This window comes from Streptomyces sp. NPDC031554 (assembly GCF_055580685.1).
In genome coordinates, this window is the sequence record NZ_JBVIKX010000016.1 from 1 (window position 1) to 55,921 (window position 55,921).

Annotated in this window: 48 protein-coding genes and 6 pseudogenes (1 of these 54 cut by a window edge); 25 read left to right on the plus strand and 29 right to left on the minus strand. The window is 73.7% G+C overall.

Annotated features, from left to right (window positions below; genetic code table 11):
• Window positions 1–263 precede the first annotated feature (263 nt).
• The 3 genes from ACZ5FU_RS30910 (at window position 264) to ACZ5FU_RS30920 (ending at window position 2,133) form a co-directional block, all read left to right on the plus strand.
• Window positions 264–560, plus strand: a complete 297-nt coding sequence (locus ACZ5FU_RS30910; RefSeq protein WP_469047512.1) for a hypothetical protein — start codon at window positions 264–266, stop codon at window positions 558–560.
• Between the two features lie 175 nt (window positions 561–735).
• The gene (locus tag ACZ5FU_RS30915) at window positions 736–1,029 is read left to right on the plus strand and encodes a hypothetical protein (RefSeq protein WP_469047514.1); all 294 of its coding nucleotides are present in this window, start codon (window positions 736–738) and stop codon (window positions 1,027–1,029) included.
• 24 nt (window positions 1,030–1,053) lie between these two features.
• The gene (locus tag ACZ5FU_RS30920) at window positions 1,054–2,133 is read left to right on the plus strand and encodes a hypothetical protein (protein ID WP_469047515.1); all 1,080 of its coding nucleotides are present in this window, start codon (window positions 1,054–1,056) and stop codon (window positions 2,131–2,133) included.
• Window positions 2,134–2,294: 161 nt separating this feature from the next.
• Here ACZ5FU_RS30920 and ACZ5FU_RS30925 read toward each other — a convergent pair whose 3' ends face one another.
• Window positions 2,295–2,915 carry an AraC family transcriptional regulator gene (locus tag ACZ5FU_RS30925; RefSeq protein WP_451530176.1) on the minus strand — a complete coding sequence of 207 codons (621 nt, stop codon included), beginning with the start codon at window positions 2,913–2,915 and terminating at the stop codon, window positions 2,295–2,297.
• 494 nt (window positions 2,916–3,409) lie between these two features.
• Here ACZ5FU_RS30925 and ACZ5FU_RS30930 point away from each other — a divergent pair, with 494 nt between their 5' ends.
• Entirely contained in the window at window positions 3,410–4,384 is a 975-nt protein-coding gene (locus ACZ5FU_RS30930; RefSeq protein WP_451530177.1) for an alpha/beta hydrolase family protein, read from the plus strand.
• 134 nt (window positions 4,385–4,518) lie between these two features.
• On the opposite strand, the pseudogene ACZ5FU_RS30935 reads toward ACZ5FU_RS30930, so the two are convergent.
• The 3 pseudogenes from ACZ5FU_RS30935 to ACZ5FU_RS30945 all read right to left on the minus strand — a co-directional run.
• Window positions 4,519–4,665, minus strand: a pseudogene (locus tag ACZ5FU_RS30935) (IS256 family transposase); the annotation flags it as partial.
• A 135-nt stretch (window positions 4,666–4,800) separates the two neighbouring features.
• Window positions 4,801–5,011, minus strand: a pseudogene (locus ACZ5FU_RS30940) (ISAzo13 family transposase); the annotation flags it as partial.
• 6 nt (window positions 5,012–5,017) lie between these two features.
• Window positions 5,018–5,713 (minus strand): annotated as a pseudogene (locus ACZ5FU_RS30945) (IS4 family transposase); the annotation flags it as partial.
• 310 nt (window positions 5,714–6,023) lie between these two features.
• Between ACZ5FU_RS30945 and ACZ5FU_RS30950 the strand changes: the two are divergent.
• Entirely contained in the window at window positions 6,024–7,409 is a 1,386-nt protein-coding gene (locus ACZ5FU_RS30950; protein ID WP_451527492.1) for an MFS transporter, read from the plus strand.
• Between the two features lie 59 nt (window positions 7,410–7,468).
• Here the strand turns inward: ACZ5FU_RS30950 and ACZ5FU_RS30955 are convergent, their stop codons facing one another.
• From ACZ5FU_RS30955 to ACZ5FU_RS30980, 6 genes are all read right to left on the minus strand, one after another.
• On the minus strand, window positions 7,469–9,472 hold the full coding sequence (locus tag ACZ5FU_RS30955; protein ID WP_451527493.1) for a helix-turn-helix domain-containing protein: 2,004 nt from the start codon (window positions 9,470–9,472) through the stop codon (window positions 7,469–7,471).
• A gap of 76 nt (window positions 9,473–9,548) precedes the next feature.
• Window positions 9,549–10,349, minus strand: a complete 801-nt coding sequence (locus ACZ5FU_RS30960; protein ID WP_451527494.1) for a 3-hydroxybutyrate dehydrogenase — start codon at window positions 10,347–10,349, stop codon at window positions 9,549–9,551.
• A 55-nt stretch (window positions 10,350–10,404) separates the two neighbouring features.
• Window positions 10,405–10,884 (minus strand): NUDIX hydrolase, encoded by a 480-nt coding sequence (locus ACZ5FU_RS30965; protein WP_451527495.1) that lies wholly within the window; start codon window positions 10,882–10,884, stop codon window positions 10,405–10,407.
• 67 nt (window positions 10,885–10,951) lie between these two features.
• A complete protein-coding gene (gene lnt, locus ACZ5FU_RS30970; RefSeq protein ID WP_468646980.1) occupies window positions 10,952–12,559 on the minus strand; it encodes an apolipoprotein N-acyltransferase in 1,608 nt (535 codons plus the stop codon).
• Window positions 12,560–12,845: 286 nt separating this feature from the next.
• The gene (locus tag ACZ5FU_RS30975) at window positions 12,846–13,394 is read right to left on the minus strand and encodes a hypothetical protein (RefSeq protein WP_451527497.1); all 549 of its coding nucleotides are present in this window, start codon (window positions 13,392–13,394) and stop codon (window positions 12,846–12,848) included.
• Window positions 13,395–13,498: 104 nt separating this feature from the next.
• Entirely contained in the window at window positions 13,499–14,284 is a 786-nt protein-coding gene (locus ACZ5FU_RS30980) for a glutamate racemase (RefSeq protein WP_451527498.1), read from the minus strand.
• Between the two features lie 39 nt (window positions 14,285–14,323).
• Here ACZ5FU_RS30980 and ACZ5FU_RS30985 point away from each other — a divergent pair, with 39 nt between their 5' ends.
• Window positions 14,324–15,526, plus strand: coding sequence for a glycosyltransferase (locus ACZ5FU_RS30985; protein WP_451779964.1), 1,203 nt, complete (start codon window positions 14,324–14,326; stop codon window positions 15,524–15,526).
• Window positions 15,527–15,541: 15 nt separating this feature from the next.
• On the opposite strand, the gene ACZ5FU_RS30990 is transcribed toward ACZ5FU_RS30985, so the two are convergent.
• Window positions 15,542–16,855 carry a TerD family protein gene (locus ACZ5FU_RS30990; RefSeq protein ID WP_451527614.1) on the minus strand — a complete coding sequence of 438 codons (1,314 nt, stop codon included), beginning with the start codon at window positions 16,853–16,855 and terminating at the stop codon, window positions 15,542–15,544.
• Window positions 16,856–17,151: 296 nt separating this feature from the next.
• Between ACZ5FU_RS30990 and ACZ5FU_RS30995 the strand changes: the two genes are divergently transcribed.
• The 4 genes from ACZ5FU_RS30995 to ACZ5FU_RS31010 all read left to right on the plus strand — a co-directional run bounded on the left by ACZ5FU_RS30995 (window position 17,152) and on the right by ACZ5FU_RS31010 (window position 21,865).
• Window positions 17,152–17,583, plus strand: a complete 432-nt coding sequence (locus ACZ5FU_RS30995; RefSeq protein ID WP_451527500.1) for a DUF6643 family protein — start codon at window positions 17,152–17,154, stop codon at window positions 17,581–17,583.
• Window positions 17,584–17,625: 42 nt separating this feature from the next.
• On the plus strand, window positions 17,626–18,450 hold the full coding sequence (locus tag ACZ5FU_RS31000) for an MOSC domain-containing protein (protein WP_451527501.1): 825 nt from the start codon (window positions 17,626–17,628) through the stop codon (window positions 18,448–18,450).
• A gap of 201 nt (window positions 18,451–18,651) precedes the next feature.
• A complete protein-coding gene (locus ACZ5FU_RS31005; protein WP_468645183.1) occupies window positions 18,652–19,257 on the plus strand; it encodes an Rv1733c family protein in 606 nt (201 codons plus the stop codon).
• 169 nt (window positions 19,258–19,426) lie between these two features.
• The gene (locus ACZ5FU_RS31010) at window positions 19,427–21,865 is read left to right on the plus strand and encodes a right-handed parallel beta-helix repeat-containing protein (RefSeq protein WP_468645185.1); all 2,439 of its coding nucleotides are present in this window, start codon (window positions 19,427–19,429) and stop codon (window positions 21,863–21,865) included.
• Between the two features lie 32 nt (window positions 21,866–21,897).
• Here the strand turns inward: ACZ5FU_RS31010 and ACZ5FU_RS31015 are convergent, their stop codons facing one another.
• The gene (locus ACZ5FU_RS31015; RefSeq protein ID WP_469047518.1) at window positions 21,898–24,225 is read right to left on the minus strand and encodes a hypothetical protein; all 2,328 of its coding nucleotides are present in this window, start codon (window positions 24,223–24,225) and stop codon (window positions 21,898–21,900) included.
• Between the two features lie 302 nt (window positions 24,226–24,527).
• On the opposite strand from ACZ5FU_RS31015, the gene ACZ5FU_RS31020 reads away from it, so the two are divergent.
• The gene (locus tag ACZ5FU_RS31020) at window positions 24,528–25,358 is read left to right on the plus strand and encodes a DeoR/GlpR family DNA-binding transcription regulator (RefSeq protein WP_451779958.1); all 831 of its coding nucleotides are present in this window, start codon (window positions 24,528–24,530) and stop codon (window positions 25,356–25,358) included.
• Between the two features lie 25 nt (window positions 25,359–25,383).
• On the opposite strand, the gene cds1 is transcribed toward ACZ5FU_RS31020, so the two are convergent.
• Complete coding sequence (cds1, locus tag ACZ5FU_RS31025; RefSeq protein ID WP_451527506.1) at window positions 25,384–26,508, minus strand: L-cysteine desulfhydrase Cds1; 1,125 nt, start codon at window positions 26,506–26,508, stop codon at window positions 25,384–25,386.
• A 340-nt stretch (window positions 26,509–26,848) separates the two neighbouring features.
• On the opposite strand from cds1, the gene ACZ5FU_RS31030 reads away from it, so the two are divergent.
• Together ACZ5FU_RS31030 and ACZ5FU_RS31035 are read left to right on the plus strand one after the other, a co-directional pair.
• Complete coding sequence (locus ACZ5FU_RS31030) at window positions 26,849–27,172, plus strand: hypothetical protein (RefSeq protein WP_451527507.1); 324 nt, start codon at window positions 26,849–26,851, stop codon at window positions 27,170–27,172.
• A gap of 233 nt (window positions 27,173–27,405) precedes the next feature.
• Entirely contained in the window at window positions 27,406–27,936 is a 531-nt protein-coding gene (locus ACZ5FU_RS31035; RefSeq protein ID WP_468645190.1) for an ATP-binding protein, read from the plus strand.
• A 532-nt stretch (window positions 27,937–28,468) separates the two neighbouring features.
• On the opposite strand, the gene ACZ5FU_RS31040 is transcribed toward ACZ5FU_RS31035, so the two are convergent.
• The 5 genes from ACZ5FU_RS31040 to ACZ5FU_RS31060 all read right to left on the minus strand — a co-directional run bounded on the left by ACZ5FU_RS31040 (window position 28,469) and on the right by ACZ5FU_RS31060 (window position 32,523).
• Window positions 28,469–28,891: a PPOX class F420-dependent oxidoreductase gene (locus tag ACZ5FU_RS31040; RefSeq protein ID WP_451779955.1), complete on the minus strand. Its 423-nt coding sequence runs from the start codon at window positions 28,889–28,891 to the stop codon at window positions 28,469–28,471.
• Window positions 28,892–29,202: 311 nt separating this feature from the next.
• Window positions 29,203–30,093 carry an NAD(P)-dependent oxidoreductase gene (locus ACZ5FU_RS31045; protein WP_468837428.1) on the minus strand — a complete coding sequence of 297 codons (891 nt, stop codon included), beginning with the start codon at window positions 30,091–30,093 and terminating at the stop codon, window positions 29,203–29,205.
• A 59-nt stretch (window positions 30,094–30,152) separates the two neighbouring features.
• Window positions 30,153–30,509 carry an SRPBCC family protein gene (locus ACZ5FU_RS31050; protein ID WP_468837425.1) on the minus strand — a complete coding sequence of 119 codons (357 nt, stop codon included), beginning with the start codon at window positions 30,507–30,509 and terminating at the stop codon, window positions 30,153–30,155.
• A 39-nt stretch (window positions 30,510–30,548) separates the two neighbouring features.
• Window positions 30,549–31,793, minus strand: coding sequence for an ROK family protein (locus ACZ5FU_RS31055; RefSeq protein WP_451527512.1), 1,245 nt, complete (start codon window positions 31,791–31,793; stop codon window positions 30,549–30,551).
• Between the two features lie 67 nt (window positions 31,794–31,860).
• Window positions 31,861–32,523, minus strand: coding sequence for an alpha-ketoglutarate-dependent dioxygenase AlkB family protein (locus ACZ5FU_RS31060; protein WP_451527513.1), 663 nt, complete (start codon window positions 32,521–32,523; stop codon window positions 31,861–31,863).
• A gap of 77 nt (window positions 32,524–32,600) precedes the next feature.
• Here ACZ5FU_RS31060 and ACZ5FU_RS31065 point away from each other — a divergent pair, with 77 nt between their 5' ends.
• From ACZ5FU_RS31065 to ACZ5FU_RS31080, 4 genes and pseudogenes are all read left to right on the plus strand, one after another.
• Window positions 32,601–33,737, plus strand: coding sequence for a methyltransferase (locus ACZ5FU_RS31065; RefSeq protein WP_469047573.1), 1,137 nt, complete (start codon window positions 32,601–32,603; stop codon window positions 33,735–33,737).
• Between the two features lie 25 nt (window positions 33,738–33,762).
• Window positions 33,763–34,456, plus strand: a pseudogene (locus tag ACZ5FU_RS31070) (DeoR/GlpR family DNA-binding transcription regulator); the annotation flags it as partial.
• 148 nt (window positions 34,457–34,604) lie between these two features.
• Window positions 34,605–36,077 (plus strand): FAD-binding protein, encoded by a 1,473-nt coding sequence (locus ACZ5FU_RS31075; protein WP_469047520.1) that lies wholly within the window; start codon window positions 34,605–34,607, stop codon window positions 36,075–36,077.
• Window positions 36,078–36,544: 467 nt separating this feature from the next.
• Window positions 36,545–37,738, plus strand: coding sequence for an MFS transporter (locus tag ACZ5FU_RS31080; RefSeq protein ID WP_469047522.1), 1,194 nt, complete (start codon window positions 36,545–36,547; stop codon window positions 37,736–37,738).
• 96 nt (window positions 37,739–37,834) lie between these two features.
• Here the strand turns inward: ACZ5FU_RS31080 and ACZ5FU_RS31085 are convergent, their stop codons facing one another.
• Window positions 37,835–38,278: a MarR family winged helix-turn-helix transcriptional regulator gene (locus ACZ5FU_RS31085; protein WP_469047524.1), complete on the minus strand. Its 444-nt coding sequence runs from the start codon at window positions 38,276–38,278 to the stop codon at window positions 37,835–37,837.
• An 87-nt stretch (window positions 38,279–38,365) separates the two neighbouring features.
• Here ACZ5FU_RS31085 and ACZ5FU_RS31090 point away from each other — a divergent pair, with 87 nt between their 5' ends.
• Window positions 38,366–39,847 carry an MFS transporter gene (locus ACZ5FU_RS31090; RefSeq protein ID WP_469047525.1) on the plus strand — a complete coding sequence of 494 codons (1,482 nt, stop codon included), beginning with the start codon at window positions 38,366–38,368 and terminating at the stop codon, window positions 39,845–39,847.
• A 107-nt stretch (window positions 39,848–39,954) separates the two neighbouring features.
• Window positions 39,955–40,236, plus strand: a pseudogene (locus tag ACZ5FU_RS31095) (DUF6332 family protein); the annotation flags it as partial.
• A 431-nt stretch (window positions 40,237–40,667) separates the two neighbouring features.
• On the opposite strand, the gene ACZ5FU_RS31100 reads toward ACZ5FU_RS31095, so the two are convergent.
• Entirely contained in the window at window positions 40,668–41,357 is a 690-nt protein-coding gene (locus tag ACZ5FU_RS31100; RefSeq protein WP_451527519.1) for a TetR/AcrR family transcriptional regulator, read from the minus strand.
• 171 nt (window positions 41,358–41,528) lie between these two features.
• On the opposite strand from ACZ5FU_RS31100, the gene ACZ5FU_RS31105 reads away from it, so the two are divergent.
• On the plus strand, window positions 41,529–41,987 hold the full coding sequence (locus ACZ5FU_RS31105; RefSeq protein ID WP_451527520.1) for a nitroreductase family deazaflavin-dependent oxidoreductase: 459 nt from the start codon (window positions 41,529–41,531) through the stop codon (window positions 41,985–41,987).
• A gap of 165 nt (window positions 41,988–42,152) precedes the next feature.
• Here ACZ5FU_RS31105 and ACZ5FU_RS31110 read toward each other — a convergent pair whose 3' ends face one another.
• Entirely contained in the window at window positions 42,153–43,409 is a 1,257-nt protein-coding gene (locus ACZ5FU_RS31110) for a geranylgeranyl reductase family protein (protein ID WP_451527521.1), read from the minus strand.
• A 134-nt stretch (window positions 43,410–43,543) separates the two neighbouring features.
• On the opposite strand from ACZ5FU_RS31110, the gene ACZ5FU_RS31115 reads away from it, so the two are divergent.
• The gene (locus tag ACZ5FU_RS31115) at window positions 43,544–44,899 is read left to right on the plus strand and encodes a M20/M25/M40 family metallo-hydrolase (protein ID WP_469047527.1); all 1,356 of its coding nucleotides are present in this window, start codon (window positions 43,544–43,546) and stop codon (window positions 44,897–44,899) included.
• Window positions 44,900–45,095: 196 nt separating this feature from the next.
• Here ACZ5FU_RS31115 and ACZ5FU_RS31120 read toward each other — a convergent pair whose 3' ends face one another.
• From ACZ5FU_RS31120 to ACZ5FU_RS31130, 3 genes are all read right to left on the minus strand, one after another.
• Window positions 45,096–46,139: an NUDIX hydrolase gene (locus tag ACZ5FU_RS31120; RefSeq protein ID WP_469047528.1), complete on the minus strand. Its 1,044-nt coding sequence runs from the start codon at window positions 46,137–46,139 to the stop codon at window positions 45,096–45,098.
• Between the two features lie 138 nt (window positions 46,140–46,277).
• Window positions 46,278–46,472, minus strand: coding sequence for a hypothetical protein (locus ACZ5FU_RS31125; RefSeq protein ID WP_451527524.1), 195 nt, complete (start codon window positions 46,470–46,472; stop codon window positions 46,278–46,280).
• Between the two features lie 125 nt (window positions 46,473–46,597).
• Window positions 46,598–47,551: an ROK family protein gene (locus ACZ5FU_RS31130; protein ID WP_469047530.1), complete on the minus strand. Its 954-nt coding sequence runs from the start codon at window positions 47,549–47,551 to the stop codon at window positions 46,598–46,600.
• A gap of 201 nt (window positions 47,552–47,752) precedes the next feature.
• Here ACZ5FU_RS31130 and ACZ5FU_RS31135 point away from each other — a divergent pair, with 201 nt between their 5' ends.
• A complete protein-coding gene (locus ACZ5FU_RS31135; RefSeq protein WP_469047531.1) occupies window positions 47,753–48,802 on the plus strand; it encodes a LacI family DNA-binding transcriptional regulator in 1,050 nt (349 codons plus the stop codon).
• Between the two features lie 164 nt (window positions 48,803–48,966).
• On the opposite strand, the gene ACZ5FU_RS31140 is transcribed toward ACZ5FU_RS31135, so the two are convergent.
• Entirely contained in the window at window positions 48,967–50,286 is a 1,320-nt protein-coding gene (locus tag ACZ5FU_RS31140) for a DUF6986 family protein (protein ID WP_469047533.1), read from the minus strand.
• A 201-nt stretch (window positions 50,287–50,487) separates the two neighbouring features.
• Here ACZ5FU_RS31140 and ACZ5FU_RS31145 point away from each other — a divergent pair, with 201 nt between their 5' ends.
• Window positions 50,488–51,414, plus strand: a complete 927-nt coding sequence (locus tag ACZ5FU_RS31145; protein ID WP_469047535.1) for an endonuclease/exonuclease/phosphatase family protein — start codon at window positions 50,488–50,490, stop codon at window positions 51,412–51,414.
• 57 nt (window positions 51,415–51,471) lie between these two features.
• Here ACZ5FU_RS31145 and ACZ5FU_RS31150 read toward each other — a convergent pair whose 3' ends face one another.
• The 4 genes from ACZ5FU_RS31150 to ACZ5FU_RS31165 form a co-directional block, all read right to left on the minus strand.
• The gene (locus tag ACZ5FU_RS31150) at window positions 51,472–52,434 is read right to left on the minus strand and encodes an electron transfer flavoprotein subunit alpha/FixB family protein (RefSeq protein ID WP_469047537.1); all 963 of its coding nucleotides are present in this window, start codon (window positions 52,432–52,434) and stop codon (window positions 51,472–51,474) included.
• A gap of 50 nt (window positions 52,435–52,484) precedes the next feature.
• Window positions 52,485–53,273 (minus strand): electron transfer flavoprotein subunit beta/FixA family protein, encoded by a 789-nt coding sequence (locus ACZ5FU_RS31155; protein WP_469047538.1) that lies wholly within the window; start codon window positions 53,271–53,273, stop codon window positions 52,485–52,487.
• 219 nt (window positions 53,274–53,492) lie between these two features.
• The gene (locus ACZ5FU_RS31160; protein WP_451527531.1) at window positions 53,493–54,002 is read right to left on the minus strand and encodes a flavin reductase family protein; all 510 of its coding nucleotides are present in this window, start codon (window positions 54,000–54,002) and stop codon (window positions 53,493–53,495) included.
• A 213-nt stretch (window positions 54,003–54,215) separates the two neighbouring features.
• The gene (locus tag ACZ5FU_RS31165) at window positions 54,216–54,629 is read right to left on the minus strand and encodes a TlpA family protein disulfide reductase (RefSeq protein ID WP_451527616.1); all 414 of its coding nucleotides are present in this window, start codon (window positions 54,627–54,629) and stop codon (window positions 54,216–54,218) included.
• 75 nt (window positions 54,630–54,704) lie between these two features.
• Here ACZ5FU_RS31165 and ACZ5FU_RS31170 point away from each other — a divergent pair.
• Both ACZ5FU_RS31170 and ACZ5FU_RS31175 read left to right on the plus strand, forming a co-directional pair.
• Window positions 54,705–55,129 (plus strand): annotated as a pseudogene (locus ACZ5FU_RS31170) (DUF4395 family protein).
• A 191-nt stretch (window positions 55,130–55,320) separates the two neighbouring features.
• Window positions 55,321–55,921: the 5' portion of a lysophospholipid acyltransferase family protein gene (locus ACZ5FU_RS31175; RefSeq protein ID WP_451527533.1), read on the plus strand. The gene runs 128 nt beyond the window's last position; only the first 601 of its 729 coding nucleotides appear in the window; the start codon lies at window positions 55,321–55,323; its stop codon lies beyond the right edge, outside the window.

Below are 55,921 nucleotides of genomic sequence, written 5' to 3' on the forward strand. Positions count from 1 at the left end.
GGATCGGGGAGCGGGGTCCGGTGCCGTGCCTCGCGAGGCGGAGGAGGGAGTCAGGGCGGAGCCCTGGCGACCGACGACGACGCGGCGGGGTGCGGCACCGGGGCCTGCGAGCCCGGCCTGATCCAAACGAGAGGCCCTGGAGCAGGCCGCCCGCCGACGTCGGCGTCGACGGAGCGCACCGCCGCGAACCGATCCCTCGGGTGCTCCCGGTGACCGCTTTCCGGGAGCACCCGCTCCGACGACACGCACAGGAGAGACACGGCGTGGCCACCACATTGATCACCGGCGGCAACAGGGGCCTCCTCGGTCACGAGATCGCCCGCCGACTCGTCCAGGCGGGCCGGACGGTCTGGATCGGAGCCCTGGACGCCGGGAACGGACGCAAGGCCGCCGACCGGCTCGGTGTGATTCCGGCCTTCGAGGTCAGCACGGAACCAGCACAGGGTCCGTGGCCTGTCGACTCGGTGCCGGCCGACCTGTGTCGCAGCGCGCTCCCCCGCCCCCGACGGCCTCCGCCATGGTTGCCCGGTGTCACCGACAGCCTGAGCCGACAGGGATAAGCCGACCGTCCGATGAGGGACAACGCCGTACGCATCGCCGAAGCAGGCGAGGTGCACCTCACGACACGGTGGCTTCGTCCTCCTGACCTGCCTGGCGGACCGACGATCGTGCCCGTCTCGCTGAGGCGACGCGAGCGCCTGTGCGCACTTGCGTGCGCCCGTACGGTGCCGGGCCATGTCAGCATCTGCGGAAGAGGTACTCGACCGGCTCAGCACAACGGTCCCCGTCCGTATCAACTCGACCGCCACTCTGGTCACGGACACGGACAAGGCGGCCGCGGCCATCGATCGACAACGCGCACGGAAGCAGGACGAGAAGGAACCGAGTCCCCGTAAACCTGAACTCGGACCGTTACGAGACGCCGACCGACAGGATCTCGTCTCCACCCCCTGGGACCTGCTGGGCGTCTTCGCGCGAGCCACCACCCTCGCCCGTCAGGGACGCGGCAGAGGACTGGCCGAACACTGACAAGGACTGAAGTACTGCCAGGCCGTGGCCACCAATCCCAGCGGCCGCATGGCCCTCACCGACGAGGGCCAGAGCCCGGAACTCTCCTACAGGGCCATGCAGGCACGGGAACTGGGCCGAGCCTTCGGACTCGCCGTCGCCGAACGCACCGTCCGGAACCGTTTCCCGGGCCACATGGTCTCCACGCTGGACGCGGAAGCCGTACTTCTGACGGGCTTCGCGCGCTCCGGCCCGCGGCCGTCCCTGGGCGCCCGGCCGCGGCCCGACTTCTTCATCGAAGCGTGGCGCCCGGGCGAGCCGTCGCACGTCTTCGTGGTGACGGTCAACGGCAACCACCAGAAGGCCACCGGGCGCACCGCCAAGGCTGACCGCTCAGCGTTCAAGCAGCTGGCCAGGGGCAGCGAGCGCGCCGAGCACTTCCACCTCGCCGAGTGGAACACCACGCCGTGTCTCCTGATGTCCACCGAACTGCTCGCGCCGGACGGCATCACCGTCAACGCCCTGCAGGCGCCGGGCGGGGGACTGTTGCTCGCGAGGCCGGCTTCAGGGCGAGGGAGTGCGGACGCAGTGCTGTCGGAACGGAACCTCGCGTACGCCGGCGCGGTGAAGGTACCTGCCGACGAGCACAGAGAACGGATCCAGGACGGGTTCCTCATCCCCCACAAGGAGCTCGACTGGTACGGCCGGCTGCTCGCGCGCACCGGAGCCGCAGCCCAGCTGGCCTTCGCCGGGGCCGGCACCGAAATCGCCCAGTACCTGACCGACAAGCAGGGCCACAAACACCACAAGCAGCAGACCTTCGCCGGTTCGTCCAGCGTCCGGGACGCGCGGCACAAGATAGGCCCGACGGTCTACGTCGGAACCGATCAAGTGTTCCGACTCAACCGGATCCGCGTCGAGGCGTTCTCAGGGATGGCCGAGGAACTGTACGACCTGCTGGTCAAAGGACAGGTGGAGGCATACCGGAACCAGGCGTACGAGCTACGCGACACCTACCCGACCAGCACCACGGCCCCGCTGTGGGGTCCCGTCTCCTTCGGCGACGACGGCACCGTGATGGCCCTGCGGGTGCTGCCGAAAAAGGACGACGAGGAGAGCCCTTGAGAGAGCAGATGCCTCCATAGGACACCCTTGAACTATTGGCCGACGTCCCCTCGGCTCGGGCACGGCACCGTACACCACTCCGGCGGACGTGACCCGGCCCACCGGTCAGCGCTTTCCCATCGGGGTCGGCAAGGTGGCAGTTGAGCCAAGACATCGCAGGTCTACCGCGCGGTCCTGGCATAACCGCCTGCGCTCATGCCGAACCGCCGCCGGAAGTGCCGGTTGAGCTGGCTCTGGTCGCAGTAACCGAGCTCGGCGGCGGTCTCTGCCACGGATCGTCCGGCTGCCAGCATGGACTTGGCGCCGGCCAAGCGCAACAGGGTCCGGTAATGGTGCGGTGGAGCCCCGTAAGCCTGCTGGAAACTCCTGATCAGATGACGTTTGCTGCAACCGGCGACTGCCGCGAGGTCGTCGAGCTTGATGTTGGAGTCCAGTTGACTGTGGAGCATCTCTCGTACGTGACGAAGCGCTCGAGGACGAAGTGTCGGACTCGCTGCGCCGGGAGCATCCGCATGCCTGGTGAGCAGGACGTTCAGCAAGCTGATCAGCGACGACTCGAGATCCAAGTCGTCCTCGCCGTGCGCTAGACCCCTGTGCAGCGCAGCAATGCCGTTGAAGAGGCTGCGGTCCGGATAGGTCACCTCGTGAAAGCGCGGCCGGCCTGTGCCGACCGGCATGAGATCGGCGTCGAGGAACATCAGTTGCACGACGGCCCGGCCGTCAGAGGTGGCTTTGTCCTGTTCGAGGCAGCTCACGACCTCATGGGGCTCGATCACCGTCACCGCGCCAGGAACAGGGGGACTCTGGGTTCGCCCGAGGTACTGAAAAGGGGGTGCGGAGCCGCCATGCGTGATCTTGACGGTGTACCCGCCGTTCACAGCGGTCGGGAAGTCACCATCGGCAGCGTGCACAACCAGGCTCTCGACTCCGAACCGTGCTCTTCTGCGACGTCCATCGATTGCGGACTCAGTCATGGCACTTTCGCCCTAGTTCGGCTCGTTCAGTTGATCTTACAGTTCCCGGCAAGACAAGTGCATCCGTCGGGCCAGGGAGGCATGACAGTCGGTGGTTGAGCCAGTCGCCCTCCCCCTGCCGTCAGACCGCGGGACGAACACCTGGCGAGATCTGTGCACCGCTGCGGAGATCACCGTCCACACCGATCCAGGCGCCGGGCGGCCGTTCCTGGCCCATCAGGCTCGTGGCCACGACCGCCAGTTCCATGCCTACCGCCAGTTACGACAGGCGCTATGTCAACACCGATCTCGAAAGGGCTCCGATGAGCAAGCCGTACAGCGACGCCGCCGACATCCCGGTCAACGCGTCGCAACCCGTCCTCACCTACCACCCGGTCACCCTCGACGTTCCCGGCCGGCCCGTGCCGCTGGAGGTCAAGGTGTCGATCCCCGCGACCGGCACCGATCTGCCGCTCATCCTCCTGTCCCACGGGCATGGGCTGGCGAACTTTCTGTCCTCCTACAACGGCTACGGGCCGCTGGCGAACTTCTTCGCCGCCCACGGGTTCGCGGTCATCCAGCCGACCCACCTGGACTCGACGGCCCTCGGTCTGCGCGACACCGACCTCAAGGACGCGCCCCTGTTCTGGCGTGACCGCGCCACCGACATGCACAACATCCTCGACCGCCTCGACGACATCGAGGCCGCCGTCCCCGGTCTTGCCGAACGGCGGATCGACAGGGACCGTGTCGGTGCCGTAGGACACTCCCTGGGCGGCAACACCGTCTCCCTCCTCCTCGGAGCCCAGATGCTGGACCCGGACGACGACCGGCCGAAGGACCTCTCCGACTCCCGTGTCAAGGCGGGAGTGCTCATCGGAGCCCCGGGCATCGGCAACGACGAGCACTTCGCCGAGTGGGCCAAGACGAATTACCCGGTGCTGTATTACACCGACTTCGAGCAGATGACAGGCACCGGCCTGATCATCGTGGGCGATCAGGACCTCAACCCCAACTTCTCCGATCGGCTCAGCTACCGTGCTGACGCCTACTCGGCCAGCCCCGGCGGCAACAAAACCATGGTGACCATGTACGGCGCCGGTCACATCTTCGGCGGCATATCCGGATACGACGCGGCAGAGACGGACGATGAGAATCCCGAGCGCGTGGCGACTCTGCGGGCTCTCGTGTGGGCCTACTTGCGCAGCCAGCTCTACTCGGCCGACCCGTCCTGGAAGAACGCGGTGAATGCCCTGGAGAACGGTGAAGACCCGATGGCCATGGTCGAAACGAGGTAGTTCCGCGAGGTGGGCGGCGGCGCGACAGCCGCCGCCCACCGCCCTTCATCGCACCGAGACCTTCCACCCCCGCACGGATCGCACAGGAGCAACCGCCATGTGGGCCCCGTTCGCTGCGACCGTCGGCGGAAGCGCCGCCGGCCGAGCATGTCGGCGACGGTGTCGAGCCGGGTGCGGACCGCGTCCGCGGTGGGGTGGGCGAAGACGGTGCGGATCGTCGCCGCGTCCCTCTCTGCCGAGCCTTTCGGGATCACGACGAAGATGTTGCGGACAAAGTGAAGCGGTAAAGAATCAAGCTGGTGTTTCACCTTCTGCCGTGACGAACTTGAGTACCCCGGTGGCTGTGGTGACGCGCCGTCCTGCAGGTGTCACGACGCTTTGGTCCTGGTCGAGGAGTGGACGGGCGTCGTCGATGGCGTTGCGGATGGTGACCGCGTTGATGGTGAGCAGATCGACCAGAACCTTCTGGGAAGAACAGAAGCGGCGCAGGCAGATCACGGTGACCAGGACGCGGTCGGCGTTGGAGAGCAAGGGTCTGCCGTGGGCTCCGGGGGCCTGTCGGCGTCGGCCGCCACGCTGCTGGAATCTGCGTTGCTCCGCCTGGGCGGCTTGCGACGGGGCCAGACGTCGCACAGTGTTTCCAGACATCTTGCGTTTGATCACGCGGGGGTGGGAGCCGTCGGCGAGGGTTTCCAGGACCGGCAGCACCACGACACTGCGGACCCGCCACAGCAGGTCCGCGCCGTCCGCCTTCGCAGCACGCCACAGGTCGAGACCGCGAAAGCCCCGGTCGGCGAGCACCAGCACGCCCTTCGTCAGCACGGGCAGCAGCCGCTGGGCCAGGGCGGTCTCGTGGACCTTGAGCGGTCCGGCCTCGGCCGCGAACACGGCATGAGTGCCGCACTCGGCCAGGGCCGCCACCCTCGCCTGCGGACATGCGCTGCGGCCCTGCCCACGGCTGGTACCGGGACGCCCGAAGAACTGGGCGTTCGCTGCGGTGTCCGGAACGTCGAAAACCGTGCCGTCCACCGCGACCAGCCGCCACTGCCGGTACCAGGCCCCCTGCGTTCGCGCGACCGCCACCGGCCGGCACACCCGCGCGAACAGGGCCCCCAACGGCTCCGGCCCAAGCCGCAGACGGGCCCGGCCGATCGCCGCCGTCGTGGGCACCCGCCAGGTCTTCACCCACCGGCCTTCGCGCTCCAGCCCTTGAACCAGAAGCCGGGCCATTTCTTCACAGCCCTGCCCGAAGAACAGACACATCGCCAGGACGAAGTAGACCACCACCCGTGCCGGCAGCGGCCGCGTCCGCTGTTCGATCCTGCGCACCCGGCGACCACCGCGTCGACCAGTTCCGGCGGAAACCCCTGCGTCAGCGCCCCCAACGCGATCCGATCCGAGAACCGATCAACCCCCGACGACTCCACCTGACCCGGTCTTGACGCAACCCACCCGACGACCAGAAACCACCAAAGTCGCCGGTATTGCGTCTGAACCGCCTTTCCGTGAGTCGGCATGGTGGCCGCACGCATAGCTGACCCTCGAACTATGTTGCCCCACCACATGTGCGCCTGACCTGCGGATTCCTACGGTGTGGCGATACGCAAACGTCCCCGTCACACCCCAGGAAGTGGTGCCGATGTCGTCGCCCGCAGCCGCTCCACCAGCCCCGAACAACCTCAAGCGCATCGTCGCCGCGTCCCTCATCGGCACCACCATCGAGTGGTACGACTTCTTCCTGTACGGCTCCGCCGCCGCGCTCGTCTTCAACAAGCTGTTCTTCCCGGGCTCCGATCCCCTCGTCGGCACGCTGTTGTCCTTCCTGACGTATGCCGTGGGGTTCGCGGCACGTCCGCTCGGGGCACTGGTCTTCGGGCACTACGGGGACCGGCTCGGGCGCAAGAAGCTGCTGGTGCTCAGTCTGCTGATGATGGGCGGGGCGACCTTCGCGATCGGGCTGCTGCCCACGCACGCGACCATCGGCACCGCCGCTCCGGTGCTGCTGACCGTGCTGCGTCTGGTGCAGGGCTTCGCGCTCGGCGGTGAGTGGGGCGGGGCCGTCCTGCTGGTGTCCGAACACGGGGACGCGCGGCGGCGCGGGTTCTGGGCCTCCTGGCCGCAGACCGGGGCGCCGGCGGGGCAGTTGCTCGCGACCGGTGTGCTCTCCTTCCTCACCGCCGTGCTCTCGGACGCCGCCTTCGGCGACTGGGGCTGGCGGATACCGTTCCTGCTCTCCGGCCTGCTGGTGATCGTCGGTCTGTGGATTCGTCTCTCTGTCGATGAATCCCCCGTGTTCAAGGAGGCGTTGGCGCACGCGGAGGCCCGGAAGTCGACGGAGGCGGCCGCCGCCGAGAAGCTTCCGCTCGTCGCCGTGCTGCGGCACCACTGGCGCGACGTGCTCGTCGCGATGGGCGCGCGCATGGCCGAGAACATCTCCTACTACGTCATCACCGCGTTCATCCTCGTGTACGCGACGACTTCGGCCGGGGTCTCCCGGCAGACCGCCCTCAACGCCGTGCTCATCGCCTCCGCCGTGCACTTCGCGGTGATCCCGGCCTGGGGCGCGCTCTCCGACCGGGTGGGCCGGCGCCCCGTCTACCTGCTGGGCGCGGTCGGCATCGGACTGTGGATGTTCCCCTTCTTCTCGCTCATCGACACCGGCGGCTTCGGCGACCTCGTCCTCGCCGTGACCGTCGGACTGGTCCTGCACGGCGCGATGTACGCGCCCCAGGCGGCCTTCTTCTCGGAGATGTTCGCGACCCGGATGCGCTACTCCGGTGCCTCCATCGGCGCCCAGTTCGCCTCGGTCGCGGCCGGTGCTCCGGCCCCGCTCATCGCCACCGCGCTGCTGGCCGACTACGACAGCTCCACGCCGATCGCCCTGTACGTGATCGCCGCGTCGCTGCTGACGGTCGTCGCCGTGGGCGTGGCCAAGGAGACCCGTCACCGCGACCTGGGTGCCCTGGACGCCGCCACCGAGGTGCGGGACCAGGCGGCCCGGACGGAGGACGCCCGCGTCCTCTGATCCCCGGCTGCTCCCCGGCCCCGAACCGACCTCCGTGCCCCCTCCGGGGAGTACGGAGGTCAGTTCGGTATGCGGGCCGCCAGCCGGTGCAGCCGCAGGGCGAGCTGGATCTCCAGGGCGCGGGCGGGGCTCTGCCAGTCCTCGCCCAGGAGGCGGGCCACGCGCTCCAGGCGCTGGGCCACGGTGTTGACGTGGACGTGCAGGTCGTCCTTGGTGCGGGCCGGGCTCATCCCGCAGGCGAAGTACGCGTCGAGGGTGCGCACCAGATCGGTGCCGCGTCGCTCGTCGTAGGCGACGACCTCGCCGATGGTGCGCTCCACGAAGCCCGCCACGTCCCGGTCGCCGGCGAGCAGCAGTCCCAGGAATCCGAAGTCGTCGGCTGCCGCCCCGTCACCGCAGCGGCCGAGCAGCCGCAGTGCCTCGACGCACCGGCGGCCCTCCTCGTAGGCGGCGACCACCGCGTCGGGGCGGGCGGCGGGGCCGCGGACGGGCGCTGAGGCGCCCACGGTGACCGCTTCGTGGACGGCGGTGCCCAGATGGCGGGCGGTGCGGTGGGCCAGCTCCGTGGCGGTGTCGCCCGGTGCCAGCGGCAGCAGCAGGACGGTGCCGCCGTCCCGGGCGGCGGCCAGGCCGTGCCGGGTCGCCGCGAGGTGGGAGGCGGCCGACCACAGCCGCCGCCGCGCGGCCGCCTCCTGGTCGGCGTCGGCCGCGTCCGCCTCCAGTCGCGCGGCGAGGACGACGTGGGTGGCGTCGAGGTCGGCACGCAGCCGGGAGGCACGCTCACGCAGCACGCGCGGGTCGCGGTCGCGGGCGTCGAGCAGGTCGTCCAGCAGCTCGCCGCGGACGCGTTGTTCGGCCTCCGCGGCGGAGCGCCTGGCGAGCAGCAGCAGGGAGGTGACCATCGCGGCCCGCTCCAGTGTGCGCTGGTCGACGGGGTCGAGGCCGGGGTGGCCGCGCAGGACGAGGGCGCCGAGCAGTTCGCCGCCCGCGGTGACGGCGGCGATCCAGTCGTCCTCGTGCCGCACGGCGTGGCCTTCCGCGCGGGACGTCTCCAGCGCCGCGGCGGGGGCCGTGCCGGCCTCGGTGAAGTCGACCGTGCCGGCCAGGACCTGGGAGACGGCCGCCGCCACGTCGTGGACCCCGCCGCCGCGCAGGACCAGCTCGGCGAGCCGGTCGTGGACGTCGGAGGCACGCTCGATGACGGCGCTGCGGTCCTGGATGATCTCGTGGGCGCGCTCCAGGCCCGCCAGCGCCGAGCGGGTCTCGGTGAGGAGGTTGGCGGTGTCGATGGCGGCCGCGGCCAGGGCTGCGAAGGAGCCGAGCAGGGCGATCTGTTCGCGCTCGAAGACCCGGGCGCGCCGGTCGGCGGCGAACAGCACCCCGATGACGTTGGCCCCCAGCATCAGCGGGACGCCGAGGATGGCGACCAGGCCCTCGTCGCTCACGCCCGCGTCGATGCTCGTGGTGTGCCGGAAGCGGTCGTCGCGGAAGTAGTCGTCGGTGACGTACGGGCGGGCCGTCTGGGCGACCAGCCCGCCGAGGCCCTCCCCCATGCCGAGGCGCAACTGCTGGAAGCGGGCGGCGACCGAGCCCTCGGTGACCCGCATGTAGGTGTCGCCCCTGGCCGGGTCGTTCAGGCTGAGGTAGGCGACGTCGGTGCCGAGGAGGGAGCGGGCCCGCTGCACGATCGCCTGGAGGACGGCGTCCACGTCGCGCAGGCCCGCCAGGTCGTGGGCCGTCTCGAAGAGCGCCGACAGCTCGGCCTCCCGCCGTCGGCGGCCCTCCAGTTCGGAGCGCACCCGCAGCGCCAGCCGCTTGGCGTGTTCGAGTGCGGCGATCCGCTCGGCCGGCAGCCCTTCGGCCCGCGCGAGCAGCACCGGCCGGTCGTAGGCCTCGGCGGACGCGCCGCGGGCGAGCAGTTCCAGGAACGGCGCCTCGGCACCGCCGGGACCACCGGGCGCGCCCGCCGCACCGGGCACGCCCGGGACCGCCTCGGTACGGTGCGCGGCGGCCTCGGCATCGCTGACGGAGCGCTCGACCGGCTCCACGTGATCGCGGGACATGCTCACAGGATTCCTCATCACCGGGCCGACCCGTCAGGCCTGTGGATGACTCCGTGCCCGCCGCTCGCCCGGCAGGTCAGTGCGCCGTCCAGCCTCCGTCCATGACCAGGGAGGTCCCGGTCACGAAGGACGCCCCGGGGCCGCACAGGTAGGCGACGGCGTCGGCGACCTCCTCCGGTTCGATGAGCCGCTTGAGCGCGCTGTCCCGCAGGAGCACCTCGGCCAGGACGCGCTCCGGCGGCAGGTCGTGCGCCCGCGCCTGGTCCGCGAGCTGTTTCTCGACCAGCGGGGTGCGCACGTAGGCGGGGTTCACGCAGTTGGAGGTGACACCGTGCGGCGCGCCTTCGAGGGCGGCCGTCTTGGACAGGCCCTCGAGCCCGTGCTTGGCGGCCACGTACGCCGACTTGTAGGGCGAGGCGCGCAGCCCGTGCACGGAGGAGATGTTGACGATGCGGCCCCAGCCCTGCCCGTACATGTGGGGCAGGGCGCCGCGGATGAGGCGGAACGGCGCCTCGAGCATGACGGTGAGGACCGTGTGGAAGACGTCCGGCGGGAACTCCTCCAGGGGGCGCACCAGCTGCAGGCCGGCGTTGTTGACCAGGACGTCGGTGCCGGCGGCCGCGAGTTCGGCGGCGTCGAGGTCCGTGAGGTCCAGGACGTGGGGCTCGACGACGCCCGGCAGGCCCGCGGCGCTCTCGGCGAGCGTCTCCAGGCCCGTGGCGTCCCGGTCGACCGCGCGCACCTTGGCTCCGGCGGCCGCCAGCCGCAGCACGCATGCGCGGCCGATACCGCCGGCGGCGCCGGTGACGAGGGCGACGCGACCGTGGAGGTCGAGGGAGGGGGCGGGGGGACCAGAAGCGGCGTGGGGCGTGGTCATGTCTGTGACCTTAGGCAGCGCCGCCGCCTCACCCCATGTGCTCCGCCCCCACACTTCAGCTGGAACTCATGGAGTCGAACCATGTGGGCTCGTCCGACAGTGCCTGTTTGATCCGGAAGAGCGCGAACTCGTCGAGGTCGGGCAGGGCGTCCACCGCGAACCAGCCCACCTCCAGCGACTCGTCGTCGTTGACGCGGGCCTCACCGCCCACGGCACGGCAGCGGAAGGTGATGTCCATGTACTGGCAGACGTCTCCGTTGTCGTAGGCGACCGGCTCCAGCGCCTGGACGAGGACGACCCGTTCGACCACGCACCGCACCGCGGTCTCCTCGAAGACCTCCCGCACGGCGCAGACGGCGGGCTGCTCCCCGGGGTCGGGGATGCCGCCGATCACCGCCCACGCGCGCGTGTCCGAGCGACGGCCGAGCAGCACGCGGCCCGTGTCGTCGAAGACGAGGGCGGTGACTCCGGGCAGCCACAGCAGCCGGTGGCCCGCGACGGCCCGGATCTCACGGATGAAGTCAGGAGTAGGCATGGACCGACCCTAACGAGGCGCCGCGGCGGCACCGCGCGCGTGAGGGACGCGCTCGCCGGGCGTACGGTCACACGCCACCGGCGCGCCGCCCGCGCACCCGGGCCCCGATCGCCAGGCCGAGGCCGCCGGCGGCGACGAGCAGGAGGGCGATCTCGGGCAGGACGCCGAGCTTCGTGGCGGGAGTCCGGGAGGAGCGCAGCGGGACCTTCTGGACCAGGGAGTCCGCGACGAACATGCCGGTCCTCTGGCTGATCCTGCCGTCGGGCATGATGATCGCGCTGACCCCGCTGGTCACCGGCACGGTGACGGTCCGGCTGTGCTCGACGGCACGCACGCGCGACATGGCCAGCTGCTGGTAGGTCATCTCGCTGCGGTCGAAGGTGGCGTTGTTGCTGGGCACCGAGATGAGCTGCGCGCCGTGGGTGACGGTGTCGCGCACGGCCCAGTCGAAGGCCGCCTCGTAGCAGGTGGCGAGGCCGACCCGGGCGTCGCCGAACTCGAACACGCCGGGCTCGGAGCCCCGGCTGAAGTCCTGGTGGACCATCGAGGTCCACTCGTCGTTGACGGCGCCGATGAGGGAGCGCAGCGGGAGGTACTCGCCGAAGGGCTGGACCTGCCGCTTGTCGTAGGTCTGGGTGGCGCCCTTGTCCGGGTCCCACAGGATCTGCTCGTTGTACAGCTTGCCGTCGCGTTCGACGACGCCGCCGACCGAGATGGGCGCGTCGATCGCCGCGGCCGCCCGCTCGATGACGGCGGCGGCGTCCGGGTTGGCGAAGGGGTCGACGTCGGAGGAGTTCTCCGGCCACAGCACGAAGTCGGGCCGGTCCACCTTGCCGGCCCCGACCTCGGCGGCCAGCCGCTCCGTCTCGCGCGCGTGGTAGTCGAGGACGGCCCGGCGCTGGGAGTTGAAGTCCAGTCCGAGGCGGGGCACGTTGCCCTGGATGACCGCGACCGTCGCGGTGCCCGCCTCGGCCTCGTCGCTGACCAGGGGACGGGCGGCCACCGCGGCCAGGGCCGGGACGGCCATGCTGATCAGCGCGACCGCGGCGGCCGACCGCCGCACCTCGCGCGTGCGGCGCCATTCCAGCGCCGTGCGGACGGCCTCGCAGAGGCCGAAACCGCACAGGACGACCACGAAACCGAGGACCGGGGTGCCGCCGAGCGCGGCCACCGGCAGGAAGACGCCGTCCGCCTGGCCGAATGCGACCTTGCCCCAGGGGAAGCCGCGGAAGGGCACGCGCGCGCGGGCCGCCTCGCCGGCGATCCAGACCGCCGCCGCCCACACCGGCCAGGCCGGCAGTTTCGACACCGCGGTGATCCCCGCGCCGACCAGCGCGACGAAGACCGCTTCGATGAGCACCAGCGCGATCCAGGGGCCGGGGCCCACCTCGACGCCCGTCCACACCAGCAGCGGCAGCAGGAAGCCGAGGCCGAAGAGGTATCCGAGACCGAGTCCCGCCTTCCAGCTCCGGCCGCGCAGCACCCCGCCGAGGAGGGCGAAGGCGGGCAGGGCCAGCCACCACAGGGTGCGCGGCGGGAAGCTGACGTAGAGGAGCACTCCGGAGAGTGCCGCGGTGGCTGCCGGGACCAGACGCAGGAGCCGTGCGCCGCGCGACGGCGCGATCGGGGGCTCCAGCTGGTCCGGCCGGTCCACGGAGGTAGCGGTGACGGTCACTCCGGGAGTGTACGGCGGGTCGTCTTTCGGCCGACAGCACGGTCCGCCGGTGCCTCCCGCACGACTCGTGACCGGACCGCCCGGCGGCCGTCACGGTGAGGCGGTGCCCACCGCGGTCTCGGCCGGCGCGGGTCTGCCGGCGGGTCCGGCCACGGCCCGTCCGCTCGCCGTCGGACCGGGGCCGGACGCGGTCGCGCCCCGCCCGGGAAGGGACCTGCGTTCCCGCGACGGCCGGCCGTCCGAGTCGGTGCGCCGGAGCGGGCGCGCCGGAGCCGGTGCGGGCGCGTCAGTGCGTCGCGTCCGGGGTGCCCTGCCTCAGGCGCGCCCGGATGACCCGTACGGCGGACTCCGCGTCGTCCACGGTGATCGTGAACGTGTGCCCGTCCCAGAGCCGCAGGACCACGCCCTCCCCGCGCCGTACGACGACGGCGGTGCCCTTCTCGGGGCGCCAGCGGTAGCCCCAGCCGCCCCAGTGGCGCGGGGTGACGTGCGGCTCGAAGTCGGCTCCGGCGACATGGGTCAGCGGGATGCGGCGGCGCGGCACGCCGATGTGCCCGCAGCGCACCTCCAGGGAGTCCTCGTCGAGCTTCAGGTCGACGTGGACGAAGGCGATGGTGCCGAAGAGCACGAGCATTCCCGCGGCGATGCAGCCGACCACGGCCATGGCGAGCGGCGCGATGGAGGAGGTCCACGCCGACTCGACCGCCAGTTCGATGCCGAGTGCCATGCAGGCCGCCCCGCCGAGCGCGAGCAGCCACTGGAACCGGTTGGTGGCCCGCCCGTGCCACACGTCGGGATGCCGGGCGGTCTCCTCGTGGGGGTGGTGGTCCCTCATCTTCATGAGGTTACCCAGGTTTCGCTCCGCCGGTACCGTGTCGCGGAGGGGGACTGGGCCGGCCGGACGACGGGCGGACCGCGCGTCCGTGCGGTGGTCCGCGGTCAGCGGGCGGGACTGGCCTCCTGGAGGAGCCGGCCCTCCGCGTAGGCGAGCGCCGGCGCGGGCAGCGCGCCCTCGCGGCCGCTGAGGAGGACCGTCACCGCGCCGAGGGCCCGGGCCGCGGGCTCGGGGCGGGAGCCGATGCGGCGCAGCGCCTGGGCGGCCACGGCACCGGCCGATCCGTGCAGGACGAGCGGCGGGCGGCCGGCGCCCTGGACGGCGGCGCGGATGCGCTCGGCGACCAGTTCGTAATGGGTGCAGCCCAGGACGACGGTGGTCACCTCGTCGGGGGTGAGCGCGGCGGCCGCGGCGACCGCCGCGTCGATCGCCGCCTCGTCGGCGTGCTCCACGGCCTCGGCCAGCCCCCAGCAGGGCACCTCGGTCACCGTGACACCGTCGGCGAAGTCGTCGATGAGGCCGCGCTGGTAGGGGCTGCCGGTGGTGGCGGGGGTGGCCCAGATGGCGAGGGGGCCGCCGCCAGCCGCGGCGGGCTTGATCGCGGGCACGGTCCCGATCACCGGGATGCCCGGTTCGAGGCGGGCCCGCAGGGCGGGCAGCGCGTGCACGGTCGCCGTGTTGCAGCCGACGATCAGGGCATCGGGCCGGTGGGCGGCGGCGGCCTGCGCGACCGCGACCGCGCGCGCGGTGAGGTCCTCGGGCGTGCGCGGGCCCCAGGGCATGCCGTCGGGGTCCAGGGAGAGCACCAGATCCGCGTCGGGGCGCAGGCGCCGTACCGCGGCGGTGGCCGCCAGCAGCCCGATTCCGGAGTCCATGAGCGCGATCTTCACCCGGCCACGATAGACGATGTGCTCCTGGGGCCCGCTCCCGTGGGGCAGACTGCGCGCGTGAGCGCCGTCGTGTGGATCTCCGCCGTTTCTCTCGCCGCCTGGCTGTGGCTGCTGCTCTGTCAGGGCTTCTTCTGGCGCACGGACGTCCGGCTGCCCCCGCGCGCGGAGCCCGCGGGGGCCGGTGGGTGGCCGTCGGTCTGCGTGGTCGTCCCCGCGCGGGACGAGGCGGCGGTGCTCCCCGCCGGTCTGCCGTCGCTGCTCGCGCAGGACTACCCGGGGCGGGCGGAGGTCTTCCTGGTGGACGACGGCAGCTCCGACGGCACCGGGGAGCTGGCGCGCGAGCTGGCCCGGCGGCACGGCGGACTGCCGCTGACCGTGGACTCGCCGGGCGAACCACCGCCCGGCTGGACGGGGAAGCTGTGGGCGGTGCGGCACGGCATCGCGCTGGCCCGCGCGCGTGGACCCGAGTACCTGCTCCTGACGGACGCCGACATCGCGCACGCGCCCGACAGCCTGCGGGAGCTGGTCGCCGCGGCGCGCGCCGGCGGTTTCGACCTCGTCTCCCAGATGGCGCGGCTGCGGGTGGAGAGCGTGTGGGAGCGGCTGGTGGTGCCGGCGTTCGTCTACTTCTTCGCGCAGCTGTACCCCTTCCGCCGCATCGGCCGGCCCGGGACGCGGACGGCGGCCGCGGCGGGTGGCTGCGTCCTGCTGCGCGCGGAGGCGGCCGGGCGGGCCCGGATCCCGGAGTCCATCCGGCACGCCGTCATCGACGACGTGGCGCTCGCGCGTGCGGTGAAGGGGTCGGGAGGCCGCGTCTGGCTGGGCCTGGCCGACCGGGTCGAGAGCGTGCGCCCGTACCCGGGGCTGCACGACCTGTGGCGGATGGTCTCGCGCAGCGCCTACGCGCAGCTGCGGCACAACCCGCTGCTGCTGCTCGGCACGGTGCTGGGGCTCGCCCTGGTCTACCTGGTGCCACCGCTCGCGCTGCTCGGCGGGCTCGCCCTCGCCGTCCCGGCCGTCGCGGTGCCGGGCGGCCTCGCGTGGCTGGTGATGACGGGGACGTACCTCCCGATGCTCCGTTATCACCGTCAGCCTCCGTGGCTCGCCCCGCTGCTGCCGTTCACCGCCTTCCTCTACCTCCTGATGACGGTGGATTCCGCGGTCCAGCACCACCGGGGGCGGGGGGCGGCCTGGAAGGGCCGCACCTACGCCCGTCCGGACACGGTGGCCGACGAGGGCTGAGCCCGCTGCCGCGGCCTACTTGCGGCCGGGTGTCCAGTTCATGCCCCAGCCGTAGGCGTGGTCCACGGTCCGCTGCGGGCTCACCCCGCGCTCGGGCACCAGGTAGCGGGCCTCCCGCCGGACGACGAGGTCGTCGCCGCTGCGGGTGATCAGCGCGAGCGCGCACACGGTCGAGGGGACGGTGCACTCGTCCAGGGAGAAGTCGATCGCGGCACCGAACTGCGGCTGCAACGTCACCGTGGCGTGCAGGTCGGCGAAGGAGCGGGCGCCCTCGTAGACGGTCACGAAGACGAGGAGGCGCCGGAAGGCGTTCTTGTGGTCGAGGTTGATCGTGAGGTTCTCCCCGGTGGCCACGGCGCCCGTGCGGTCGTCGCCGTCGAGGAGGATGTAGGGCGGCTGGTGCAGGGCGCCGAAGGCGTTGCCGAGGGCCTGGACGACCCCCTTGCGTCCGTCGGCCAGCTCGAACAGCGCGCACAGGTCGAGGTCGAGGTCGTTGTGGAGCGCGACCGCGCGGCCGCGTTTGCTGCCCCACCTGGAGAACTGCTTGCGCACCTCCCAGTTGAGGTTCACCCGCATGACGCCCGAGGTGCCGCCCTGCTTGGTCAGCGACACCGACGGAGCGGCCTTGGTGAGCGTCACCTTGGTGAGGCGGACCGGGGCCGCGGGCGGAGCCGAAGGCGGGGGCGGGGTCGGGGCGGCGTGGACGGGCGGGGGCACGGTGGCCGGAAAGGCCGGCGTGACCGGCGGCGCGGGCGGCGGCGCCGGCGCGGTGACCGGCCGCGGCGCGGCGCCCCGTGGTGCGGCGTGCTGCGGTTCGTCGACGGTGATCCCGTAGTCGGTGGCCAGGCCTTCGAGGCCGCTGCCGTAGCCCTGGCCGACGGCGCGGAACTTCCAGGCGCCCTGGCGGCGGTAGAACTCACCGAGCACGAAGGCGGTCTCGACGGTCGCGCCCGTGGCGTCGTACCGGGCCACCACCGTGTTCCCTCCCGCGTCCCGCACCTCGACGGCGAGGTCGGGCACCTGCCCGAAGGTGCCGCCGTCCGCCGAGGCGGCCAGGACGACGGTCTCGATCGCGGGCTCCACGCGCGCGAGGTCGACGAGCAGGGTGTCGGTCACCCTGCCGCCCAGGTCCCGCTTGCCCTCGTGCCGGACCGCGCCGGAGGAGTGGGCCGGCTGGTTGTAGAAGACGAAGTCGGCGTCCGAACGGACCTTCCCGGCGACCAGCAGCAGGGCCGAGGCGTCCGCGTCGGGGACGCCCGGCCCCGACCGGCGGCCCACCTCGACCCGCAGCGCCGTCGTCGGCACCGGAACATTCGATCCCTTCGGCATGGACATGCCTTTCCCCCTCACCTTCACCGGCCGGACCGTGCGCTCCGGCACCCTTCGGGTCGTCTGCCCGCCAACCTATTCACACGGACCGGGAACGCCCACCCGCGGGGTCACGAGATCCCTGGCCAACCGCCGGTAACCCACCAGGAACTCGGCCTTTACACGATCCGAGCCATGATTACTGCCCCTTTTTGCCAAGTTCGCTCGCATTGAGTATCCGGAGTCACCGCCGACGAGGAAAACAACCCTCTTATCGGTCTCCCCAACCAGCACATCGTGGGCTTAACTTATGTGCCATGACCTCCCCCCGCTCCACTTATGGTGGCGGCTACTACTCCGCCTCCTTCCCGGACACCCCGATCTACGACTCGCTCGTGGCCGAGCGGGGCACCCCGCAGATCGCCCCGATCCGGGTCCCCGCCGCCTACGACACGGGCAGCAGCCTGCCCGCGTTGCCGTCGGCACTGCCCGCCCTCCCGGCGGCCCCGTCCTCGTACGGCTACGGCTACCCGCAGGCGCAGCAGCCCGCTCCGCTGCAGCAGGCGCCGGCCGCCTACATCCCGCCGCAGGCCACCGCGCCGCGCGGCTACCCCGGCCCGCAGATGCAGCAGCCGCGTCCCGCCGGCCCCGGCACGGGGTACGACGCGATGCGCCCCGCGGCTCCCCGGCCCGCCGCGCCCCAGTACCAGGACCCGTACCAGACCAACCAGCAGTACCGCGGGTACTGAGCCGCCCCGGGGGCAGTCGCCGCCACCTGGCAGGATGAGGCCATGGGGAATGCCGAGCTGCTGTCGATCCACGTCCATCCGGTCAAGGCGTTCCGGGGCCAGGCGCCCCGGGAGGCCGAAGTGGAGCCCTGGGGACTGGCCGGGGACCGACGCTGGGTGCTGATCGACCACGGGGGAAAGGTCGTCACCCAGCGTCAGCAGCCGCGCCTCGCACAGGCCGCCGCCGAGCTCCTGCCCGGCGGCGGCCTGCGTCTGTCGGCGCCCGGTCTGGCGCCGCTGACCGTCTCCGTGCCGCAGCCGGCCGGAACGGTCCCGCTGGAGATCTTCCGCGACAAGGTGGAGGGGGTCCTCGCCGACGAGGCCGCGCACGCCTGGTGCAGCGCCCATCTCGGCGCCGACGTGCGCCTGGTGCACATGGACGACCCCGCGACGCGACGCGCCGTCGACCCCGAGTACGGACTGCCCGGGGAGACGGTCTCGTTCGCCGACGGGTACCCGCTGCTGGTCACCACCGTCGCCTCGCTCGACGCCCTCAACTCGCTGATCGCGCGGGGCGAGCACGCCGCGGAGGGACCACTGCCGATGAACCGCTTCCGGCCGAACGTGGTGGTGACGGGCACGAAGCCGTGGGCCGAGGACGGCTGGTCGCGTCTGACCATCGGCGAGGTCGGTTTCCGGGTCGCCAAGCCGTGCGGCCGGTGCGTGGTGACCACCACCGACCAGAGCACCGCGGAGCGCGGCAGGGAACCCCTCCACACGCTGGGACGGCATCGGCGGCTGGACGGCAGGCTGGTCTTCGGACAGAACCTGGTGCCCCTCTCCCGCGGCACCGTCAGGGTGGGCGACCCGGTCACCGTCGTGGACTGAGGACGCGGCGCGGGCCGGCGTCCCGGCGGGGACCCGGACGTGCCGCCCCGGGGAACCTCCGCCCGTCCTTCGGCCGTTGTGGTCTCCGTGAGACGTTCATGAGAGGTCGCGGCCGCGGGTGGTTCCCCTCCCTCTTCGCCCCGATCCGCGCGTGAACGGCTCCGCGGGGGGGGTTACCACGGAGCGGGAAGGGGGCCGGTGGTGCGAGCGATCGGTGGACTCTGGCGCTGGCGGCACAATCCGTTGCGCCGTACGACGGATCTGGTCGAGGCCTGGGTGGCGCTGACGGCCCTGCTCCTGATCCTGTTCGTGGCGCCCGTCGTCGGCTCCCTCGTGGGAGCCGTCGCGCAGGACGCCCTGCAGCACACCGTCCGCGATCAGCGTCTCTCCCGCCACCAGGTCCCGGCAACCGTGGTGCGCGAGCTCGGGGGTTCACCGCCGGAGGCCGATCCCGAGGGCGTCTCCGGGTGGGACGGCCGCACCCGTGTGGTCGCCGACTGGACCGCTCCCGACGGCACCCCGCACCACGGCGCGGTCCTCGCCGGCCTCACCTCGCCCCACCGGGGCGACCACTTCGCCCTGTGGACCGACCCGCACGGCCGTCCGGTGGGCCGCCCCCTGGACTCCGCCACCGTGACCCTCCACGCCGTCCTCGCCGGCGCCGGCGCGGCCCTGCTCGCCGCGGGCGTCGTCGAAGGGGTCCGAAGACTCGCCGTCCGGCAGCTGGTCCGCCGCCGGTACGCCCGTTGGGACCAGGCGTGGGGACGCGCGGGCCCGGACTGGGGCCGCACCGGCACCGGCAGCTGACGGCCTTCCGCCTCTGGTCAACCCACCGCCCGCGCGCACGCTACGGTGGACCGGCCGAGCATTCGGCATCGACCCGCGCGCGAGGGAGGCGCAGGGGTGCGGCACGGCCGGCGCACACCTGCGGACGACCGAGTGATCAGCAAGACCGAGGTGGGGGCACAGCAACGCCATGGCACAGGGCACGGTCCAGGTGACGCACACCGGCACATCGAGGTGGCGGCGCCGCACGGGTGAGTACGCGTCGCTCGCCGCCGCCCTGGAGGCCGCGGCCGAGGGCGACGTGCTCACCATCGCTCCCGGCACCTACCGGGAGAACCTCGTCGTGCAGCGTGCGGTGACCCTGCGCGGCCCCGAGGGCTCCCCCGGCTCCGTCCGCATCGCGCCCGTGGACGGCGTGCCGCTGACCGTGCGGGCCTCGGCCGTGGTGCAGGACCTGCACGTGGAGGGCCAGGACGCGACGGCACCCGCGGTGCTCGTCGAGGAGGGCACGCCCGAACTGCTGGACCTGCGGATCGTCACGCGGTCCGCGGCCGGCATCGAGGTGCGCGGCGGCGCGCGTCCCACGGCCCGGCGGTGCACCGTCGACAACCCCGCCGGCATCGGCATCGCCGTGGTCGACGGCGGCGGCGGGGTCTTCGAGGAGTGCGAGGTCGTCGCGGCCGGACAGGCCGGCGTCGCCGTGCACGGAGGCGGCCACCCGCGGCTGGAGCGCTGCCGGGTGCACCACACCTCCGGCGCCGGCCTGAGCGCGACCGGCGACAACTCCGCCCTGGAGGCGGTGGGGTGCGAGGTCTACGAGGTCCGGGGCAGCGGCGTGCAGATCACCGCCCGCGCCACCGCGCACCTCACCGACTGCGATGTGCACCGCACCACCGCCGACGGGGTCACGCTCGACACGGACGCCGTGCTGACCCTCGCCGACTGCCGGATCCACGACATCCCGGAGAACGCGGTCGATCTGCGCTCGCGCTCCGTCCTGACGCTGACGCGGACGACGGTGCGTCAGTTCGGGCGCAACGGCCTGTCGGTGTGGGACCCGGGCACCCGGGTCGACGCCAACCAGTGCGAGATCTTCGACAGCACCGGCGACTACCCGGCGGTCTGGGTCAGCGACGGCGCCACCGTGGTCCTGGACTCCTGCCGGGTGCACGACGTGCCGGACGCCCTGTTCGTCCTCGACCGCGGTTCGCGCGCGGACGTCGTCGACAGCGACCTCTTCCAGGTGCGCAACACTGCCGTGTCGGTCAGCGACGGCGCGACCGCCCAGCTCGACGACTGCCGGATCCGGGACGCGGCGACCGGCGCCTGGTTCCGCGACCACGGCAGCGGCGGCACGCTCGCCAACTGCACGGTGGACGCCACCCAGACCGGCGTGATCGTCACCAAGGGCGCCGACCCCACGGTGGAGCGCTGCACTGTCGACTCCCCCGCCGAGGCCGGCTTCTACGTCTCGGCGGGCGGCCGCGGCAGCTTCCTGGACTGCCGGGTCACCAACAGCGGCGGGTACGGCTTCCACGTGATAGACGGCTGCCGTACGACGCTGCGCAAGTGCCGGACCGAGCGCTGCGCGCGGCGGGGGTACGAGTTCGCGGACGCCGGCCCGGACGCCGCGGCCGGCTCCGGCCCGCTGGTCGAGGACTGCACGAGCGACGAGAGCGCCGGCGTCCCGACGCCGGGCGCGCGGGAGACCGCCGTGGAAACGGCGCCCTCCTCGCCGGGGCTGCTCGGCACGCTCCCCGCGCAGCGTGCCGGCGTGCCCGAGGAGCGACCGGTCGCGGCCGAGCCGGAGCGGCGGGTGCGCACCTCCACGGACGTGATGGGCGAACTCGACGCCCTGGTGGGCCTGGAGAGCGTCAAGCGCGAGGTGCGGGCCCTGACCGACATGATCGAGGTGGGCCGGCGCCGGCAGCAGGCCGGTCTGAAAGCGGCCTCGGTCAAGCGGCATCTGGTCTTCACCGGCTCCCCCGGCACCGGCAAGACGACGGTCGCGCGTCTCTACGGCGAGATCCTCGCCGCGCTGCACGTCCTGGAGAAGGGCCATCTGGTCGAGGTGTCGCGCGTCGACCTGGTCGGCGAGCACATCGGCTCGACGGCGATCCGCACCCAGGAGGCCTTCGAGCGGGCGCGCGGCGGTGTGCTGTTCATCGACGAGGCGTACGCGCTCTCCCCGGAGGACGCCGGGCGTGACTTCGGCAAGGAGGCCATCGACACGCTCGTGAAGCTGATGGAGGACCACCGGGACGCCGTGGTGGTGATCGTCGCCGGGTACACGGCCGAGATGGAGCGGTTCCTGTCGGTCAACCCCGGTGTGGCGTCCCGTTTCTCGCGGACCATCACCTTCGGCGACTACGGCCCCGACGAACTGCTGCGGATCGTCGGGCAGCAGGCCGAGGAGCACGAGTACCGGCTGGCGCCGGGCACCCCGGAGGCGCTCCTGAAGTACTTCACGGAGATCCCCAAGGGGGCCGCCTTCGGCAACGGCCGTACCGCCCGCCAGACCTTCGAGGCGATGGTGGAGCGTCACGCGAGCCGCGTCGCCCACCTCCCGGACCCGAGCACGGACGACCTGACCCTCCTGTACGCGGAGGACCTGCCGGAGCTGTCGTGAGGCCCGTCCGGCGGATCACGCCGGACGGGGCGTCAGCCGTCCGCCGGCGCCTGCGCGCGCTGGGCCGGGAGGTCCGGTCGCAGGCGGGACAGCAGGCGTTCGCGTTCCTCGGCGAAGGCCGGGTCCGCCTGGTAGTCGGAGTGGCCCAGGATCGGTGAGGGCAGGGGGTGGGCGTCGGTGCGGCCGTAGGCCAGGGGGTCGGCGAGGGCCGCGCGGTCGACCTCGGGACCGCAGTCGTCGCCGGACAGCCGCACCGGGCCGCCGATGGGGTCGGTGGGGCGGTGGAGGTTGCGCCAGCAGTCGATGTCCTCGTGCAGGGCGTTCAGCGCGGCGGGACCGAAGTGGGCCGGGAACCAGCGGCCGTAGAGGCGCTCGATCGGGGAGCCGTAGGTCAGGAGGGCGACGCGGCCGCGGTCGGCGGGGCTCAGTTGCCAGGCCGCGGCGGCGGCGAGGACGCTGCCCTGGGAGTGGCCGGAGATCACCAGGCGTCCGCCGGTGGCACGGGTCCAGGTGGCCATGCGCCAGGTCAGGTCGGGCACGGCGCGCTCGGCGTAGCAGGGCGGGGAGAAGGGGTGCGCGGCGCGCGGCCAGAAGGTGCCGACGTCCCAGAGGATGCCGATGGTGCGGCGCGCGGAGGCGTCCTTGTAGGCGCGCCGGCCCCAGGTGACGAAGAGGAGGAAGCCGAGCCCTATCAGCCAGGAGCCGAGTGCCTGACCGGTCTGGGCCGCGCCGTGGACGAGGGGGTGGGCGTGCTCGGCGGCCCGCTGCGGGGTTCTGCCGGTGGCGAGGGCGCCGACGAGCGCGCCGGCGCCGAGCAGCAGGGTCGCGGTGGAGGTGACGGCGACGAGGAGCGGGGCCCGGTCGGTGAGCGTGGCCATGGCGCGGGCGCGGGCGATGCGCTGGGTGCGGGCCGGGTCGCCGGGGTCGGCGCCGTACTCGCGGGCCACCGCGGTCCGCTCGAAGCGGGCCAGCAGCAGGGCTCGCCGGGCGAGCAGTGCGCACAGGGCGAGCAGCACGAGCAGCACCGCCGGGATCACGGACGCCTGCCAGGTCAGCAGTACCGGTGGTCCGGCGAGGAAGGTGCCGGTGCCGTCCAGCCAGTCCGAGACGCGCTGGGACACTCCGCCGGACATCACGCTGCCGAGGGCGCAGGCGAGCATCGCGACGGCGGGGCCGCCCAGGCCTTTCAGCGCGGCCCGGCCTCGCGGGTCGCTCCCGGAACCGCGGTACAGGATCGAGGCGACGACCGCGAGGGCGATCACCAGCGCGCCCTGGACGAGGGCGACGGCTCCGAAGGACGCGTCCCCCGGCAGCCGGCCGGCCGATCGCCAGCCGGGGCGTTCCCACCCGGCGTACACGAAGGTGAGGGCGAGCAGGACGAGGGCGGCCAGCGGCAGGCGTCGTACGAGGTGGGCGTCGAGGCGGCGGTCCAGGCGGTGCTCGCTGCGGCCCCGGCGGCACACCACCCAGAGCGTGGCGAGCGCGCCGGCGGCCAGGGCGGCCTCCAGGAGCCGGCCGAGGGCGTCGAGCACGGCGGTGCCGCCGGACGCGTGGTCCTGGCGTGCGGCGGCGGTGCCGACGGCGGCGGCCACCGTGAGCAGGCCGGCCGCGGTGTGGGCGGCGCGCAGCCGGGCGACCAGGCGGCGCCCGTACCAGAAGCCGGGGCGGCCGAGGGCGGTGGGACCGGGCGCGTCCTCGGGTTCGCTCCGGGCGTTCGGCGGTTCCTGGGACTCGTACGCCCGCCAGGTGCGGTGGGACAGGTACCAGAGCAGGACGGTGAGGGCGGTCGGGACGAGGGCCGCGAGGGCGAGGCGGCGGCCGGGCCGGCTCCACCAGCCGCCGTCGGAGACGGCCGGGGACAGGAAGCCCAGCCAGGTGTGCCGTTCGGCGCAGGCGCGGGTGCCCGCGCACTGCCAGGCCGTCAGGTCCAGGGCGACCTCGCAGGCGGCGGCGACGAGCAGGACCGTCAGGGTCAGGCCGGTGAGCCGTACCAGCAGCCCGTACAGGCGGACCGTGCGGATGTGCCGCCGGGCGGCGGGACGCATCCAGTGGGCGAGGTTGACGACCATGAACGGCAGCAGCAGGAGCCACAGGGCGCGGGTGCCGTTGCCGGAGGTGAGGTTGGACCAGACGTAGGCCTCGGGGACCGGCCGGTCCCCCGGTGCGCCGGCCGCCGCGGTCTCGGCGTCCACGTCGGCCTCGCGCCGGTACACGGCGGCCGTGTCGTCGCCGGTGATCCGCACGGTGCGCGGATCGTTCAGCATCTTCTCGGGCGTGGCTCCGCCCACGCCGTGGACCAGCAGTTCCAGGGCGGCCGAGGCCGCCGGGCCGGTCGAGGTCCGTTCCTGCGCACGTTCCACTGTTCTCGCACTTCCCCCGTGACGCGCCGTCGCTCCGTGTGCGTGCGGCACAAGGATCGCCGCTGTGCGACGGATGCGCACGCGTTGTCACCGGATATCCCCGTTCCGTGTGGGGATCGGGACCGCCGGGTGTCGTGGTTGTGACATGCCCGCGACGGGTGGGGGGTGGTACGGCCGGTGGCGGCCCGTGCGAGGATGGGACGCCCGCATGGCCCTCGACCGGCAGAATGTCCTTGTCGCGGCAGGTGCGCGGGCGTGTCGGACGGAGTGGGCCGGCTTGAGTCGAGAGGACCGGAGCGTACGTGAGCGAGAATCAGAACCTCCTCGCGGAGCAGCGGCGCGCACTGATCCTCGACGAGGTCCGGCGCCGGGGCGGTGTCCGGGTCAACGAGTTGACCCGCAAGCTCGGCGTGTCGGACATGACGGTGCGCCGCGACCTCGACGCGCTCTCCCGTCAGGGTGTCCTGGAGAAGGTGCACGGCGGTGCGGTGCCGATCGTGGAGGCGAGCACCCACGAGCCCGGTTTCGAGGCCAAGTCGGGCCTGGAGCTGAGCGCCAAGGAGGACATCGCGCGGGCCGCGGCCGAGCTGGTCGCGCCGGGCAGCGCGATCGCGCTGTCGGGGGGTACGACGACGTACGCGCTGGCCCACCGGCTGGTGGACGTGCCGGACCTGACGGTGGTGACCAACTCGGTGCGCGTGGCGGACGTCTTCCACATGGCGCAGCGCACCTCGGGTCCCCGGCAGGGCGCGGCGACGGTCGTGCTGACCGGCGGCGTGCGCACGCCGTCCGACTCGCTGGTGGGGCCGGTCGCCGATCAGGCCGTCGCGGCGCTCCACTTCGACGTGCTGTTCCTCGGCGTGCACGGGATATCGGCCGAGGCCGGTCTGTCCACGCCGAACCTGGCGGAGGCCGAGACCAACCGGCGACTGGTGCAGTCGGCGCGCCGGGTCGTGGTGGTCGCCGACCACACCAAGTGGGGTGTGGTGGGCCTGAGTTCCTTCGCGACGCTGGAGCAGGTCGACACGCTGGTGACGGACGCCGGGCTGCCGGGCACGGCCCGCGCGGAGGTCTCCGAGCATCTGCGGCGACTGGTGGTCGCCGGTGAGGCCGCCGAGGGCGCGGACGGCTGAGCGCAGGCGGGCGGCCCCGTGCCCCTCAGTCCGGCCACACCCCCGTCGCCAGCAGGGAGTCGATCGCCGCGCTGTACGGGCCGATGTCCAGGCCCTGTTCGGCGAGCCAGGCGTCGGAGTAGTACTTGTCGAGGTAGCGGTCGCCCGGGTCGCACAACAGGGTCACCACGCTGCCCTGCCGGCCCTCGGCCACCATCTCGGCGACGATCTTCAGCGCGCTCCACAGGCCCGTGCCCGTCGAGCCGCCGGCCTTGCGGCCGATGACGCGTTCCAGGGCGCGGACGGCGGCGACGCTGGCGGCGTCCGGGACCTTCATCATCCGGTCGACGGCGCCGGGCACGAAGCTCGGCTCCATGCGGGGCCGTCCGATGCCCTCGATGCGTGAGCCGCAGTCGCAGGTGACGTCCGGATCGCCGGTGGTCCAGCCCTCGAAGAAGCAGGAGTTCTCGGGGTCGGCGACGCAGATGCGGGTGTCGTGCTGGGTGTAGTGGACGTAGCGGGCGAGGGTCGCGGAGGTGCCGCCGGTGCCGGCCGTGGCGACGATCCAGGCGGGCTCCGGGAACCGCTCCAGCTCCAGCTGGCGGAAGATGGATTCGGCGATGTTGTTGTTGCCGCGCCAGTCCGTGGCCCGCTCGGCGTAGGTGAACTGGTCCATGTAGTGGCCGCCGGTGTCGGCCGCGAGGCGGGCGGACTCCTCGTACATCTTCCGCGAGTCGTCCACGAAGTGGCACTGTCCGCCGTGGAACTGGATCAGGCGGATCTTCTCGGCGCTCGTCGTGCGGGGCATGACGGCGATGAAGGGCACCCCGATCAGCTTGGCGAAGTAGGCCTCGGAGACGGCCGTCGAGCCGCTGGACGCCTCGATCACCGGGCGGTCCGGCCTGATCCAGCCGTTGCACAGGGCGTAGAGGAAGAGGGAGCGGGCGAGCCGGTGCTTGAGGCTTCCGGTGGGGTGGGTCGACTCGTCCTTCAGGTAGAGGTCGATGCCCCACCCCTCCGGCAGCGGGAAGCGCAGCAGGTGGGTGTCGGCGGAGCGGTTGGCGTCGGCCTGGACCTTGCGGACGGCTTCTTTCAGCCAGCCGCGGAAGGCGGTGTCGCTGCGGTCGACGTCGAGGGTCGCGCCGGTCCGCAGGTACTGGGGGGTGGTCACGGCGTGCTCCTTCGTGCGGGGCGCCGGCAACGCCGCACGCGGCCGACACCTCGATCATAGACACCTTCCACACGCTCCTCACCTGCATAAACGCATCTTTGAACGCCTCAAAGCAGGTCCTGGGGACGGTGGGTCCACCGATAGGGGGGCGCATGGGGCGAGTGCTCCGGACGGTCGCGGACCGCGTGCCGCGCGCACTGGTGCTCGGCGCTCCGCGCGGGCAGACTGCACCCGGCGGGGCGGAGGTTCCGCGAGAAGACGCACACGGGATCACGACACGAGCTGGTTCCCGGCCCGCTCAGGAGCACGGGCCGGCACACCCACGCGCAAGGGGGCGGGGATGGCTGAGCCGGAGTTCACGGCGACGGGCGTGCGGATCGGGAGGCGACTGCGCTCGCTCACCCGGGCCGGACAGGTCCGGATCAACGACGGCAGGCTGGAGCTGCTCACCAGCTACGGCAGCGAGATCGACAGCGCGCCGGTGCAGGCGGTACGCGCCTCCCGGCCCTGGTTCGCCCCGGAGGACCGGGCGCTGGCCGACCTGAACGGCAACCGGTACCTGCTGACCCTGGGCGACCACGACCCGGCGCCCGGTGAGCCGGGGCCGCCCGCGGCACGCCGGTTCATCGAGGCCGTGCGCAGGGCGGCGGGGCGCGGGAACTGAGGGGCCGGGGGCAGAGCGGCGTGGCCGACCCGCAGCGACCGGACGGGCACCGCGAGTTGCGCTCTCGAGTCCCTTGCGCCACGCTGGTCTCACGTCACTCTGGGTTTACCGGCGATAACGCTGCGAACCAGCCCGCCGGCCACGAAAGCAGGCGGCCGCCCTAGCGCAGACGCACTGCTCCGATCGATCCGAACTCCGTGTTCTTCCGGACCTCACGTCGGGGAGTCGCAGCCGTGATCAGCAACCCAAGCAGGCACTGCACGGTAGAGCTCCAAGCCCTGCCGTCGCGGATAGGCCAGGTCCGCAGAATCGTATCGGCGCAACTGCGCTACTGGCATCTCGATCCCCTCATAGACCGGGCGGCGCTCGGTGTGACCGAGCTGTTGACCAACGTCCACCTGCACGCCCAGCCCGACAAGACGTGCACGGTGGAGATGGAACTGCTGCTCGACCGGCTCACGGTCTCCGTGCGCGACCGCGACCCCCGGCTTCCGGTGGTCGACGGCATCGAGGCGGCCGACTCGTTCGCCACGTGCGGGCGCGGGCTCGCCATGGTGGCGGCGGTCAGCGAGGACTGGGGCGCCCGGCCGGACGGCGAGTCCGGGAAGGTCGTCTGGTTCACCCTTCCGGCGCCGGTCGCGGCACCCGAGCGGTCCGCGCGGCCCCCGCGCCGGCTGGTCACGGACCGGCTGTTCCCCGAGGTCGTGACGGTCGACGACCTCGGCCCCGCACACGCTCCCGCCCGGCCGGCCGTCGTCGGCTGACCGGGCGGTGATCCCTTCGCCGTACGGCGGACTCGCCCCCACCCGGTGGTGAGCCGTGCGTACGGCGGGGTCGTGCGCCGGTGACCCGCGCCGCCGTCACGCGGCGCGGGTGCGCGCGGTGACGGCGCGGGTGGTGCGGGGACCGCGGCGGGCCGCGCGGTGCGGCACGGCGACGCCAGGGCGTCGATCACCGCGACGGGCCGGACGCGCGGGAGGAACCGGCCCGCGGGCCGGGGCCGCCGTACCGGTTCGCCGGGGTCCGCCTCCCGGTCCGCCTCCCGGGCGGGTCCCGCGGTGAGGTGTCGGGACTCCCGCGGGACGCGGCAGTGCCGCTCCCCCCGCGGGAGCACGCGCGCGTGCGGGCTCTCCCCGTGCGTCGCGGCCGGCCCGGACCCGTTCCTGCGGGCGCACCTTCCGCGGGGCGCTCGCGCGCCGCGCACGCCGGCCTCCCACGGCGTGCGCCCGGACGCCGGGCGGGTCGGTGGCCCGGCCGCCACGCGCCGCACCGGTGCGAGGTGCGGCCGGGCCCGCCTCACGTGGACGGCTGGTCGCTGTCCTTCATCGCGCCCCAGCCGTGCCAGCGCTCGACCTCGATCCAGGCGCTGACGCGGGGCCGGACCCGGTCCGGGTAGGGGTTGCCCGTGTAGTGCGAGGAGATGCGGTCGATGTCGGCCAGGCCCTCGTCGTCGTGGAACTCGGTGACCCGGCCGATGAGGGTGACGTGGGTGTACCAGTCCTCGCCGTCCAGGACGGTCAGGGTGACACGGGGGTCGCGGCGCAGGTGCTTGAGGCGGACCCGGCTCTCGTCGAGGCTGATGAGGACCCGGCCGTCGTCCCACACGTACCAGGTGGGGGTGGACACGGGGGTGCCGTCGGAGCGCAGGGTCGCCATCACACAGGGGTGGGGGCGGCTCAGCAGTTCGACGGCCTCGGGCGGCAGCGGCGGCTTGGACATCGGCTTCTCCTCGGTGGGTCGGGCGGGTGGTGTCGCGTGTGCGGTCGGTGGGGGCCCGGCGCGCCGGGACGACCACCGGGTGCCTGCGGCGTACCCCGGGAGCGGGCGGCGTCACGCGCGGATGCGTACGGCGGTCACGCCCCGGGGCGGGCACACCGGCCCCGCCCGGCCCGGCCCGGGACCGGTGTGCCGGTCGGACGGCCGGGCGGACGGACGGGGTGTCGGACGGGCTGTCGGGTCGCGTCAGACGGGGGCTGTCGGGCGCGAGCGGGCCGGCGGGCGGGGGGCCGATCGGTCGGGCGGGCGGCCCGTCAGGCGGGCGGCTGGTCCTCGAAGCTGGCGAAGTAGGCGGCGGCCATGTCCTCGTCGGCGTGGCCCTGGGCGGCGGCGCGCTCCAGGCGGGCGGCGCTCGCGGAGGCCACGTCCAGACGGACGCCGCGCCGGGCTCCGGCCTCGACGATCAGACGGGCGTCCTTGGCGGCGGTCGCCACGCCGAACTGCGGCGGCGTGAGCCGGTCCTCGACGAGCAGCGCGGACTTGGCGCGGAGGTAGCCCATGTCGAGCGGGCCGTCGGCGATCAGCCCGAAGAAGTCGTCCGGGTCGACGTCGAGGGCCTTGGACAGGGCGAGGACCTCGCCGGCCGCGGCGGTGGCCGCGATCACCCAGCTGTTGGCGACCAGCTTCAGGCGGGTGGCGCTGCCGGCCGCGCCGTCCTCGCCGGTCCACACCGTGCGGGCGCCCACGGCGTCCAGAACGGGACGGACGGCGGCACGGTGGGTCTCGGGTCCGGCCGCCAGCACGGTCAGCCGGCCGGCCTCGGCGGGCTGACGGGTGCCCAGCACGGGCGCGTCGAAGAACACGAGGCCGTGCTCGCGGGCGAGGGCCGCCAGGTCCTCGACGGCGTCGGCGCCGACGGTGGTCGACTGCACCCAGGCGGCACCGGCGCGCAGTCCGGGGGCCGCCGCGCGCACGGCCTCCAGGACCGCGGGGCCGTCGTGGACCATGGTCAGGACGACGTCGGCGCCGCGGACGGCGTCGGCGGGGGTGTCGGCGAGGGCGATGCCGTCGGCGGCCAGCGGCTCGGCCTTGGCGCGGGTGCGGTTCCAGGCGCGGACGGTGTGCCCGGCGCGGGCGAGGTTGCGGGCCATCGCGGCACCCATGATGCCGGTGCCCAGCACGCCCACGGTCGGCTTGTCGGTCATGACGTCAACTTCCTGATCCTCGAGCGGGGTCACTGCGGACGGTACGGGACCGGACGCCGTCACTTCGACGCGGCGCGCACCAGTCCGTCCAGCCAGGCCCGGTGACCGTTGAGCATCGGGTCGGGCCGCTGCCGCGCCAGGGCGGCGGCGGGCGCGCCGATCCGGGTCTCCTGGGTCAGGACGCGCACGCGGCCGCCGGGCAGGTCCTCCACCAGCCAGGCGTGCAGCACGTCCAGCCGTTCCTCGGGGCCGCCGTCCTGCTTCGCCGTCCAGGACAGGCGGCCGGGGACGCCCTCGGCGGGGTCCTGGAGGCGGACGACGAGGGCGTCCAGGGGCGGGAAGCCGAAGGTGGCGAAGCGGAAGGCCAGGCCGTCGGTCAGCAGCGGGCCGCCGCCCCGCGGACGTACGGCCGCCACGGCGGCATCCGCCCGTGGCGGCGGCCGCCCCTGGTCGGCTCACCTGACGCCCAGCGCCGCCAGCGGATCGTCCAGGACGGGCTGCCAGGCCAGCTCCGCCGCTCCGACCAGGCTGTTGTGGTCGAGGGAGCAGGCGAGGATGGGGACGCCGCCGCTGCGGCCCCACAGGCTGCGGTCGGCGACGACCGCGCGGAGCCGGTCGGGGTCGGTGTCCAGGAGGGTGCGGTGCAGGCCTCCGAGGATGATGCGGTCGGGGTTGAGGATGTTCACCAGGCCGGCCAGTCCCAGGCCGAGGCGGTCGATGAGGGCCTCGGTGGCCGTACGGACGACCGGGTCGGCGTACTCCTCGCGGATCAGTTCGTTGGCCTGCTGGAGCAGGGAGCCCTCGGGGCCGGGTTCGCGGCCGGCGGTGGTGAGCAGGGCCAGCGGGTCGGCCTCGACGTCGAGGCAGCCGCGGCTGCCGCAGTGGCACGGACGGCCCTCGGGGTTGACGGTGAGGTGCCCGACCTCGAGGGCGAGGCCCGAACTGCCCGTGTGCAGACGCCCGTCGAGGACCAGCGCACCGCCGACGCCGCGGTGTCCGGTGGCCACGCACAACAGATCGCGGGCACCGCGTCCGGCGCCGTGCCGGTGCTCGGCGAGGGCGGAGGCGTTGACGTCGTTGACGGCGAACGCCGGGCCGTCGACGCCGGCCGCCCGGACCCGCTCGGCGAAGATCTCCCGCACCGGGGCCCCCACCGGCCAGGCGAGGTGCAGCGGGTTGAGGGCCAGTCCTTCGGGGGCGGTCACCGCGGACGGCACGGCGAGGCCGGCGCCCACACAGCGCCGGCCGGTACGGCCCAGCAGGTCGGCCCCGGCGGCCACGGCGGCGCCGAGCACCTTGGCCGGGTCGGCGTCGACGGCCTCGCAGCTGGGGGTGGTGGCGACGATCCGCCCGCCGAGGCCGACCAGGGCGGCCCGGAAGCCGTCGGCGTGCACCTGGGCGGCCAGGACGACGGGGCCGTCCTCGTCGACGTCGAGCCGGTGGGAGGGACGGCCCTGGGAACCGGCGGCGGCGCCGGGCCGCGCGTCGACCCGGATCAGCCCCAGCGCCTCCAGTTCGGCGGCGACCGCGCCGGCCGTGGCGCGGGTGACGCCGAGTTCGGCGGTGAGCACCGCACGGGTCGGCGCCCGCCCGGTGTGCACGAGCTCCAACGCGGGCCCGAGCGCACCGCGCCCCCGGTCCAATCGCGCTCTCGAGGTGGTCCCTTCCCCCGCCGGCCGGGGGTCCGCCTTGCCGCTCATGAGGGCGAGTCTCCCATGATCCGCGAGGGGGCCTCCCCCGCTCGGCCAGGCCCGGGACCGGGGGCCGTCAGGCCCCGTCGGGGAAGCCGCCGACCCGCAGGGTCAGGTTCAGCCGGCCGGTCAGCCCCAGTCCGGCCGGAGCCGTGCCGGGACGCACCCGGGGCACGCCGTGGTGGGCGAGCCGGGAGGGACCGCCGAACACGAAGAGGTCGCCGCTGACCAGCTCGACGTCGGTGTAGGGGCGGGTACGGGTCTCGGTGTTGCCGAAGCGGAACACGCAGGTGTCGCCGAGGCTGAGGGAGACCACGGGGGCGTCCGACCTCTCGTCGGCGTCGCGGTGCATGCCCATGAGGGCGTCGGCGTCGTAGTAGTTGACCAGGGCGATGTCGTACGCCGCCCCCCGGGCCGCCCGCGGGCCGAGCGCGTCGGTCACCGCCCGGCGGCCCAGCTCGCCCAGCCAGGCCGGGAAGGGCTTCACCGGGGCGCCGTCGCCGTCGACGGCCGTGCGGGCGTAGCCGTACGGGTACCAGTGCCGGCCGAGGCAGACCTGGCGGGCGGTCATGGTGCCGCCGCCCGGGGTGCGGACGGTGCGCAGCCCCGCGGGCGGACGGGCCCAGTCCCGGCAGGCCTCCAGCAGCTCGTGCTGGGCGGCCGCGTCCAGCCAGTCCGGCAGGTGCACGGCGCCCGGCGCGACCTCCGCGCGTTCCCGGGGAAACAGCTCGGTGTCCATGGCCCCATCCTGCCCCATCCCGCCCCACCGGGTCTGAGCTGCGGCTGGGCTAGCCTTGACCCACGATGAACGACCGTATGACGACGCCGTGGGGCGAGGTCGCGCTGGCCCGCCACCCCGAGGACCCGCGTGACAGGCTGCGCGCCTGGGACGCCTCCGACGCGTATCTGCTCCGCCACCTCGCCGGGCAGGGCGTCGCGCTGTCCGGCACGGTGGTGGTGCTCGGTGACCGCTGGGGCGCGCTGGTGACGGCACTGGCCGCGCACCGGCCGACGCAGATCACCGACTCCTGGCTGGGGCAGGAGGCGACCCGCCGGAACCTGGCCCGCAACGGCGTCGAGCCCGGCCGCGTCCGGCTGCTGACCACCCAGGACCCGCCGCCCGAGCGCGTCGACGTGCTGCTGGTGCGGGTGCCCAAGAGTCTCGCGCTCCTGGAGGACCAGCTGCTGCGGCTGGCCCCCTCGGTGCACGCGGGGACCGTCGTGGTCGGCACCGGCATGGTCAAGGAGATCCACACCTCCACCCTGCGGCTGTTCGAGCGGATCCTCGGTCCCACCCGCACCTCCCTGGCCGAGCAGAAGGCCCGGCTGATCCTGTGCGCTCCCGACCCGGCGCCGGCCCGTCCCGCCAACCCGTGGCCGTACCGCTACGACCTCCCCGACGGCCTCGGTCCGCTGTCCGGGCGCCCGGTCGTCAACCACGCGGGCGTGTTCTGCGCCGACCGGCTCGACATCGGCACCCGGTTCCTCCTCGGGCACCTGCCGCCGACGCGGGAGGTGCGCCGCGTGGTCGACCTGGGGTGCGGCAACGGTGTGGTGGGGACGGCGGTGGCGCTGGCCGACCCGCGGGCCGAGGTGCTGTTCACGGACGAGTCGTTCCAGGCGGTGGCCTCGGCGGAGGCGACGTACCGGGCCAACGGGGCGCCGGGGCAGGGGGAGTTCCGGGTCGGGGACGGGCTCACGGGGGTGCCGGACGACAGTGTGGACCTGGTGCTGAACAACCCGCCCTTCCACTCCCACCAGGCCACGACGGACGCCACCGCCTGGCGGATGTTCACCGGGGCGCGGCGCGTGCTGCGGCCGGGCGGCGAACTGTGGGTGGTGGGCAACCGGCACCTCGGGTACCACGTGAAGCTGCGCCGGCTGTTCGGCAACAGCCGACTGGTCGCCGGTGACCCGAAGTTCGTGGTGCTGAAGGCCGTCAAGCAGGGCTGAGGACGCCGCTGATCCGCTCGACGGCGTGCGCCGTCGCCTCCCGTCCGGCGGCGCGGCGGCCGCGCGGGCCGACCGCCGCCGGCTGGCCGGCGAGGAGACGGCGGCCGGGCCGGAGGTGCCGGCGGCCACGGTCCGCCGGGATCCCGACCGGCTCGGCGAGCAGCAGCCGCCGGTGCGCACGCGTGGCGGCGCGGTCGTGCACGGGGTGTCGTACGAACTGCCGTTGCGGTACGGGACGGCGCGCCGGGCTCAGGAGAAGCAGCGCGTCGCGCGGGCGGTGGCGGAACCGGTCGCCCCCGGCGGGGCGGTGGGGCCGACCGGGGGCACGACGATCACGGAGGTGGCCCGCGCCCTGGCCGTGCGCGGCGATCCGGCCACCGGTTCGCCGGCCCCCACCGTGGTCACGGACGCGCTGAGCATCGCGGGCGAGCCGGCGGTGCGGCCCCGGTTCAAGGTCGTGGTGACGGGAGGGGGGCGCGGGCGCGGTCGTACGGGCCGGTGGGGCCGCTCGTGGACGGAAGGCCGGGGCGGCGGTCGACCGGATGCCGTGCGAGCGTGCCGTGCGGGTCGTCGTCGCGGCCGATTCCGGCAAGCCGGGCCGGCGCGCGTTCGCCCGGATCCGCGCGGCCGACGCGGTGGACACGCCGGTCACGGACACGGCGGCGGACGCGCGGAGGGTACGGCGGTTCGAGGAGGCGGGGGTCCGGGTCGTCGCGGTGCGACGGTCCCGGGCCCGTGCGCGGCACGGCGGACCGCCACCACAGTGGATCACCGGCGAAACACCGTACGTGACGGATCGAACTGTCCTAGCCTGTCGAGGATTTCGGGATCCGAAGATTTCACAGGGATCGAGAGGTGGAAGTGCGCATGTCCCGCACACCTTCCAGACGCACCGTTCTGCGCGGACTCACCGTCACCGGAGCGGTGGTGACCGGCTTCGACCCCGCCGCCCGGGCCTGGGCCGCGGACACCCCGGCCGGCGTCGGGCGACCGGCCGGGATCCCTCGCCTGGACGGGACCCTGACCAGGGACGACGCCTCGCTCGGCGCCGCTTCGGACGACTACGGGCACATCGTGCACCACCGTCCCGCGGCCGTGCTGCGGCCGGGCTCGGTCCGCGACGTCGTCGCCATGGTCCGGTTCTGCGGCGAGCACCGCGTGCCGGTCGCGCCGCGCGGGCAGGGGCACGCCCCGTTCGGTCAGGCGCAGGTGGCGGGCGGCCTGGTCGTCGAGATGGCGACGCTCGCGGACATCGGCCCCGTCGGGCCGCGCAGCACCACCGTGACGGTGGGCGCGGGCGCCCGGTGGAGCGAGGTGGCCAGGGCCACCCTCGCGCACGGGCTCACCCCGCCCGTCCTCACGGACTACATCGAACTCTCCGTCGGCGGCACCCTGTCCGTGGGCGGCCTCGGCGGCCAGGCCCACCGGCACGGCGCCCAGGTCGACAACGTCACCGGACTGCGGGTCGTCACCGGTACGGGCGAGCTGGTCCGCTGCTCCCCGGTCCGCCGCCCCGACCTCTTCCACGCCGTCCTGGCCGGCCTCGGCCAGTGCGGCGTCATCGTCGAGGCCACGCTCCGCCTGGTGCCCGCGCCCGAGACCGTGCGCCACTACCACCTCGCCTACGACGACCTGGAGACCTTCCTGGACGACCAGCGCCTCCTCGTCCAGGAGGGCCGCTTCGACCACGTCGAGGGCCAGGTCACCGCGGACGCCGACGGCGTCTTCCGGGTCCACACCCTGGAGGCGGTGGCCTACGGCCCGCCGGCCGGTCCCGTCCCGGACGACGCGACGCTGCTGCGCGGTCTGCGCCACACGCCCTCCGGCGTCCGGTACGAGGACCGCCCCTACGGCGACTTCCTCGACCGGCTGGCGCCCTTCGTCGCCCTGCTGAAGGAGGCCGGCCTCTGGACGTACGCGCACCCGTGGCTGAACCTCATGGTGCCCGGCTCGTCCGCCGCCGCCGTCAGTGCCCCGCTGCTGGACGCGCTCACCCCGGCGGAGCTGGGCCCCGGCGTCGTCCTGTTCTACCCGCTGCTGCGCGAGCGGCTCACCACCCCGCTGCTGCGCAGTCCGGACGAGCCGGTGTCGTACCTCTTCGACATCCTCAGCGCGACCCCGCCCGACGACACCGCCGCCGTCGACCGCCGGCTGGCGGCGAATCGTTCCGCCTACGAGGCCGTGCTCGCGGCCGGCGGCACCCAGTACCCCGTCGGGGGCATCCCGTTCACCCGCGCGGACTGGCGGACCCACTTCGGCCCGGCCTGGCCCGCGTTCGAGGCGGCGAAGCGGCGGTACGACCCGCGGCGGATCCTGGTGCCGGGCCAGGGCGTCTTCTGAGGCGCCACCGCGCCGGACCGGCTCCCGGGGCGCGGCCGTCCGGTGCCGTGCCCGTCGACGACGCCGCCGCCGAAGAGGCCGACCTCGACGACGCCGCCGCTGCCGGGAAGGCCGCCCCGGCGATGCCGTCACACCGAAGAGGCCTGTCCCAGCGGCGCACGACGGGCAGCAGGCCGCGGCGACCGCGTACGGCCCGGTGCCGAGGACGTGCGCGGCGGGCCGGCGGGCCGATGACGGTGACGGTGACGCCGCCGGGGCCCGCTCCGCCCCCGGCGGTGGCCGGCTCCGCAGCCGCCGGCCGTCCCGCCACGGGTGCGGCACGACGGCTGCGCGCGTCCGGCCTCCCCGGCCGGTGCGCGCCCCGCCCCGACCTGTCGGTGCATGAATCGACCACCTTGCCGGGGTCAGGAGGTCCCGCTTAGCCTCATTTTGTGCCGCCAATAAACAAAGCCCGTCCGCACACCGCCGTGCGAGACCGCTCCCTCAGCCGGCTCCGCTTCCTCCTCACCGTCTTCTTCGCCCTCGACGGCTTCGTCTTCGCCGGCTGGGTGGTGCGCATCCCCGCCGTCAAGGAGCAGACCGGGGCCTCCACCAGCGGGCTCGGCCTCGCCCTCCTCGGCGTCTCCGCCGGCGCGGTGGTGACGATGCTGATCACCGGCCGTCTCTGCCGGCGGTACGGCAGCCATCCGGTCACCGTGGCCTGCGCGGTGCTGCTCTCCCTGAGCGTCATGCTGCCCCCGCTGACCCACTCCGTGCTCGCGCTCGGCGCCGTGCTGCTGCTCTTCGGCGCGGCCTACGGCGGTATCAACGTCGCCTTCAACAGCGCGGCCGTCGACCTGGTGACGGCCCTGCGCAGGCCGATCATGCCGACCTTCCACGCGGCCTTCAGCATGGGCGGAATGATCGGCGCCGGGCTCGGCGGGCTGGTCGCGGGCTCCCTCTCCCCCGCGCGCCACCTCCTGGGCCTCGGCCTCGTCGGCCTGCTGGTGACGGCGCTGGCCGGCCCCGCGCTGCTGCGCCGGCCACCCGCCGGCGCCGCCCGGGGCACCGATGAGGACGTGCGACCGGCACGACCGGCACGCCTGGCCGCCCGCACCCGCCGCCCGGTCCTGGTCTTCGGCCTGATCGCCCTGTGCACGGCCTACGGCGAAGGGGCCCTGGCCGACTGGGGCGCCCTGCACCTCCAGGAGGACCTCGGCACCTCACCCGCCCTCGCCGCCGCCGGCTACTCCTGCTTCGCCCTCGCGATGACCGCCGGCCGGCTCACGGGCACGACCCTCCTGGAACGGCTGGGCCACACCCGCACGGTGGTCGTCGGCGGCACCGTGGCGGCCGTCGGCATGCTGCTCGGTTCCCTCGCCCCGGCCCCCTGGGCCGCGCTCGCCGGTTACACCGTCGCCGGGCTCGGCCTGGCCAACCTCTTCCCGGTGGCCGTGGAACGCGCGGGCACCCTCGCCGGCCCCACCGGCGTGGCCGTCGCCTCCACCCTCGGCTACGGCGGCATGCTCCTCGGCCCGCCCGCCATCGGGTTCATAGCCGACTGGTCCTCCCTCCCCACGGCTCTCACCAGCGTCGCGGCACTCGCGGCGGTCGCGGCGCTGATCGGCCTCACCGTGCGGCGCACGGCGGGCGGTTCGGAAGGCGACGCCGCCCGTCCGTGACGCCGGGTCCCCCGCGTCGCCGCCCACCCGTGCGCCGCACCGCTCCACCTGTCGTCGTGGAACCGGTTGCCGTACCCGGCCGTCGGCGAGGACGCCTCACCGGCCCGGCTGCGGCGGGAGAGGCCTGCCGTGATCCGAGGCCGAGGGCCGTCGGTCCGCCAGCATGCGGGTCAGCACCGAGCGTTGCACGGGGAGCACCTCGGTGTGCAGGGAGCGCCCCTTGCCGGTGAGCATCACCCGGACGCCCCGGCGGTCCTCGGAGCACATGGTGCGCTCGACGAGGCCGTCCTTCTCCAGCCGGGCGATCAGCCGCGACAGCGCGCTCTGGCTCAGGTGGACCCGTTCGGCGATCTCCTGGACGCGGAAGCTGCACGTGCCGGCCGAGGCGGCTCCCGCGAGCACGTCGAGCACCTCGAAGTCGCTGCCGCACAGGCCGTGTCCGTGCAGCGCGCGGTCGAGTGCGCACTGGGTGCGGGCGTGCAGCGCGAGCATCTCCCGCCACTGTTCCACGAGCGCCTGTTCGACCTTGTCCGCCGCCATGGCGGCACCGTAGCAGAGAGCCGGACTTCTATTGCACCAGAATTAAATGCGCTTGCATTCGATGCATGCGCATGTATCGTCTGCGGCATGACCTCTCCGCTCCCCTCTCCGGTGTCCGAGGGACGCTGGACCCCACGACTGTGGGGCACCCTGCTGGTGCTCTGCGCCGCGATGTTCCTGGACGCGCTGGACGTGTCGATGGTCGGTGTCGCCCTGCCGTCCATCGGCTCCGACCTCGGACTGACCACCTCGACCCTGCAGTGGATCGTCAGCGGCTACATCCTGGGCTACGGCGGCCTGTTGCTCCTGGGCGGCCGCACGGCGGACCTGCTCGGCCGCCGCCAGGTCTTCCTCGTCGCCCTCGGCGTCTTCGCGCTCGCCTCCCTGCTCGGCGGCCTCGTCGACTCGGGCCCGCTGCTGATCGTCAGCCGGTTCGTCAAGGGCCTGAGCGCCGCCTTCACCGCTCCGGCGGGCCTGTCGATCATCACCACGACGTTCCCGGAGGGTCCGCTGCGCAACCGCGCGCTCTCCCTCTACACCACCTGCGCCGCCACCGGCTTCTCCATGGGCCTGGTCCTCTCCGGCCTGCTCACCGAGGCCAGTTGGCGTCTCACCATGCTGCTGCCCGCGCCGATCGCCCTGGCCGCCCTGGCCGCCGGTGTGAAGCTGCTGCCGCGCACCGCGCGCGAACGGGGGCACAACGGCTACGACGTCCCCGGCGCCGTCCTCGGCACCGCGTCGATGCTGCTGCTGGTCTTCACCGTCGTCCAGGCCCCCGAGGCGGGCTGGACCTCCGCCCGCACCCTGCTGTCCTTCCTGGCCGTCGCCGTGCTGCTGACCGTCTTCGTCCTGGTCGAACAACGCTCGCCCGGCCCGCTGGTCCGGCTCGGCGTGCTGCGTTCGGGCAGCCAGATCCGCGCCCAGCTCGGGGCGATGGCCTTCTTCGGCTCCTACGTGGGCTTCCAGTTCCTGGCGACGCTGTACATGCAGACCCTGCTGGGCTGGTCGGCGCTGCACACCGCGCTGGCCTTCCTGCCGGCCGGCGCGCTGGTGGCGCTGTCCTCGACGAAGGTGGGCTCGGTCGTGGACCGGTTCGGCACCCCGCGGCTGATCGTGACGGGCTTCGCCCTGATGGCCGTCGGGTACGCCCTGTTCCTGCGCGTCGACCTCGCCCCGGTCTACGCCGCCGTCGTCCTGCCCAGCATGCTGCTGATCGGCGCGGCCTGCGCGCTGGTCTTCCCCTCGCTCAACATCCAGGCGACGAACGGCGTGGCGGACCACGAGCAGGGCATGGTCTCCGGCCTGCTGAACACGTCGGTGCAGGTGGGCGGCGCGCTCTTCCTCGCCGTGGTCACGGCCGTGGTGACCGCGGGCGCCCCGGCGGACCCCACCCCGCAGGCGGTGCTGGACAGTTACCGCCCCGGCCTGATGGTGGTGACGGGCATCGCCGTCCTCGGCCTCCTGGCCACCCTGCCCGGCCTGCGCACCCGTCGCCCCCGCCGTTCGGTGGTGGTGGCCGGGTCCGCCCCGGAGGAGCCGGCCGTGGAGCGGGTCCCGGTCCACGACTGAGCCGATCGGCCCGCGGCGGCGCGGACACGGCTGATCGGCGGCCGGCCCACCGCGTGCGCCCGGCGGGCCGGTTGCCGCGCCGGGCGCACGCCTGTGAGACTGCCCGCATGACCGGCCACGGGGGACGCCGTACGCAGGCGGAGCGGGACGCGATCACCGTCGAGATCGGGTACGCGCTGCTCAGCGCGGCCTTCGCGGCGGCCGTGCTGTTCGGCGCGGTCGCCGGGCCGGCGCTGCTGTTCGCGCTCCCGGACACCTTGGAGAAGGTGCTCCTCCGGGCGGGACTCGCGCTCTCCCCCGTGGTGTTCCTGGTCCGGGTGGTGAGCGTGCTCGTCCGGTTCCGTGCGGAGGTCACGGCAGCGCGCACCGAGGCCCCCTCCGGCGACAGCGACGTGAACGGCGACGGTGCCGGCGGACGTCGTGGCGGTCGTGGCGGTCGGACCGACCGGACCGGCCGGACCAGTACCGACTCGTAGGACACAGACCAGTACCGACTCGTACGACACAAAGGGCGGTCGGGCGCGGGCGCGGGCCCACCCTGGCGCGGCTGACGCGGGCCTTCGCGGTGAGCGGGCCGACGGCCGGGCGGGGGCGATCTCCCCGTCGGCCGGACCGGTCCCGACGAGCGCCACCGCCTCCCGCTCCTCCCGCCTGCCGTGGGGTTCGCCGGCAGGGCGGCCCTCCCGGCCGGACCGGGTGCGGGCCTCCGGCGCCCCGCGCCGCCGAGAGTCCGGAGCGCGCCGCCGAGAACCCGGGGTCCGGCCCCGCACCGCGCTCACCGCCCGGCGGGAAAGCCACGGCCAAAGGCGCTCCCCGGGCGCTACCCCAGCCCCACTCCCCTGGCCAGGCCCGTCACGGCATGGCGGAAGAACGGCTCCCGGTCCTCGACGATGCGGTGGAACTGGCCGAACACCTCGAAGCCGACCAGCCCGTACAGCTGGGCCCAGGCCGCCACCAGCGCCGTGGCCGTCTCCGGGGAGAGTTCGGGCGCGACGTCGGCCGTCAGCCGCTCCGCCTCGGCGCGCAACTCGGCCGGAAGGGACGGCGCGGCGGGCGGCGCGGTCAGCTCCGCGTCCCGGGCGATACCGATCAGCAGGAGCCCGACGCGGGCGGCGGCGGGCACCGTCGTCTGCGGTGCGCTGTAGCCGGGCACCGGTGAGCCGTAGATCAGCGCGTACTCGTGCGGATGCGCCAGCGCCCAGGTCCGCACCCCCTCGCAGACCGCGACCCAGCGCCGGACGGGGCCGGCGTCGGCGACGGCCGAGTGCGCGGTCTCCGCGCTCTCGCCGAGGGAGTCGTAGGCGTCGATGATGAGTGCGGTGAGCAGGTCGTCGCGGCTGGGGAAGTAGCGGTACAGCGCGGAGGAGACCATGCCCAGTTCACGGGCGACGGCCCGCAGGGACAGCTTGGCGGCCCCCTCGGCGGCGAGCTGACGACGGGCCTCCTCCTTGATGGCGGCGGTGATCTCGATCCTGGCGCGGGCACGGGCCCCTTGGGTGGCGCTGCTCATGAACATCAGTGTTCCACGGACCGGAGCAGTGCACACAACGAGGAGCGGTGAACCGGAAAAAGAACGGCGAACCGAAAAGAGAGCAGTGCTCTTGCCAAGGAGGGCGGGCCCGGTGCAGACTTCCACCAGAGAGCGAGAGCAGTGCTCACACTTACCGTCCAGGAGGCATCCATGTCCGCCGCCCACGTCAAGAAGCCCGGCTGGTTCACCGTCAACGTCCTCAACCGGACCGTCGCCTGGCTGACCCGGCGCGGGCTGAGCGTGTGGGGCTCCAGGGTCCTGGCGGTGCGCGGCCGCAAGAGCGGTCAGTGGCGGACCACGCCGGTGAACCTGCTGACGGTGGACGGACGGCAGTACCTCGTCGCCCCGCGCGGGCACGTCCAGTGGACGCACAACATGCGCGCGGCCGGCGGGGGTGAACTGCACCTGGGCGCGAAGGTGGACGAGTTCACCGCGGCCGAGGTCGGCGACGACGAGAAGGTGCCGCTGCTGCGCGCCTACCTCAAGCGCTGGAAGGCAGAGGTCGGCGTCTTCTTCGACGGCGTCGGGCCCGACTCCCCCGACGCCGACCTGCGCCGCGTCGCCCCCGACCACCCGGTGTTCCGGGTCACGGTCACCGCGAGCCGGTGACCGGCGCCGTCCGCCCCGGCCCGGGAACGCACACGCACGAAACCGGCACCCGGACCGCTCCGGCGGACGGCGGACGACCGGAAGCCGGCGCCCGACGGCGGGCGACGTGCGGCGACCGACCGGCGACGCAGGAGGGGCGACCGGCGACGGGCGACGGGCGTCGCCTCAGGAACCGGCCTCCTCGGCCGCGTCCGGGCCAGGGCCCGCGGCCGCCTGCCGCCGGTCCATCACGTTCAGGGCGCGCTGGGCCAGCGGGTGCGAGCGCACGAGTTCGCCGAGGGTCGTCCGGCCGCGGGTGATGTCCGTGAACGCCCGCCAGGCCGGACGCACACCGGTCAGGGCCGCGTGGAAGAGACCCGGACGCCGCTCGAAGAGGGCCAGCATCCGCTTGCCCACGCTCATCTCCACGCCGAGCCCCGCCTTGATCGCGAAGGCGTAGTTGAGGGCCTGGCGACGGGCGTCCACCGCGTCGTGCGCCTCCGCGATGCGCACCGCCCACTCGCCGGCGGTCCGGCCCGAGCGCAACGCGAAGGAGATGCCCTCGCGCGTCCACGGCTCCAGCAGCCCCGCGGCGTCGCCGCACACCAGTACCCGGCCGCGCGAGAGCGGCGAGTCGTCGGCGCGGCAGCGGGTCAGATGGCCGGAGGAGATGCTCGGTTCGAAGCCGGCGAGGCCGAGCCGCCCGATGAAGTCCTCCAGGTACCGCTTGGTGGCGGCGCCCTCGCCGCGCGCGGAGATCACCCCGACCGTCAGGGTGTCCCCCTTGGGGAACACCCAGCCGTAACTGCCGGGCATCGGGCCCCAGTCGATGAGGACGCGACCCTTCCAGTCCTCGGCGACCGTCTCGGGCACCGGGATCTCCGCCTCCAGGCCGAGGTCCACCTGGTCGAGCTTCACGCCGACGTGTGCCCCTATGCGGCTCGCGCTGCCGTCGGCGCCGACGACCGCCCGGGCCAGCACCGCCTCTCCGCCCTGCAGGACCACCGCGACCGTCCGCCGGTCGGGCACGGCCGAGCCGTGCTGTTCGACGCGCGTGACCGTGACGCCGGTGCGCAGTTCGGCGCCGGCCTTCTGCGCGTGCTCGACGAGCTGCTGGTCGAACTCGGGCCGGTTGATCAGCCCGAACAGCATCTGCCGGGAACGGCGGGTGCGGGTGAAGCGTCCGTTGTTCGAGAACGTCACCGCGTGCACCCGGTCCTGGAAGGGCAGTTCGAAGCCCGGTGGGAGGGCGTCACGGGAGGGGCCGATGATGCCGCCGCCGCACGTCTTGTAGCGGGGCAGCTCCGCCTTCTCCAGCAACAGCACGCGCCGCCCCGCGACCGCCGCCGCGTAGGCCGCCGAGGCCCCCGCGGGTCCCGCGCCCACCACGACGACGTCCCACACCTGTCGCACGTCGTCCGCCGAAGAGTTCTCGCTGCTCACGATGGTCTACTGCTCCCGATCACGCCGCCTGCCGCACCTGTCCCCCGCATCCTACGACCGAGATCGCCACGGCCGGCTGTGGGAGGATCGGCAACACTCATCGGTACAACGTCGCACCCACAAGGAGCGTGCCCATGTCGTCGAATCCGGTCGCCGAGACCGTCGCCTCGCTGATGCCCAGGGCGAAGGCGGAGCTCACCGAACTGGTGGCCTTCAAGTCGGTGGCGGACTTCGACCAGTTCCCGCGCTCCGAGAGCGAGGCCGCGGCGAACTGGATCGTCGCCGCCCTGCGCGCCGAGGGTTTCCAGGACGTGGCCCTCCTCGACACCCCCGACGGCACGCAGTCGGTGTACGGCTTCCTGCCGGGACCGGAGGGTGCGAAAACGGTTCTGCTGTACGCGCACTACGACGTGCAGCCGCCGCTGGACGAGGCCGGCTGGGCCACCCCGCCCTTCGAGCTGACCGAGCGCGACGGCCGCTGGTTCGGGCGGGGCACCGCCGACTGCAAGGGCGGCTTCATCATGCACCTGCTGGCCCTGCGCGCCCTCAAGGCGAACGGCGGGGTGCCCGTCCATGTGAAGGTGATCGTCGAGGGCTCGGAGGAGCAGGGCACCGGCGGTCTGGAGCGGTACGCCGAGCAGCACCCCGAGCTGCTCGCGGCCGACACGATCGTGATCGGCGACGCGGGCAACTTCCGGGTCGGTCTGCCCACCGTCACCGCCACGCTGCGCGGCATGACGATGATGCGGGTGAGCGTCGACACCCTCGCGGGCAACCTGCACTCCGGTCAGTTCGGCGGCGCCGCCCCCGACGCGCTGGGCGCGCTGATCCGCCTACTGGACTCGCTGCGTGCCGAGGACGGTTCGACCACCGTCGACGGCCTGGGCGACGGCCCGGCGTGGGAGGGGCTCCAGTACGACGAGGAGCAGTTCCGCAAGGACGCCAAGGTCCTCGACGGCGTCGCGCTGATCGGTTCCGGCACGGTCGCCGACCGCATCTGGGCCCGCCCCGCGGTCACCGTCCTCGGCATCGACTGCCCGCCGGTGGTCGGCGCCACCCCGTCGGTGCAGTCGAGCGCCCGGGCGCTGATCAGCCTGCGGGTGCCGCCGGGCGTCGACGCGGCCGAGGCGACGAAGCTGCTCCAGGCCCACGTGGAGGCGCACACGCCGTGGGGCGCGCGGGTGCGGACCGAGCAGATCGGCCAGGGCCAGCCGTTCAGCGCCGACACCACCAGCCCGGCGTACGCGGCGATGGCCGAGGCGATGGCGGTGGCCTACCCCGGCCAGGAGATGCAGTACGCGGGCCAGGGCGGCTCCATCCCCCTGTGCAACACCCTCGCGGCGCTGTACCCGCGCGCGGAGATCCTCCTCATCGGCCTGAGCGAGCCGGAGGCGCAGATCCACGCGGTCAACGAGAGCGTCTCCCCGGAGGAGCTGGAGCGGCTGTCGGTGGCGGAGGCCCTGTTCCTGCGCACGTACGCGGCGAGCTGAGCGGCGCGTTCCGCTCCCGGCCGGACAGGGGCCCCGCCCGTCGGGCGGGGCCCCTGTCCGGCCGTCCCGTGGACGTCGCCGCGCGCCTTCCCCGTCCGTGCCCGTCGCGCCTCCGGCCGGGTCCGTCCGCGGGAGGACGCCGACGGGGACGTGCTCGCCCTCGCACCGCGACCGCGCGGGAGGGGCGGCGTGACGGTCAGCCGAGGGGGACACCGGCCTCCAGGTAGAGCGCGGCGCCGCGTTCCCGCGCCCGCAGGGCCCAGCGCAGCCGTTCGTAGCGGACGGGGGGCAGCAGGCCGGCGGCCTCCTCCTCGGTGACGAAGCGCCAGCCGCGCAGTTCGGGACCGGGCAGCAGCAGTCCCTCGGCCGCCGCGGAGTCGAGCCGGCCGCCGTCGAAGAGCAGGCGCAGCCCGCCGTATCCGGGAGGCGTCGGCCGCTCCCAGTCCACGACGAGCAGCCGCGGGACGTCGGTCAGCCGGACGCCGGTCTCCTCCTCGACCTCGCGCATGCCCGCGCGCGCGGGTGCCTCGCCGGGCTCCACGACACCGCCGGGGAACTCCCAGCCGGGCTTGTAGGTGGGGTCGACGAGCAGCACCCGGTCCCGCTCGTCGAAGAGGAGGACCCCGGCGGCCACTGTCTCGGCGGTCGGTTCGGGGGTCTGCACGATGTCGCAGGCGGCCACCGCCCCGCTGCCGACGGCCTCCGCGATGCGCAGGGCGGTCTCGTACGGGGTGAGGTGGCTGGAGTCGACGGGATGGGCGTCCGTGGTGAGCCAGCCGCAGAGGGCGGCGCGGTACGGCTCGATGTGGTCGTACGACCACTGCCGTACCCGTATCTCGCCGTCGGGGAGGCCGGTCGGGAGGTCCCGCCCGGCCGCGCGCTCGCGCAGGATCGTTTCCGCCGGGGTCAGCAGCACATGCCGGACGGCGATCCGGCGGGCGGCGAGGCCGCCGAAGATCTCGTCGCGGTACTCCTGGCGCAGCAGGGTCATCGGGACGACGAGGGTGCCGCCCAGTTCCCCGAGGAGCGCGGCCGCGGTGTCGATCACGAGCCGGCGCCAGATCGGCAGGTCCTGGAGGTCGCCGGCCTCGGCGAGGTGTTTGGGCGGCAGCAGGTGCGGGAGTGCCGCCCCCACGACCTCGGGGTCGAAGAGCGTGCTGTTCGGGATCAGGTCGATGAGTTCCCGTGCGGCGGTCGTCTTCCCCGCGCCGAACGCGCCGTTGATCCAGACGACGGTCACGTCTCCCCCTCTGCTGTCGGCCCCCTGTGGCTTGCCCGCTCCACCCTGCCACGGAAACCACCTCCCGTTGAGGGCGCCCGAACGGCGCGGCGCCGGCCCCCCGGCGAGGGGGACCGGCGCCGCGCGTGCCGGAAACCGTCAGTCGGTCCCGGACGGGGCGTTCTCGCCGACGGCCGGGCCGCCCTCGGCGATCGTGTGGTCGAGGCTGCTGAGGGCGTCCCCCGTGTTCCGTGCGTCGAGGTCCTCACCGCCGGCGCCGTGCGAGGGGGTGATCGCCGCGACGACGAAACCGGTGGCGAGGGAGGCCAGGGCGAGCATGCTGCGCTTCTTCATGCCCTGATCAACTGCGCAACCCGCGCGAGGTCACGCGCCGGCCGCGGCCCTTCGCGGGAGGAGCGCGGACACAGGAGGGCGGACACGCGTGAGGGAACGTTCCTCCGGGCGTCCGTCCCAGGATCTCAGACCCCCGCCGCCGTCCTCTCCGGCCCGCCCGCCAGTGCCGCGGCGGCCGCTCCCACCAACCCGGCGTCGGTGCCCATCCGGGCGGGCACCACGGTCAGCCGCCGCACGAAGGACAGCGTCGCGTAGTCGGCGAGGAACCGCCGCAGGGGCGTGAGGAGGACGTCACCCGCCTTGCCGACGCCACCGCCGATCACCGCGATGTCGATCTCGACGAGGGTCGCGGTGGCGGCGATACCGGCGGCCAGCGCCTGGGCGGCACGCTCGAACGAGGCCACGGCGACCGGGTCGCCCGCGCGGGCGGCGGCGGCCACGGCGGCGGCGGAGGCGTCGCCGTCCGGGCCGGGCCGCCAGCCGTTCTCCAGGGCCCGCCGGGCGATGTGGGGTCCGCTGGCGATGCGCTCCACACAGCCGCGCGCGCCGCAGGGGCACGGGTCACCGTCGAGGTCGACGCTGATGTGGCCGATGTGACCGGCGTTGCCGGTGGGCCCGGGATGGAGACGGCCCCCCAGGACGAGACCACCGCCGACACCGGTGGAGACCACCATGCACAGGGCGTTGTCATGGCCGCGGGCGGCGCCCTGCCAGTGCTCGGCGGCGGTGATCGCCACACCGTCGCCGATCAGTTCGACGGGGAGGTCCCCGGTGGCGGCCCGGACCCGCTCGACCAGCGGATAGCCGCGCCAGCCGGGCACGTTGACCGGGCTGACCGTGCCGGCGGAGGCGTCCACCGGGCCGGCGCTGCCGATGCCGAGGGCACGGGCGCGCTCCCACAGCGGCGAGGCCGCGAGGTCCCCGAGCACCTCCTCGACGGCCCGCATCACGGTGTCGCCGTCCTGCCGGGCCGGCGTGGGCCGCCAGGCGCGGACCAGGATCGCGCCGCCGCCGTCCACCAGCGCGCCGGCGATCTTGGTGCCGCCGATGTCCAGCGCGGCCACGAGGTCGGTGTCCATCAGTCTCGGTTCCCCCCGTCAACCATCGGAAAAAGGGCGAGCCGGTCCAGCGGTGGGGACGTGGGCCGGGATCGCGGTGGACAGTCTCTCCCGCATCTGACAACGTTGTCCAGGGCCTATGCTCGTCGGCACATCCTCAACCGCCTCCCGGGTCGCCCGCACCGCACGCGTCTCCGTGGACAACAGGACAGGACCCGCCTCGTGCCCGAGACGCCCCGCCGCGCAGCCGGCATCTCCGCGAACCGCTACGGCAATCGTCCCACCATGAAGGACGTGGCGGCACGCGCGGGGGTGGGACTGAAGACCGTCTCGCGCGTGGTGAACGGCGAACCGGGGGTCACGCCGGAGACGGAACGACGTGTCCAGGAGGCCATCGAGGCACTCGGCTTCCGCCGCAACGACAGCGCGCGCGTCCTGCGCAAGGGCCGCACCGCCAGCATCGGCCTGGTCCTCGAGGACCTCGCCGACCCCTTCTACGGCCCCCTCAGCCGGGCCGTGGAGGAGATGGCGCGGGCCCACGGCGCGCTGCTCATCAACGGCTCCAGCGCCGAGGACCCGGACCGCGAACAGGAGTTGGCGCTGGCCCTGTGCGCGCGCCGGGTCGACGGGCTGGTGGTCATCCCGGCCGGCGACGACCACCGCTACCTGGAACCGGAGATCAAGGCCGGCGTGGCGACGGTGTTCGTCGACCGGCCCGCCGGCGGGATCGACGCCGACTGCGTCCTGTCGGACAACTTCGGCGGGGCCAGGGAGGGCGTCGCCCACCTCGTCGCGCACGGGCACCGCAGGATCGGCTTCATCGGGGACATGCCGCGCATCCACACCGCGGCCGAGCGGCTGCGCGGTTACCGGGCGGCCATGGAGGACGCGGGGACGACCGTGGAGGACGCCTGGATGTCCCTGGGCGTCACCGATCCCGCACGGGTGCGCCGGGCGGCGCGGGAGATGCTCGCCGGGCCCGCCCCGGTCACCGCGATCTTCTCGGGCAACAACCGGGTGACCGTCACCGTGATCCGGGTGCTCGCCGGACAGAGCCGCCCCGTCGCCCTGGTGGGCTTCGACGACCTGGAACTGGCCGACCTGCTCGATCCGGGCGTCACGGTGGTCGCGCAGGACGCCGCCGCGCTGGGCCGTACCGCCGCCGACCGCCTGTTCCGGCAGCTGGACGGGACCCTGATCGCCCCGGAGCGCATCACCCTGCCCACCCGGCTCATCGCCCGCGGCTCGGGCGAACTGCCGCCGGCGGACTGAGCCGGCCCCGGACGGGCCCACGGAGCGCGGCGCGGCGCGTCCGCCCGCCGGTCCGCCCGCTTCCCGCGTGCGGCACGCCGCGCCCCTCGCGGGCGCCGGACGCGGGCGGGGCACGGCCGGCGCCTCCCTGCCGTGCGGACGCGCCGCGCGCCTGCTCGCCGCGGCTACCTCCCGGGTGCCGTCGGACCGCCCCGGTGACCGCCCCGGCGCGGTGCCGCGAAGTCCTCCAGGGCGGCCCGTGTCAGCCCGGTCGCGGCGGTCACCTCGGCCGTGTCGAGGGCGCCGCAGTCCAGACCGCGCAGAAGGTGCCCGCCGAGGGCCTTGGCGGTCGCCGGCTCGTCCATCACGTCACCGCCGGCCCGGTCGGCGTACCGGGACAGGCGCTCGGCGGCCTGCGCGAAGCCTTCGCGGTAGAAGGCGAAGACGGCCGCGTAGCGGGTCGGGAGGTGACCGGGGTGCATGTCCCAGCCCTGGTAGTAGGCGCGGGCCAGGGCCCGGCGGGTGAGGCCGTAGTGCAGGCGCCAGGCGTCGTGGACCCGGGCGGTGGGGCCCACCGGCAGGACGTTGGTGGAACCGTCGCAGACGCGTACGCCGGTGCCGGCGGCTGCGACCTGCATGACGGCCTTGGCGTGGTCGGCGGCGGGATGGTCGCTCGCCTGGTGGGCGGCGGACACGCCGAGGCAGGCGCTGTAGTCGAAGGTGCCGTAGTGCAGTCCGGTGGCGCGCCCCTCGGCGGCCTGGATCATCCGGGCGACCGTGGCGGTGCCGTCGGCGGCGAGGACGGCCTGGCTGGTCTCGATCTGGATCTCGAAGCCGAGCCGGCCGGGGGTGAGCCCGCGCGTCTCCTCGAAGGCCTCCAGGAGCCGGACCATCGCGGTGACCTGCTCGGCGTAGGTCACCTTCGGCAGGGTCAGCGCCAGCCCGTCGGGCAGGCCGCCCGCTTCCATCAGGCCGGTGAGGAAGATGTCGAGGGTACGGATGCCCCGGTCGCGGACGGCCGCCTCCATGCCCTTCATGCGGATGCCCGCGCAGGGGGGCGCCGTGCCCGCGGCGCACGCCTCGGCGATCAGCCGGGCGGCGCGGGCGGCCGCCTCGTCCTCCTCGGCGTCGGGCCGGAGGCCGTACCCGTCCTCGAAGTCGACGCGCAGGTCCTCGATCGGCTCGCGCTCCAGCTTGGCGCGCACGCGCGTGTACACGGGCTCGGCGAGTTCACCGGGGAGGCCGAGGACGGCGGCGAGGGACGCGGCGTCGGGGGCGTGCTCGTCGAGGGCGGCGAGGGCGCGCTCGCCCCAGGAGCGGACGGTGTCGGCGGCGAAGGCGTCGCCGGGGACGTAGACGGTGTGGACGGGCTGGCGGGTGCCGGGGTCTCCGGGGTAGCGCCGTTCGAGTTCGGCGTCGACCGGGGCGAGGGAGGCGCCGATCTCCTCGCCGACGGCGCTCGCGAGGCTCGTCGTCACGGTCTCCTGCCGGCCCCGACCATCCATTCCCGCACCCTTCCGCTTTCCGCCGTACGGAATCAACAATTCGTTGAAGGAAGCTAACCGTGGGGTTTCCGCGGGGTCAACACCCTGTCCACGCCCCGGCACCCGGGTCTCTTCCGTCACAAGGCGCCCTTGTGCCGCGAGGCCCTCTTCCGTCCGCCCGTTCGCGCGCTCACCCTGGCAGGAGAGGGAGAAGGAGGCCACTTGGCGGACGACGGAGGACCCACGCGGCGCACGGGGCTGCGGACCGTGCTGGCCGCGGCCGTCGGCGTCCCCCTGATCGGGACGCTCCGGGCCTCCTCGGCCGGCCGCGTCCCCTCGGCCGGCCGGGGCTCGTTCAGGCGGGCCGCCGCCCCGCGCCTGGAGGTCATGACCTTCAACCTCCGGTTCCCCGGCACCGAGGGACCCCACAGCTGGGCGGCCCGCCGGCCGGCGATGCGCGCCCTGCTGCGCGCGGCGGCCCCTCATGTCATCGGCACCCAGGAGGGCGAACCGCCCCAGCTGCGGGACATCGAGGCCGACCTGGGGCCCCACTACGACTGGATCGGCACCGGCCGGGGCGGCGGCGACGAGGAGTCGATGGCCGTCTTCTACGACACCCGGCGCCTCGCCCCGGTCGAGCACGCCCACTTCTGGCTCTCCGACACCCCGGCGGTGCGCGGCTCCAACACCTGGGGCGGAGCCCATCCCCGGATGGTCACCTGGGTCCGCTTCCGTGACCTGGAGGCGCCGGGGCGCCAGTTCCGCCTCCTCAACACCCACCTCGACAACGCCGGGGAGTACGCCCGCGAACGCGCCGCCGCGATGATCGCCGAGCGCCTGGCCGCGTTCGGTCCCGGCCTGCCCCTGCTGGTCACCGGCGACTTCAACGCCCCCGCCCGGCACGGCACGGTCCACGACACGCTGCTGGCCGCCGGTCTGGTCGACACCTGGGACACGGCGCGGCGGCGCGGTCCGGAGTACGGGACGTTCCACGCGTACCGGGGTCCGCGGCCGGGCGGGGACCGCATCGACTGGATCCTGGCGACGCCGGACGTGACGGTCCACCGGACGTGGGCGGACACCTTCTCGCTGGACGGCCGGTACCCGAGCGATCATCTGCCGGTGTGCGCCTCGGTGTCCCCGGGATGAGCCGAGGCCCCCGTGACCGGTCCGGTCACGGGGGCCTCGCACAGCGGCGTCCGGGGATCAGCCCTTGCGGGTCTTGATCTCCTCGGTGAGCTGCGGGACGACGTCGAACAGGTCGCCGACGACGCCGTAGTCGACCAGGTCGAAGATCGGGGCCTCGGCGTCCTTGTTGACGGCCACGATGGTCTTCGAGGTCTGCATGCCGGCGCGGTGCTGGATGGCGCCGGAGATGCCGTTGGCGATGTACAGCTGCGGCGACACGGACTTGCCGGTCTGGCCGACCTGGTTGGTGTGCGGGTACCAGCCGGCGTCCACCGCGGCGCGCGAGGCGCCGACGGCCGCGCCGAGGGAGTCGGCGAGGGCCTCGATGACCGCGAAGTTCTCCGCGCCGTTGACGCCGCGGCCGCCGGAGACGACGATCGCGGCCTCGGTCAGCTCGGGGCGGCCCGTCGACTCGCGGGGGGTGCGGCCGGTGACCTTGGTGCCGGTCGCCTGGGCGGAGAAGGTCACCGCGAGGGCCTCGACGGCGCCGGCGGCCGGAGCGGCCTCGACGGCGGCGCTGTTCGGCTTCACGGTGATGACCGGGGTGCCCTTGACGACCCGGGACCTGGTCGTGAAGGACGCGGCGAACACCGACTGGGTGGCCACCGGGCCCTCCTCGCCGGTCTCCAGGTCGACGGCGTCGGTGATGATGCCGGAGGCGGTGCGCAGCGCCAGACGGGCGGCGATCTCCTTGCCCTCCGCGGAGGACGACAGCAGCACGGCGGCCGGGGAGATGGCCTCGACGGCGGCCTGGAGCGCGTCGACCTTCGGCACGACCAGGTAGTCGGCGTACTCGGACGCGTCGTGCGTGAGGACCTTGACCGCGCCGTGCTCGGCGAGGACGGCGGCGGTGTCGGCGGCGCCGCTGCCCAGGGCCACGGCGACCGGCTCGCCGATACGGCGGGCCAGGGTCAGCAGCTCCAGGGTGGGCTTGCGGACGGCACCGTCCACGTGGTCGACGTAGACGAGGACTTCAGCCATGGGATTGCTCTCCTGCGAAACGAAGTTGAGGGGCGGTCGGCGAGCGGGGCTCAGATGAACTTCTGGCCCGCGAGGAACTCGGCGAGCTGCTTGCCGCCCTCGCCCTCGTCCTTGACGATCGTGCCGGCGGTGCGGGCCGGACGCGCGGTCGCGGACTCGACCTTGGTCCAGGCGCCTTCCAGACCGACCTCGTCGGCCTCGATGTCGAGGTCGGACAGGTCCCAGGACTCCACCGGCTTCTTCTTGGCGGCCATGATGCCCTTGAAGGACGGGTAACGGGCCTCGCCGGACTGGTCGGTGACCGACACGACGGCCGGCAGGGAGGCCTCGAGCTGCTCCGAGGCGGTGTCGCCGTCGCGACGGCCCTTGACGGTGCCGCCCTCGACCGAGACCTCGGACAGCAGGGAGACCTGCGGGACGCCCAGGCGCTCGGCCACCAGGGCCGGGACGACGCCCATGGTGCCGTCGGTGGAGGCCATGCCGGAGACGACCAGGTCGTAGCCGGCCTTCTCGATCGCCTTGGCCAGCACCAGGGAGGTGCCGATGGCGTCGGTGCCGTGCAGGTCGTCGTCCTCGACGTGGATCGCCTTGTCGGCACCCATGGACAGGGCCTTGCGCAGCGCGTCCTTGGCGTCCTCGGGGCCCACCGTCAGGACGGTGACCTCGACGTCGTCGTCGGAATTCTCGGAGATCTGCAGCGCCTGCTCGACCGCGTACTCGTCGAGCTCGGAGAGCAGACCGTCCACGTCGTCCCGGTCGACGGTCAGGTCATCGGCGAAGTGCCGGTCGCCAGTGGCGTCGGGCACGTACTTCACAGTGACAACGATCCTCAAGCTCACGCCGGCTCTCCTACTGCATCGTCAGTTCTGGCTGCCTTCTTTCAGGCAGCATAGGCGCCACAAGCGGCCGATCCCGATCGGGGCGGCCTGCGTCCCCGAACGAAATATTACTCACCAGTACACCCATTCCCTGCCCGCTAAGCAAGCGCTTTGAACTGTGACCTCCGCAACGCAGCGTAACCGGAACCGGACCGCTCCGCGGGAGCGCGCGCAGGCGGTTCAGTCCCGCAGGGCCGTGAAACGCCCCTGGTGGTAGAGCAACGGGCGGCCCGCGCCCGCGGGGTCGCCCAGGACGACCTCCGCGAGGACGATCCGGTGGTCCCCGGCGGGCACGCGCGCGACGACCCGGCACACCAGCCAGGCGAGCACGTCGTCCAGGACGGGGACGCCCTCGGGGCCCTCGCGCCAGGAGGTCGGCGCGCCGAACCGGTCGGCACCGCTGCGCGCGAAGGTGGCGGCCAGTTCGCGCTGGTGCTCGCCGAGTATGTGCACGCCGACATGGCCGGCCTGCGAGATCGCCGGCCAGCTGGAGGCCCCGGTGCCGACGCCGAAGGACAGCATCGGCGGCTCGGCGGAGACGGAGGCGAGCGAGGTGGCGGTGAAGCCGACCGGTCCGCTCGCGCCGGGCGCCGTGATCACGGCCACACCGGCCGCGTGACGGCGGAAGACGGAGCGCAGCAGGTCGGGGGAGGCGGGCCGGGCGGTGCGGAGGTCGGGCGTGGCCGTCATGGAGGGGTCCTGGTCCTTCTGCCGGAGGTGGTGTGCGGAGGCGCGGCTGCTCAACGGCCCGGACAGCACGCGCTCGCGGTGCGGACGAGGTCGACGTGCGCCCGTCCGTGGAGAAGGAGTTCCTCGGGCATACGGTCAGGCTGACGATAGTTGGCGGGTGCAGTCAAGTACGTCCCGGCATCCGGGAGCGGGCTCACCGCCGGCCGCACGGGCTCACACCGCCTCGCCCAGGGCCGCGATGACGTCGGCCTTGCGGGGCTGCCCGGTGGCGCGGCGCACGACGTGGCCGTCGGCGTCCAGCACCAGCACGGTCGGGGTCTTGAGCACGGCGAGTTCCCGGACGAGGTCGAGATGCGCCTCGGCGTCGATCTCGATGTGGGCCACTCCGGGGACCAGGTCCGCCACCTCGCCCAGGACGCGGCGGGTCGCCCGGCAGGGGGCGCAGAAGGCGCTGGAGAACTGCACGAGCGTCGCCCGCTCGCCGAGTTCCCCGCCCAGCCGGTCGGCCCCGAGCCGCTGTCCTTCGTCGCGTCCTCGCACGCGCACCCTCCCGCTCCGCCGCCGGTTCCGCGCTCCGCAGGTGCTCGCCGCCGCGAGCACCGCCACGCACACCGTCGGTCCGGTCATCATCCCCACCAGCATTCATCAGACCGCAAAGATTCCCGCCCGCCCCCTCCCCCGCCGTCGCGGAACGCCTGATCCATGGACATCGATGCGAGAGGGCCGCGGTCCGGGGCGGCCGCCACGACCGTCGTACCGGCGGTCGCGCCGATCACCCGGAGCCCCTGGCCGCCGGCCCGGCAGACGCCGGCGTTCGCGCTCGGCGCGGTCGGTGGGGTCGGCGGAATCGGGCGTTCGCCGTACGGCTCGGCCTTCCGGGCGGCCGTCCGTCCGAAGCCGGGGCCGCCCGGCGCCTTCGAGGCGCCGCGGCCGGCGCGGTTCGCGCAGGCCGTGGGACTCGTCTTCGCGGGCCTGGGCCTGATCGGTCTCACGCTCGGCCCGCAGTGGCTCGGCCTGGCGGCGACGGGGGCGGCGCTCGCGGCGCGTTCCTCGACGCCGCCTTCGGGTACCGCCTGGGCCGCGAGACGTACCTGCCGGCACGGCGGGTCACGGTACGGGCGAGGTAAAGAAGACCTAAAGGCGCGAGGTGGATCACGGGAGGTGGACGTGACGAGAATCTCGCGGCCGGCGGGCACCAGGACTGGCTACCCGGCCGTTCTTCGGGCACGATCTGCGAGATGCCGTAAACCTACGGCTGCGTAACTTTGCCGCCGGGGAGCCGCTCCCGGGCAGAGATCAGGAAGGGTTCGCGCCGCCCATGGCAGAGCTTGTCTACCGTCCCGTCGTCGGCCTCGCCCAGACGCTGTTCAAGGTCTGGGATCTCAAGATCGACTGCAAGGGCTCGGAGAACATCCCGCGCTCGGGCGGAGCCGTGCTGGTGAGCAACCACATCAGCTACCTCGACTTCATCTTCAACGGCCTCGCGGCGCTCCCGCAGAAACGCCTCGTCCGCTTCATGGCGAAGGAGTCCGTCTTCCGCCACAAGGTCTCCGGACCGCTGATGCGCGGCATGAAGCACATCCCGGTGGACCGCGAGCAGGGCGAGGCGGCCTACGCGCACGCCCTGGACTCGCTGCGCTCCGGCGAGATCGTCGGTGTCTTCCCCGAGGCCACCATCTCGGAGTCGTTCACGCTGAAGACCTTCAAGTCGGGGGCCGCGCGACTGGCCCAGGAGGCGGGCGTGCCCCTGGTGCCGATGGCCGTGTGGGGGACGCAGCGGCTGTGGACCAAGGGTCACCCGCGCAACTTCAAGCGCAGCCACACCCCGATCACCATGCGGGTCGGCGAGGCCCTGGAGGCGTCCCGGGACAAGTACGCGGGCGCCCTCACCCGGCAGCTGCGCGAGCGGGTCCAGGAAC

Coding starts and splice junctions, on each gene's coding strand:
- ACZ5FU_RS30915 (WP_469047514.1), top strand. CDS start 736: ATGTCAGCATCTGCGGAAGAGGTACTCGACCGGCTCAGCACAACGGTC.
- ACZ5FU_RS30930 (WP_451530177.1), top strand. CDS start 3,410: ATGAGCAAGCCGTACAGCGACGCCGCCGACATCCCGGTCAACGCGTCG.
- ACZ5FU_RS30950 (WP_451527492.1), top strand. CDS start 6,024: ATGTCGTCGCCCGCAGCCGCTCCACCAGCCCCGAACAACCTCAAGCGC.
- ACZ5FU_RS30955 (WP_451527493.1), bottom strand. CDS start 9,472: ATGTCCCGCGATCACGTGGAGCCGGTCGAGCGCTCCGTCAGCGATGCC.
- ACZ5FU_RS30960 (WP_451527494.1), bottom strand. CDS start 10,349: ATGACCACGCCCCACGCCGCTTCTGGTCCCCCCGCCCCCTCCCTCGAC.
- ACZ5FU_RS30965 (WP_451527495.1), bottom strand. CDS start 10,884: ATGCCTACTCCTGACTTCATCCGTGAGATCCGGGCCGTCGCGGGCCAC.
- ACZ5FU_RS30975 (WP_451527497.1), bottom strand. CDS start 13,394: ATGAGGGACCACCACCCCCACGAGGAGACCGCCCGGCATCCCGACGTG.
- ACZ5FU_RS30990 (WP_451527614.1), bottom strand. CDS start 16,855: ATGCCGAAGGGATCGAATGTTCCGGTGCCGACGACGGCGCTGCGGGTC.
- ACZ5FU_RS30995 (WP_451527500.1), top strand. CDS start 17,152: ATGACCTCCCCCCGCTCCACTTATGGTGGCGGCTACTACTCCGCCTCC.
- ACZ5FU_RS31000 (WP_451527501.1), top strand. CDS start 17,626: ATGGGGAATGCCGAGCTGCTGTCGATCCACGTCCATCCGGTCAAGGCG.
- ACZ5FU_RS31010 (WP_468645185.1), top strand. CDS start 19,427: ATGGCACAGGGCACGGTCCAGGTGACGCACACCGGCACATCGAGGTGG.
- ACZ5FU_RS31030 (WP_451527507.1), top strand. CDS start 26,849: ATGGCTGAGCCGGAGTTCACGGCGACGGGCGTGCGGATCGGGAGGCGA.
- ACZ5FU_RS31040 (WP_451779955.1), bottom strand. CDS start 28,891: ATGTCCAAGCCGCCGCTGCCGCCCGAGGCCGTCGAACTGCTGAGCCGC.
- ACZ5FU_RS31045 (WP_468837428.1), bottom strand. CDS start 30,093: ATGACCGACAAGCCGACCGTGGGCGTGCTGGGCACCGGCATCATGGGT.
- ACZ5FU_RS31055 (WP_451527512.1), bottom strand. CDS start 31,793: ATGAGCGGCAAGGCGGACCCCCGGCCGGCGGGGGAAGGGACCACCTCG.
- ACZ5FU_RS31060 (WP_451527513.1), bottom strand. CDS start 32,523: ATGGACACCGAGCTGTTTCCCCGGGAACGCGCGGAGGTCGCGCCGGGC.
- ACZ5FU_RS31065 (WP_469047573.1), top strand. CDS start 32,601: ATGACGACGCCGTGGGGCGAGGTCGCGCTGGCCCGCCACCCCGAGGAC.
- ACZ5FU_RS31075 (WP_469047520.1), top strand. CDS start 34,605: ATGTCCCGCACACCTTCCAGACGCACCGTTCTGCGCGGACTCACCGTC.
- ACZ5FU_RS31085 (WP_469047524.1), bottom strand. CDS start 38,278: ATGGCGGCGGACAAGGTCGAACAGGCGCTCGTGGAACAGTGGCGGGAG.
- ACZ5FU_RS31090 (WP_469047525.1), top strand. CDS start 38,366: ATGACCTCTCCGCTCCCCTCTCCGGTGTCCGAGGGACGCTGGACCCCA.
- ACZ5FU_RS31100 (WP_451527519.1), bottom strand. CDS start 41,357: ATGAGCAGCGCCACCCAAGGGGCCCGTGCCCGCGCCAGGATCGAGATC.
- ACZ5FU_RS31105 (WP_451527520.1), top strand. CDS start 41,529: ATGTCCGCCGCCCACGTCAAGAAGCCCGGCTGGTTCACCGTCAACGTC.
- ACZ5FU_RS31115 (WP_469047527.1), top strand. CDS start 43,544: ATGTCGTCGAATCCGGTCGCCGAGACCGTCGCCTCGCTGATGCCCAGG.
- ACZ5FU_RS31125 (WP_451527524.1), bottom strand. CDS start 46,472: ATGAAGAAGCGCAGCATGCTCGCCCTGGCCTCCCTCGCCACCGGTTTC.
- ACZ5FU_RS31130 (WP_469047530.1), bottom strand. CDS start 47,551: ATGGACACCGACCTCGTGGCCGCGCTGGACATCGGCGGCACCAAGATC.
- ACZ5FU_RS31140 (WP_469047533.1), bottom strand. CDS start 50,286: ATGGATGGTCGGGGCCGGCAGGAGACCGTGACGACGAGCCTCGCGAGC.
- ACZ5FU_RS31150 (WP_469047537.1), bottom strand. CDS start 52,434: ATGGCTGAAGTCCTCGTCTACGTCGACCACGTGGACGGTGCCGTCCGC.
- ACZ5FU_RS31160 (WP_451527531.1), bottom strand. CDS start 54,002: ATGACGGCCACGCCCGACCTCCGCACCGCCCGGCCCGCCTCCCCCGAC.
- ACZ5FU_RS31165 (WP_451527616.1), bottom strand. CDS start 54,629: ATGACCGGACCGACGGTGTGCGTGGCGGTGCTCGCGGCGGCGAGCACC.